This is a genomic window from Halobacterium rubrum, assembly GCF_021729015.1.
GTDB classification, from domain to species: domain Archaea; phylum Halobacteriota; class Halobacteria; order Halobacteriales; family Halobacteriaceae; genus Halobacterium; species Halobacterium rubrum.
The window spans coordinates 166,956-222,452 of the sequence record NZ_JAJQQZ010000004.1; the positions used below are offsets into that span (position 1 = coordinate 166,956).

Consider the following 55,497-nt stretch of genomic DNA (forward strand, 5'->3'; position numbering starts at 1 on the left):
CGCCAGCCTCCCGGTCGCCGCCATCTCCACGGACATCATCGTCGTGAACAACATTCGGGACAGGGACGAGGACGAGACGACCGGGAAGCGCACGCTCGCGGTGCGGTTTGGCTACCGGTTCTCGCGGCTGGAGTACGCCGGCCTGCTCGCGCTGGCGTACGCCACCCCGGTCTGGTTCTACCTCGAGGGGTACGGCCGCCTCGTGTTCCTGCCGCTGCTCACGCTCCCACTCGCAATCTCCGTCACGAGGACCGTCTTCGAGCGCACGGACGGCGAGGCGCTGAACCCCGCACTCTCCCGGACGGGACAGCTGCTGGCGGCGTACTCACTGCTGTTCGCCGTGGGGCTGGCGGCATGACCATCCGGCCGTTCACCCTCGACCTCGACCGGCCGCTGTCGACGGCCAGTGGCACCATCGACGCGCGCAAGGGCTTCCTGTTCGGGCGCGACGGCGGCGTCGGCGAAGCCACGCCGCTGCCGGGCTGGACGGAGGCCGCCGACGACTGCGGGGACGCGCTGCGCGCTGCCGACGCGGCCGACGACTGGGGGAGCGCGCTCGCAGCCTGCGCAGACGCCCCGGCGGCCCGGCACGGCGTCTCGGTGGCGAATCTGGACGCCCGGGCGCGAGCCGACGGCGAACCGCTCGCTGCCGTGCTCGCCGACGGTGCCGAGTACGCCGACGCTGTTCCGGTGAACGCGACAGTCGGCGACGCCGACGTCGAGGCGACCCGGTCGGCGGTCGCCGACGCCGCCGACGCCGGCTTCGAGGCGGTGAAGGTGAAAGTCGGCGCGCGCCCCATCGAGGACGACCTCGCGCGCCTGCGGGCCGCCAGCGACGCCGCAGACGTCTCGCTGCGGGCGGACGCGAACGGGGCGTGGAGCGCAAAGCAGGCCCGTGAGGCCGCCGACGACCTCGCCGCACTCGACCTCGAGTACGTCGAGCAGCCGCTGCCAGCCGCGAGTCTCGACGGCTACGGGAGCCTCGACGGCGTGCCCGTCGCGCTCGACGAGGGGCTGGTCCACCACGACCTCGGCGACGTCCTCGACGTGGCCGACTACGTCGTGCTGAAGCCGATGGCGCTCGGCGGCGTGGACAGAGCACGGGACGCCGCAATGGCGGCGCGCGAGGCGGGCGTGGACCCCGTCGTCTCGACGACCATCGACGCCGTCGTCGCGCGGACGGCTGCCGTCCACCTCGCCGCGACGATTCCGGACGTGCGAGCCTGCGGGCTGGCGACGGCGGACCTGCTCGCGAACGACCTCGCAGTGGACCCGGCGCCGGTCGAGGGCGGCCGGATCGTCGTTCCGGACACCCCGGGCCACGGCGTGGACGTGGAGGTCGGGACTGATGCGTGACGAGGTCGCGCTCCAGGCGACTACGAACCCCGAACGGACGGCGCTGGTCGACGCCGAGACCGGGCGCTCGTGGACGTTCGCCGGACTGGACGACGCCGTCGCGCAGACGGCCGGACGGCTCGCCGGGCTCGGCGTCGAACCGGGCGACAGGGTGGCCGTCCTCGCCGAAACCCGGCCGGCGTTCGCGGAACTCGTCTTCGCGGCCGCACGGCTCGGCGTTGTCCTCGTCCCCCTGAACGCTCGCCTCACCCGATCTGAGCTCGCCGAGCAGGTGAACACCGTCGACCCGGTGCTGGTCGTCACCGAAGCCGAGTCGGTCGAAGACGCCCGCGAGCTCGGACCGCCGGTCGCGAGCGTCGACGACGTGGACAGCGACGGGGTTCGTGAGCTGTCGGCCGTCGACCCGGCGGAGTTCGAGGGCGTCGACTCCGCGTGGAGCGACACCCGGCTGTTGCTGTTCACGTCCGGGACGACGGGCGCGCCGAAGGCCGTCCGGCTCACGTACGGGAACCTCGGCGCGAGCGCGGTCGCGTCGGCGTTCCGGCTGGGCATGCTTCCCGACGACAGCTGGCTGTGCCCGCTGTCGATGTACCACACGGGCGGTGTCTCGGTCGTCCTCCGGTGTGCGCTGTACGGGACGACGGCCGTGCTCGTGCGGACGCCGGGCTTCGACCCGGACTCGGTCCGGGACGCACTCGCCGAGTACGACTGCACGGGCGTCTCGCTGGTCCCGACGATGCTCGACCGGCTGCTCGACACCGACGCCGGCCTCCCCGACTCGCTGCGGTTCGCACTCGTCGGGGGCGCGCCGACGCCCCCCGAGCTCGCCGAGCGCGCGCTCGACGCCGGCGTCCCGGTGTGTCCGACGTACGGGGCGACCGAGACGGCCTCGCAGGTGGCGACGCTCCGCCCGGAACAGGTCGACGCCCGGCCGGGAAGTGTCGGCCGGCCGCTGCTCGGCACCGAGGTCACGGTGCTCGACGACGACGGCGACCCACTCCCGGCCGGCGAGACCGGCGACCTCGCGGTCTCCGGGCCGACCGTGACGCCGGGGTACGTCTCGGCGGACGAGACGGCAGCCCGGTTCTGCGAGCACGGGCTGCGCACCGGCGACCGCGGCCGCGTCGACGGCGACGGCTTCCTCTCCGTCGGCGGGCGCGCCAGCGACGAGATCGTCACCGGCGGGGAGAACGTCCACCCAGGCGAGGTCGCCGACGTGCTCCGCGACCACCCCGGCGTCCGGGACGTCGCCGTCGTCGGCGTGCCGGACGACGACTGGGGCGAACGCGTCGGCGCGCTCGTCGTCCCCATCGAGGACGCCTCCACAGCGGACGTTTCTGTCGACGCCTTGCGGGCGTTCTGCGAGGACCGGCTCGCGGGCTACAAGCACCCCCGGACGGTCGCCGTCGTCGACGCCCTCCCCCGGACGCCGTCGGGGACGGTCGACCGGGAGGCGGCAATCGAGGCGCTGGGCGACGACACCTAAGTACGGGGGCCGCTTACCTTCAGGCGTGTGCACGCTGGCGTTCGCCTGGCGGGAGTTCGAGGACGCGCCGCTGGTGGTCGCGGCGAACCGCGACGAGGCGCTCGGCCGGCCGTCCGACCCGCCCGCGGTCCGCCCCGACCACCCAGAAATTCTGATGCCGCGGGACGCAGAGGCGGGCGGCACCTGGATGGGTGTCACCCACGGCGGCCTGTTCGTCGGAGTGACGAACCGGCGCGCCGACGTCGAGGGCGACCGGTCCCGGGGGCTGCTCGTCAGGGACGCGCTGGGCGCCGACTCCGCACGCGACGCCGCCGACCTCGTCGAATCCGAGCTCGCCGAGCGCGACTACTCGGGGTTCAATCTCGTGCTCGCGGACCGCGAGGATTGCCTGCTGTACGTCTGGGGCGGCAGCCTGTCCCGCCGCGAACTCGACCCCGGCGTCCACGTCGTCGTCAACGCCGGCGTCGACGGCGAAACCGAGAAGTCGCGGACCGTCCGGGCGTCGCTGTCCGGCCACGACTCCGTCGAAGCGTGGCTCGGCGCCGCCCGAACGACACTCCGTGACCACGAGACGGACGTCTGTATCCACCGGGACGGCTACGGGACGCGGTCGTCGTCGCTCGTGACCCTCTCGGCGGACGGCAGCGTCGCCTACGAGTTCGCCGACGGCCCGCCCTGCGAAGCCGGCTACGAGCCAGTGAACGACCAACTTTAAACGGGTCGCGGACGGTGTGGCGTATATGAGCGCCGAAGTCACGGAGGCCGACCTCTCCGAGGACGAACGCCGCGGTCTGGAACTCGTCCGCGAGGAACTCGGCATCCACCAGAGCGAGTTCTGGAAGGCCCTCGACGTCTCCTCCCGGAAGGGCAGCCGCATCGCCTCCAAGCTGGAGGAGAAGGGGTTCGTGGAGCGCGAGGAGACCGTCCACGGCGGGAACACGACCTACTACATCACGCCGGTCGTCGACGAGCGCGAGCTGGAGTTCATGCTGCTGATGGCCGGTGACATGCTGTCGCCGTTCGTCGGCGAGGAGGAGGTCGACCCGCAGGGCGACGCCTTCTCGCAGTGGATCATGAACCTCGCGTACGAGGACGCGCCGAGCCCGGAACCGGAGGAGCCGAGTATCGAACCGGAAGAGCCGGGTATCGAACCGGAAGGGCCGGGTACCGAACCCCGGGAGTAACGACCGGCGGTTTCTCGGTGGCGGCGCTGCCGGGCTGCTTCTCGGGGACGAAAGAACGGGGGTGGGACTGCGTGGGGTCTGGCTGGGCTCGGATTCTCGTTACTGCTGGCGCGGGACGGCGATGTTCCGGACGCGCCCGCCACAGGACGGACACTCGCCGAGGAACTCGTCCGTCGTCGTGCGTTCTCTACAGCTCACGCACTCGTAGGTGCGTCGGCCGTTGTTCGTGGTCGCTGCCATCCTACCAGAAGGAAGTGCTGCCACAGTAAAATGTGTTACGTGGTAACACACCTAGGAACTAGCAGACGTACAAGGACGATTTAGGTCGGCCGTTTTCGTGTTCGCGCTCGCAGACAGCAGTGTGCCGACAGTGTACATCACCGTACCACGGGACGTCGCAGCGCCCCTCGCAGCCGACCTCGTCGAACGCCGGCTCGCCGCCTGCGTGAACCGCCTCGACTGCCAGTCGACGTACCGCTGGGACGGCGACGTCGTCCACGACGAGGCGGAAGTCGTCCTGCTCGCGAAGACCACCGACGACGCCTACGACGACCTCGTGGCGTTCGTGGAGCGCGAACACCCCTACGACGTGCCCTGCATCGAGCGCTTCGACGACGCCGACGCGCTCCCCGCCTTCGCCGACTGGCTCGACGACGCCGTCGCCTGACGGACCGGCTGCTCCGTCCCGTCGAGAGCGTCCAGTCGAGGGCATTCCCGGGGCATCGGACGCCTCGGTACGCCCAAGTGCACACCCGACCAAGCGCCCGTCGTGACCGAACACACCGACGTGCTGGTGGTCGGCGGTGGCGCGACCGGCGCCGGCGTCGCCCGCGACCTCGCGCTCCGCGGCGTCGACGTCACGCTCGTCGACCGCGACGGGCTCGGCAGCGGGACGACCGGGCGCTCCCACGGCCTCCTGCACAGCGGCGCGCGCTACGCCGACACCACCCCCGAGGACGCCCGGGAGTGCGTCCAGGAGAACGAAATTCTGCGGGAGACCGCCGGCGCCTGCGTCCGTGACACCGGCGGCTTCTTCGTCCAGCTCGCCGACGACGACCCCGAGTACTTCGAGGAGAAGCTCGCTGCCTGCGAGTCCGCCGGCGTCCCCGTCTCCATCCTCGACGGCGACACCGCGAGGGAGCGCGAGCCCGGTCTCGCGGCCGACGCCGAACGCGTCGCCGTCGTCCCCGACGGCGTCGTCTACCCGTCCCGGCTGGTCGCCGCGACCGCCGCCGACGCCCGCGAGCACGGCACGACGATTCGACCGCACGCGCCCGTCGACGGGCTGACGACCGACGGTGACCGCGTGACCGGTGCGACGCTCGCGGACGGGTCGACCGTCAACGCAGACCACGTCGTCAACGCTGCCGGCGCGTGGGCCGACCAGATTGCCGCCACGGCCGGCGTCGCCCTCGACATGCATCCCACGAAAGGCGCGATGGTTACTGTCGGCGTGTCGGGTGTCGACACCGTCCTGAACCGGTGTCGGCCGGCCAGCGACGGCGACATCGTCGTCCCGCACGCCGATAGCGTCGTGCTCGGCACCACGAGCGTCGAAGTCGAGGACCCCGACGACTTCGTGGAGTCGACGGCGGAGGTCGAGCGCGTCGTCGACGAGTGCAGCGCCTTGCTCCCGGACGCCGCCGACGCGACTGTCGATCGCACCTACTGGGGCGTCCGCCCGCTCTACAGCCCCGCAGACTACGGCGACGACGCCCGCGGCATCTCCCGTGGGTTCTACGTCCTCGACCACGCCGACCGCGACGGCCTCGCCGGCCTCACGACGGTCGTCGGCGGGAAGCTCACGACCTACCGGTTGATGGCCGAAGCGACCACCGACCTCGTCGCCGACCGCCTCGGCGTCGACGCGCCCTGCCGCACTGCCGACGAGCCACTCGCCGCTCACGACGACCCCGAACGCCTCGACGCGCTCGTCGCGGAGTTCGACGCCGGTGGTCCGGCGGACGCGGACGTCCGCTGACGGCTCTGCTGCTCACTCCTCGGACACGCGGGAGAGCACCAGCGTGACGCGGTCGGCGTCGTCGTCCTCGTCCTCCTCGACGCCGTCTGGCGTCTCCGTGCCGTGGAGCGCGCGCAGCGCCGGCTCCATGTCCGCCCGCACGCCCGCCCGGTTCGTCACGTCCCGCCAGACGCGCTCGGGCACCCGGAGCACCCACGCCGTCGGCGTCCGTTCTGCGAGCGGGTCGTCGGCGAACGCCTGCCGCCACTCGTACACCAGCCCGTCGACGGTCACGCCCGGGTAGTCCGCAATCGCGGCCTGGACGTCGCGTGCACACGCCGCGAGGTCTCGCTCCCGGACCCCCAGCGTGTCGGCGACCCGTGAGACGGTCCGGTCCTCGAACGGTCCGTGCATACCGCCCGGTAGGACGGCCAGCGAGAAAAGTGTCTCAGTAGTCCAGGTCGTCAGTCGTCGCATCCAGCACCAGCACCGCGCCGGCGCCGACGACGCCCGCAGCCAGCAGCGGCGTGACGGACGCCACCGTCCACGCGCTCGTGGCGTCAGCGATTTCGATTGCCGGCGCCCGCAGCGCGCCCGCCATCAGCGCGACGAGGAACGTCAGCGTCGCCGCCCGGTAGTGCTCCAGCGCCCACTTCACCACTCGCGCGAACGTCAGAATGCCGACCAGCGCGCCAGCGGAGAAGACCACGAGCGTCGACAGCGGCTCGACGGCGTCGCCGAGCGCCCCGGCGAACAGCGCGTCGACCGAGTCGCTGACCGCGCCGGTCATCGTCTCGTACTTCCCCAGCGTCAACAGGATGAGCGACCCCGACACCCCGGGCAGCACCATCGCGCAGATGGCGACCGCGCCGGCGACGAACATCACCGGCAGGCCACCCGGCAGCAGGCCCGCCTGCGCCTGCCCGCTCAAAACGAACGCGAACGCGAACCCACCGACGCCGGCAGCGACGCGCCCGGGCGTGTCCGCCGACACCTCGCTGAACAGCACGACGACGGACGCGGCGATGAGCCCGAAGAAGAACGCGAAGGTCACCCCCGGGTACTCGTGGTACGCGACGTCGACGGCGTTCGCGACGGTCACGACCGCCGTCAGGACGCCGACGCCGAGCACCAGGAGGAACGGCACCTCCATGTCGGTCAGCGCCGTCCCGAGCTCGTCGCGTGCGTCGGCACGCCCCAGCTTCGGGACGAGCGGAAGCAACGCCAGCGTCTCCCCGGGGTCGAGCGCCGCGATTGCGCTCACGAGCCGCTCGTAGATGCCCGTGATGAGCGCGATGGTCCCGCCTGAGACGCCCGGGACCGCGTCGGCCGCGCCCATCGCCGCGCCTTTCAGGTAGACGGCGGCCCACTCCCGCGCCGCCATCACCGGAGCCGACCGAGCACTGCGGCGCCCGCGAGCGCCGGCACCGCGCCAGTCGTCACGTCCACGCCGCCCGACTGCGAGCCGTCAGCGTCCCCTTCAGACTCGGTCAGGTCGCTCGGCGCAGTGACGGACTCGCTCGTCGACGAGGTGTTGTTCTGGGCGCCCTCCGGTTCGTCGACGACCTCGCGCTCGAGGTCGACGGTCACCGGCTCGTCGCCCTCACCGAGCACCTGCGCTTCCGAGACGTCGGCCGAATCCGAGAACTCCACGACCGTCAGGCCGTCGTCGGCGGTCTGGTTTCCGGTCGTGAACTCGTAGGGACCGCTGGCGCGCACGGAGACGTTCGTGTGGCCGTTCTCGGGCCCGAACTCGTCGTAGCCGTCCGTCGAGTACGGCAGCGTCATCGTGAACTCGCCGTCGGCGCCCGTCTCGGCGTACTGCGTGTACGTGAACTCGGGGCTCTGCCCCTGCTCGTTGGCCATCTGGGACATGTTCAGCGTCACCGACGCCTCTACCGTGGTGTTCGCCGGACCGGTTCCGGTCACCTCAGCGCCCTCGACGCGCTCGAACAGCTTCACGGACGTCGGGTAGTACGCCGGGTTCAGCTCCCCGCCGAAGTACCAGAGGTTCGCCGGTGCCGTGTGGTCGTCGCTGACTCCGACCAGCCGGTAGTGCTGCAGGGCCTCGATGTCCTCCTGCGGCAGGTCCTGGAAGCCACCAATCTGGGCGGACGTGTCGTTGGCCACGTACGCCTCGGCCTCCGCCATTGTGTCGAACTGGCGGGTGTTGTTCGTCGCCGCGTCGAACACCGCCGGCTGCCCTCTGACGTTGCGCAGTGTCTCCCGCCAGTCCAGCACGACCGGCTGCGCCTGCTTCGCGGAGCCGTGGTACCGGTACAGCCGCACCATCATCGACTCGAAGTACGCCTGCTTCTTCAGCAGCGGCGACTGCTGGAAGTACTGGACCTGTCCCTGTCTGATCTGGCCCTCCTCCCACTGCGCGTTGTACGCCTGCTGGTAGAAGTCACCAGCCGAGAGGTCCCGCGGCCCGTCGTAGAACACGACCGGCGCGCCGAACTTCGACTGTCCCGCACCGAGGTCCGGCCGCGGCGGCATCACCATCTTCCAGTCCACCGCCACGTAGCGGTTCTTCGCGTCGTCCTCTTCGATGCCCTCGAGGACGGACTGCGCCTGACTCTCGTTGTTCGCCAGCAGGAAGTTCGCGGCCGTAGTGGCGCCCTGCTGGAACGGGTTCGCGTGCGGCACGGCGTCCCCCATGACGGTCATCCAGTGGCCGTAGTCCCACCACGACACCACGCCGAAGGCGCCGTCGGGGTAGTCGAAGTCGTCGGTCTGGGCGTACGTCCCGTAGTACCGCATCTCGTCGGCGTTGTCCGCGCCGTCGTACGTCCCCTGGTCGGGGGTGTGGTCGTCGTACCACGCCATCGCGTCGCCCCACGCAGTCACGTCACCGGGGCCGTTGTTCTTGCCGATGGTGATAGCCGACTGCAGCGGCACCTGCTGGCCCTGACTGTTCGTCAGGGTGATCGGCGTCGCCGACCCCCGCTGGGAGTCGTTGTTCGTCGCCTCCGCGACGGCCGGCGCCGCGACTGGCACCAGGATGAGGAGAACGACCATCGTCACCGTCCCGACCTGATACCAGCTCACGTCCTCGACAGCCGACGCCGGCTTGTCGAGGTCGATAGCTGCGAGCACGCCCTTCAGCACGTACGCGTTCAGCACGACGACCGGCACGACGAGGTAGTAGTTGAACCGCACCTGCGTGAACGCCGCCGACGTGATGAACGCCCCCCAGACGACGACGAGGAGCTTCTCGGCCTCGTAGCCGCCGGTCACCGCCAGCGCCGTCAGCGTCGCTGTGACGATTAGCAGGGCCGTGAGCTGGCCGCCGAGTCCGAAGATGCCGCCGATGGCCGCCGACACCGGCGGGGAGACGTACACGAGCGCGATGACCGCGACTCCGGCGCCTGCACCGAGAATGCGACGAGCGTTCCCGCTCGTCAGGTGGGGCTTCAGGAGAATCGCCGCGGCACCGACGAGCGCCGTGAAGAACGCCAGCCCGTACTCGAGGAAGACGACGCCGAACGTTCCGAGCCCGTACTGGGCCTTCCGGGCGAGGAACGGCTGTGCCTCGCCGATGGTACGTCGGCTGGCGTTGGCGCTCAGACCGAGGTAGTTCAACAGCTGATCCTGGAGCGTCGACCAGAAGCTGGGCGCGATCAGCGCGAGCACGCCGACGGCGACAACGAGCGTGCCGAAGACCGCGCCGACGTACGCCGGCTCGGAGAGCTCGCGGTCGTCGAACTCGCGGGCGAGCCACGCGAGGAACACGCAGCCGAACGCCACCGCGAGTGCGAACACCGGCTGCAGGAAGGAGAACCCGGAGACACCGAGCCCACTCTCTCCGAGCGGCACGAACATCATGAGTGCGGTCGTCGCCATGCTCACGGCGCCGACGACGGCGACGTGGTCGGGGCTCGTACCAGTGACGTAGTCGCCGACGAGCTTCACGAGGAAGAACGCGCCGAAGATGCCGACGAGAAGCACGCCCGGCGGCCACACCCACATGTAGACGGCGGTGGCGGCGCCGGCGAGTACGCTCCAGCCGACGACCCCTCGGAGGCCCGCGACGTCGCGGTCGAGGAACTGCTCGAAGACTGGCTTCTCGCGCTCTGCGACGGCCAGTGCCACCATCATCGCGAGCACGGCCAGCGCCATGAACAGCGGCTCCGCGCCGTTGTGGTCCGCCGCACCGGCCCGCGTCCGGATCATGAAGTACCCGGGCAGCAGGCCGAGGATGACCGCGGAGAACACCCCACCGAGGCGGCCGCCCAGCCGCTTCCCCATGAAGTAGACGGGAATCGCCAGCAGCGCGCCGAAGACCGGTGGTGCGATGACCAGCACCATCGCGATGGTGTTCTCGGAGGGGCTACCGAGGCCGACGACCAGGGCGACGGTCGCCAGAATCTGGTCGAACAGCGTACCGAACTGGCCCGCGAGCGTCCCGTTCGGGAAGTTCGTCCACGGGTCGAACGGCATCGTGTCCGGGTAGTTCCGGACCGTGTACGTCACCTGGCGGAGGTGGTAGTACGCGTCGTTCCCAGAGAGATACACCTGGCCGTCCTGGGTGAAGTTCTCCCACGCCTGCACGCGCACCCAGAACATGAACGCGAGCACCGCGCCCAGGGCGGGCACGTGGTACCAGTCTTCGATGGCGTCGAGGGCTGCGTCGAACGAAACGGAAGAGAGCCCCGACGCTTCGGTCTTCTCGCTCATTGCCCTTAGGGTCCGTCAGCGCGCGAATAAGCCTTGTCATCTCCCCATGGAGTGAGGGGCTCGATGGCGTCCGCGAATAGCCGCTATAGATGAGACGTGCCGTCATGTTTGTACCCGGGACTCGCTGGACAACCCGTCCCGACTACCACTTGCGTGGCCGTCTATGGGAACCCCATCTCGTATGGCCGGGAAGCACAATCCTTATTCGCGACACGAGCGCACTCCCGGTGATGAAGGTCTCAGTCGTCGTCTGCACGTACTCGATGGACCGCTACGGTCCCTTCTCCGAGGCCGTCGAGAGCGTGCTCGCCCAGACCCACGACGACCTCGAAGTCGTCCTCGTCGTCGACGGAAACGACGAGGTCTTCGAGCGCGTCCGCGAGGACTTCGGCGACCGCGAGGAGGTCGTACTGCACTGTAACGACGAGAACCAGGGGATCTCGTACAGCCGCACGAAGGGCGCCGAGCTGGCGAGTGGTGACGTCGTCGCGTTCATCGACGACGACGCCACCGCCGAAGCGGACTGGGTGGCACAGCTCGTCGAAGTGTACGAGGAGACGGACGCTATCGCCGTCGGCGGCGACGTCGTCCCGGACTGGCAGGTGGAGAAACCGGACTTCTTCCCCGCCGAGTTCTACTGGCTGGTCGGCTGCGTCGAGCCCGGATTCGCGGAAGACGGCGAGGAAGTCCGGAACACGTACGGCTCGAACATCTCGTACCGGCGCGAGCAGTTTCTGGAGGTCGGTGGGTACGACCCGAACACGGGCCGGAAGGGCGACAAGCACCTTCAGGCGCACGAGGCACCCGTGGGGATTCGGTTGCGCGAGGAGTACGGCCGCGGGATGGTGTTCACGCAGGACGCGCGGGTGCACCACAAACTGTTCGACTACCGCGGCGAGTTCGGGTGGCTCGTGTTCCGGTCGTTCTGGCAGGGGTACTCCAAGCGCGTGATGGACCTCCTCTACCCCGACGCCGAGGACAACAAGAGCAGCTACCTGAAGCAGCTACTGACCCGATTCGTCCCGAAGCGCGCGAAGAATCTGGTGAAGTCGCCGTCGCTGGAGCGGTTCCAGCAGCTCGTGGCAATCTTCGTGTTCACGGCCGCGGTCGGACTCGGGTACGTGTACGCGATGGCGACGCCGAATCTGGTGGAGAAGGCTAATTCCTAGGCGCCGGGATGTCGTCGCGTTTCTCGCCGAAGACGTACTCGTAGTAGTAGCCGAGACCGCGAGCCGCGAGCATCGCAATCGAGAGGAATGCAAAGGCGAGTCTCGTGAAGATGGAGTCAGGTTCATCCTCGTCGTCGCCGCCGCTCGGCCCGCTCGGCGTCGGTGGGATGCCGGGCTTGCCGTAGCGTTCCGGGTAGTAGCGCTGCTTCTGGCAGAAGCCCCGTCCGACGCGGAAGTTCTTCTTCGCGAGGGACTCGAAGAACGTTCGAGCGGGGTGGTAGACGGTGGCATCCCCCGCGTATCCTTGCTTGTAGCCCGCCTCGTGGACGCGCTCGCCGAACTCCCGGTCACCACCAGAGATGAGCCGAGCGTCGAAAAGGCCGACATCCTCAAAGACCTCCCGTTTTACGAGTAGTGCACACGTCGGGGCGTAGTTCTGCTCATCGAGATATTGTTCCACTGGGAACCCAGTGCTAGCGTTGTATCTGCCGACAATCCCATCTCCGGGGAGAGCAAGTTCGACATTGCAGCCGAGGTAATCGACGTTCTGATTTTTCATCGCTCTCAGGGCAGTATCGACCCAATCTTCTTCTACCGTCTCATTGGCATCAAGGAACGCGATAACCTCACCTTCTCCCTCCCGTATTCCCCGGTTTCGAGCGGCATAGGAACCTTGTACTTCGTCTTCGACGATGAGATTGACACTCTTGTAACGGTTAGTGTATTTCCGAATTTGAGACCGAGAGTCATCGGTTGATCCGTTGTCAACGACGATAACTTTCTGCTGATCGCGCAACTTGAGTAGAGAATCTAGGGTCTCTGAGATGCCAGCGGCGTCGTTATACACGGGGATTACAAAGACTAAATTCGGCGGTTCGTCTCCTCCCTTCCACATACCCAAATCTCGAGCAGACTTAGTTAAATAGTGTCGAAGTATTGCTCGCCGCCATCGCAGGCTATCATGGCGATGTTTGCATCGCCGTCTTTCTCCGCGATTTTAGTCGCGACGCTCAATGCGGCCCCGCTCGAGGGACCGATCAGGAGACCATGTTCCTCTGCCGATTTCCTCGTCCACGCCATGGCTGTTTCATCGTCGACTGACGCAACTCGATCAATGTAGTCAAACCACATTGTAGGCGTCTCACTTCCTTTCCCTAAGCCTTCGATTCCGGTACAGTACTCTACTGGCTCTTCCCCATAGAACGCAGAGCTGATATTCGACTTATCGGCGTCGACGCCAACGATTTCTACAGATTCGTCTTTCTGCTTGATGTATTTCCCAATCCCGGATAGCGTCCCGCCAGTGCCCATGGGGCACACCACGTGTGTTAAGTCATCTACTTGACCCCATAATTCGGGCCCCGTCCACTTCTTGTGGACTTCAGGATTCAATTGGTTGTGGTACTGGTCGAGAAAGACGCCGCCGCGATTCTCGGCAATCCTCTCGGCAGTGTTTCTGTAATGATCCTCAGAAGAAGAATCAACATCCGGACACTCAACTAAGTCAGACCCGAAGGCTTTGACGTACCCGGTTTTTTGAGGGGTCGTTGTTTGAGGGGTGGTTATCACACTCTCGTAACCCAGTCGGTTGGCTACTAACGCCACTCCACCGGCTGTATTGCCTGAAGACGCTTCGACGATGAGATCCCCATCCGTCAACTCACCTGACTTCTCCATCTCCAGAACCATGCCCAGAGCGATGCGATCTTTCATCGACCCGGTTGGGTTCTCTTTTTCTAGTTTTATGAAGAGTTCCCCAGCGAAGTCTTGCGGAAACTCTACGATGGGCGTATCGCCGATGAGGGAAAGGACAGGGTCATCTGTAGTATACCCGTCCTCAGTCATTGACTCTCGCTTTTCACACATAGCTGCAGCCGTTTCCATACAGCCTCCGGCCGATGATAATTCTATGCCCGGTCGAGAGCCCTCTTCCTCCTCTGTCATTAGGGCCTGTTTGACCGGGGTAGAATATATCCTTGTTGTTAAGGTCTTAGTTAGACGATTGCATCTAAATCGAGTAGAAACGAAAACTCTATTCAGGAATCTTCGTCACCAGACAGTATGACCCGTTTCTTTGCCACCTCAAGCTCCGACTCGGTTGCAGATATAGAATCAAGTCCCGGAATCCAGACAGCAAATATGTCTGGTTCTATCGACCGGGAGGAAGTCGCGCTGAGGACGTACCACAAGCGGTGCATCGAGAATGAGAACTTTCGAGCATTCGACGACGGTGATTTCGTAGCAGTTGTAGGGACGCTAATTCTAGATGGAAAAATCGGGGGGGAGGTCCTAGAGCTAGTCTACGAACACGTGACGTCTGGGAATCAGAGCGTAATTCGGGAACAGGGGCTTGGTCATTACGCAGTGGTGGTCTGCGAGGACGACGAATTGACGGCTTTCACAGACCCCAACGGCGTGTTCGAACTCTACTATATGTCAGGCGAGAATTGGATTATCTCGGATGGGCTTGCCGCTTGTTCACGGTCACTTGATTCGAGAACAGTCAATCGTCACCAGCTATTTGAACTAGCTATCGAATACTCCGAGATCTCAGAAGCTAGTGTATTCGACAGTGTTGATCGACTCTTCGGATCGGAGATGTTAGAAGTCAATCTCACAGACGGCACCCTGCGTGTGTCAGAGGTCGGTCTACCAGAGAGAGACTGGGATTATACGGATGCTTCTTTCGGGGATGTTCTGACAGATTACGCTAGTCGTGTGCGAGACACATTCGAAGAATTGGAGCAGGCCTCCGACTCGATCGGTGTCCAGGCAACCGGCGGTTTAGACTCTCGAACCGTCCTCGGTGGCTTGTTGAACGAGGGCGTTGAGCCGATAATTCTCTACGGCGTGGGGAACTCCAAGCTGACGAATACGAAAGACAGCGATGCTATGCTGGCTAAACGGTTTGCAGATAGGTACGACCTGCCGTTTGAGCAACTTGATTGGCGGGAAGAGTATCCTCTCGGAATAGATACCTGGAATAATCTGTTCCGTTCGTATGGGTTTGACTTCCTAATGTACGGAGCTACGACTTCCTTCTTCGATTCGTTCACTGACCGAGGAGAGAATATGCCCGAGTTGGTGATGAGTGGCTATGGCTTCGGGACGGTATCGAATACGTACTTTTGGGAGATGTCCGATGTAACTCCAATATCATTCGAAGATCTGGTGAAAGATTACTTCACAGCGGTAGACTGTTTCGAGAACTCTCTTCGCAACCGAAGTGAGTACGAAGAAGAACTTGTTGACGAGTGTCAGGCGGCTCTACAGAAACTCACAAATGAACCCCTCGAAGAACCGTTCGATATTGGTGAATTCTCAAAGGTGATCCAACTATTGTTTGGTCGCCCCCAGTCGGCCTACGCAAGCTCGGCGAACGAGTTCACGTTCCATATAGCACCGCTCGCGACATACGAGTTGAGTCGACCAGTCATCGACTTCCCTACCGAATATCGCGCCGGGGAGCGTATCCGCATTCATCTGATCAAAGATCTGTTTCCCGACATTCTCGAACCGCCGCTCTTCTCTGGCCGGAAACAGGCCTCAATCACAGAGAATGGGCGCATTCGAAGGCCCGTGTCGGAGCGACTGAAACAGCGTGTTGACGACTCCTTTCCGGAATTCCTTCTCCAGTTGATTCGGCCAGTGTACTATAGATTCACCGACAACAACCCTCTCGACGATATCGATACGGAAATTTTGGAGGAAGCTGCGGATTACATCGAAACCACTGGCGTCATCGATAACCAGTTTGAAGCTGAGAAGCAACACGGTTCTGTCCGACAGACACTTCGCCTCGCCCTTCTCTGCTACGCAGTCGACCAGATCGGATACGATTCACTACAACGGTAGTGCGTCTGGACTTGGTACCGTCCTCACCCCGAGATACTTTACAGTTGAACCGCTATTAGGGAGACACCTATGGCAGAGAATAGTGTGGAATTGTTGAAAAAGGGTGTGAAGAATCCAGAGAGAGCGATTAGATACGTCGCTCGAAAATTGGGCGACCGGGCGATAGATTTCTACGGAGCGGCACATCAAACGTTCCATCGCCACCCAGATCAAGCCGAGTTGATACACGATTTCGTCAACGCTAATGACGAGTTCGTACTTGTCGTCCTCGACGCCTGCCGATACGACAAATTCCAGTCAGTAATCGGTGATTATCTCGACGGCGAAGTTTCTGCTGCCTGGAGTCCCGGTAGTCTCACCCCTGAATGGGGTCCCAAGGTGTGGGACCAGCAGTACGATTTGACGTACATTAGTTCGAACCCGATTATCGGCAACTTCGAGTACGCTCCCCGGAACAACGACTTCGGTTACGAGACATTCTGTGCAGCCGACCACGTCTCAGAGTTTGTCGACGCGTACAATTTTGGATGGGACGAAGACGACCGGACCGTCCGACCTGAAGTAATGACCGATACCGCTCTAGAAGTCGCAGCACGAGACAGCCCAACCCGGATGGTTGTTCACTATCTACAACCACATCTCCCCTTTGTTGGTGAGAACGGGTTCTCGATGATACCACTGGAACACAAAACCGATGTTGACGCTACCGAACTGACGGGGCAGGAACGCACTCAGTATTTGAGAGAAACGACAGAAATCACGGTTCGGGAGAAAGTAGAGAAGGGAGTGACCTGGCAGGAAGAACTCGAGTACAATATCTCTGTGACGGACAATGAACTGCGCGGGTATCGTCCACTTCTTGAGCAAGGACTAATTGAGAAGGCTGATATCGAACGGGGGTACGTGGGGAATCTCAAGCTCGCTCTGTCAGAAGTCCGTCGACTAGCCAGACGGCTCGATTGCCCAGTTGTGGTGACTTCTGACCACGGTGAACTTCTCGGGGAATGGGACCGATACGAACATCCCCCAATTCGCCATCCCACCCTGCGTAGAGTCCCATGGTTCAGGGTCGACTCTATTGAGACTGATCAGATGGTAAACAACCACGCGCCACTTGAGCACCAAGAGAAGGATATTGACGACGAATCAGTCGAGAGGCGTCTTGAGAGTCTCGGATACGTATAAAACTAAAATATGGAAGACACATTCCGTAGCGAGGTGTAGATAGTATGTCTGATGACACCGACAATACCCAATTCGACAGAGTATTAGGTGTTCTTGGGGGGATGGGGCCGGAGGCGACGGTGGATTTCATGGATAAGTTGGTTACGGCCACGCCGGCAGAAGTGGACCAGGACCACATCGAAACGGTAGTCTACAACGACCCGAAGATTCCTGACCGAAACCAGGCTATCCTCGAGGGGGCGGAGAGTCCACTCCCACGATTGAAACGCAACGTGAACCGGTTGGAGGAACTTGGCGTTGACGTGCTAGCCTTACCGTGCAATACGGCTCACTATTACTTTGAGGACCTTGCGTCTGAATCGGACGCCGCGCTCATAAATATGATATCACGGACGAGAGAAGTGATAGAAGAGATGGGGATCGAATCTGCGGGGCTACTTGCTACAGAGACAGTCATGGAAGCTGGAGTGTACGATGACGAGTTCGCCGAATCGCCAGTGGATCTAGTGGAGCCAGCTGACAGGGATGCTCTCATGAGCTGCATTTACGATATTAAGCGGAAGAACCATCAGCAGGCCCAAGACTCGTATGACGAGGTAATCAGGCAATTGATGGAGAGAGAAGTTAGTTGCCTAATCGTCGGTTGCACTGATTTAGCACTTCTCGAGGTTGAATTTGACATTCCGGTGGTTGACACAACGTCCGTCCTCGTGGATGCTTGTATCGACCGAACCCGGGCATGAGATGCAGAAGTGTGAAGATAGTACAAATAGGGATTCGTGGAATGGAAGTTACGTCCTGAATGTCCGGGGTTCCACTGGACGTTTGAGCTCGTTGCAGTCCTGAGTCCGCACTTCTGAACTGCCAATTCCATTTATTGGCATGTTCAGATGTCGATCTATTCTTCATCCATAATTTGATTTAGCCGCCGTTCGAATTCCTGAATAGCATTCTGCTGGAAGAACCGTTCTGAGTCATATTCCACGGTTGTCTCTTCACCAAGTTCGCCAATGAGGTCCTGCGGAGAAGAGACAGTGGTAATTGTGCCGTCGTCAATCAGGTCCTGAACGTAGTGTACTCCCTCAATATCCAGAACGTACGTTTTGAGGTCAAAGTAGAGACCTTCGTAAATTGCAGTCGAATACACACCTACTTGAATATCGACGCTCGAGAACAACTCATAGAGCGTCATTGATTCATCTCCGTGAATTTCGACTGGTGATTCGACTAGCCACGGGTACTTACTTTTCCAGGTAGAGTACTCGTCGGGGTGTAACTTGTAAATCACCGAACACTCGTCCTCTGTAGCTTCTGCCAACTCGACCGCGAATTTCGACAACTCGGCCCCGATTGTTCCTTGGGATATAAACGCAACCCGTCTTTTCGAATTTGCTTCGGACGTCCGTTCTATGCTGACTTCGGACGCTTTCTGTTCTAAATACGGGTATCCGACGTCGTAGACATTTTCTTCGTCAATTGGCAGGTCTAACCTATTACGCCAGAACGCCCCGAACGTCAAGAAGTAATCCGGGAATGTGTCTTTCTCTTCGTCAGAAGGATACGAATACCCACAGTGGTATTTCGAGATAGATCCGTGTTGTAACTCTACCACTGGGACCCCCACATTCTGACACGCCTCGATGAACGATTCTTTCCCATAGCTGACGACGAGCACGACAACCTTCGGTTTCACCCGAGTCAGAAGGGACTCGTAGAGTGGAACGAGAATCCTTCTCTCGGCCAACTCCTCTCGAACCGCTTCGGCTACATCAATCTCCACTCCGAAAGCCGTCTCGAATGCCTCCTCAACTCTCGCTAAATATTCGGCTTCCGCGTCCGAAAGCTCGTAGTGAGGCAACATTTTGTAGAGGGTACCACAGTACTCGATGAGGTCCGTGTACCTGAGAGAGCTAGTCCGAGCGGGAGTATAGTGGGTTAATCCGTGATCGTACTCGATTGAGACCGCGTCAAGGTTTAGTTCCTCAAGAATTGGGTCCGTATATAGGTCCCACCACGTTCCATCAGGTTGTTTCTTTCTCCGAGGGTGTGAGTAGAAGAGAAGATCGTGTTGGGATACCAAGTAGGGATTCCGAATTATCGCATTGCGGAACAGTAGATGTAGGCCGCGGAATCGGTCACTCCAAGACTCACCGGGCTCAGCGTTCGCTTCGCCGAATACCCCGACCGAACTGCAGATATCGTCGTAGATGTCGTTTCGAACTCGCCCCCAGTATCGGACGTCTTCAACAGTCCGGTCGAACAAGCGGAATCGGGATTCGAGATCGTTGAGTGTGGCGTGAATCTCTGGAATCGAGAATGTCATTTCAGCTCTATTCCTTTCCAGCAAATTCGTCCACTACGGAACCTCATATGACCCTGCACTCGCATCACCTACTCTGGCCTTAGATGGTCTTCTTTGACGACGCTGTTTGCTGGAAGGTCGACGTCTATGGCCTCGCCAATGACCTCGTAGAAGCGGTCTGCACTAATTCCTGTTCCGGGGCGTTTAGTGGTGAGGTCGTCCTCAGTGAGCCTCTGACCAGCTTCCACATCTTCCGCAGTCACGATGCTGTGTCGTGCCCACGCCTTGACGTCCGCTTCCTCGTCCGTGGTGAACTTCTCTCTCCCCGAAGTACTGTGCACTAGCTCTGCGTAGTCAGTCAGTGTATCAATCTCTTCGGGTTCGATAGACACCTCTTGGTCCGGCCCTGGTAGCCGCCGGTCGATGGTGAAGTGCTTCTCTACGAAGTCGGCTCCGCGAGCCATCGCGATGACTGACGCTTCCACCCCCGTCGAGTGGTCAGAAAATCCCACGGGAACATCATACTTCGTCTTCATCTCTTCAATGGTGTCCAGTTGGAAGTCGGCTGGATCAGTTGGGTACTCGGATACGCAGTAGAGAAGACCGAATTTAGCATCTCTTTCATTTAGGAAGTCGACTGTATCTGCGATAGTACCGTAGTCGCTCATCCCCGTAGAGACTAACAGGGGGACGCCTGCCTCCACTGCCCGGTCGAGCAGGGGGTAGTTCGTCAGCTCACCAGACCCGATCTTGATCGCGGAGACATCTAGCTCCTCAAGCCAGTCGACAGCTTTTACCGAAAACGGGGTCGACAAATACTCTACGTCTTCGCGGTCACAGTGGTCCTTTAGCGCCCGGTGCTCGTCCTTCGAAAAGGAACAACCGGAGACCACCTCGTAGACCTCACCGGCGCCGATTTTCTCCATCTCCTCTGCAACCATCTCCTCGTTTGAAAGGTGGGTTTGGAACTTTATTGCGTCCGCACCGGAGTTGGCAGCCACCTCAATGAACCGCTTCGCCAATTCGATATCGTCGCCGGCGTTGATTCCGACCTCCGCTATAACGAACGGTACTTCGTCACTACCAATCTGAATCTTGTTCATAGTCGTCATAACTTACCTCGGCGAAGTATCTTTTACTTCCGGTTGAACCCCAGCTTGCTCGGGGCTCATTGGCTCTTTTCGTTCGAATGTGATCGAAGTTAGAATATCGATTACCCTGTCGGCTGCGCCTCCAGATCCGTAAATGAAGCTGGGGTCGTACTCACCGTGCTTGATTTGGGTTCTGAGCGCCTCTTCGATTGCCGACGTTTCGCACTCCACGTCCACCACGTTCGGACCGCGTTCTCTGTGCGATTGCCGATTACCCACGTTCACTACAGGAGTTCCGAAGTACGAACATTCGCGAATCCCAACACTCGAGTTTCCGACAACACAAGCTGCGTTACTTACAAGTGTCAGGTAGTCTTTCGGCTCGAGATTGATAAAAAACCGCACTCCGTCTGGAGCCTTCTCCTCACGGTACTCGCGTATCGCCTTAGATACCTGATCTGTTCCGGCGTCCATATTCGGCCAGAACCAGAACACTTGCACGTCTAGTCTGTTTACTGCTTCAATCAACAATCGGGTCTTTTCGTAATTACTCTGGTACTCAGTCGGTAGCGGATGGTACTGCACAACAATGTATGGTTCATCTACATCAACCCGATCACCAACTCCGCCATATTCCTCTTGGGGGTCGTAGTGGTCAGACCGGTTCCGTTCAATCTCTGCCGCAATATCGATGGAGGGGCATCCAGTTCGATAAATCCTATCTTGATTTTCCCCGAGACTCTCCACAATTCTCTTGCTGCGCTCCGTCGACACAAAGTGATAATCCGACATCTTTGTCGTCGCGTGCCGGACTTTATCGTCGATCGAGCCAGTAATCTCACCACCCTCAAAGTGGCAGACGGGAACGTTCTGGTAAGAAGCTGCGAGGGTCGCCGCCATCGTCTCGAACCTGTCTCCAGTCAGAATCAACGCGTCAGTGTCGCATTCGTTGATAACGCTCGAATATTCGATTAATTCCAGACCGGTCGTTTTCGCTTGAGCAACGGGAGAGCCACCGTCGAGTAGATTCGTCAACTCGTGGTTGATCTCTAATCCGTCGCTCTTGAGAACGGGTCGAAGATCCCCGTAGTCATGCACAGTTGCTCCCCCGGATAACACGACTTCTAAATCGAGTTCGGTGGACTCCTGAATACCCAATAGAACGGTCTTGATTCGGGCGTATTGCGCCCTCGTGGTGAGAAAGGTGACTAGCTTTTCGGGCATGTCTTACCGGTCTGCGCTTGGGTTCATATACCTGTTGTCAGCCACGCTTGATCACCCAAACTATAGACCTCTCTGCCGTGTCATGAACGCGTCAACTAACTCTAGTTCCCACTCCTCGTCGATTTGTAGTGACCGGCTCGGTGGCATTTTGTACGCCTCTGTTTTACCGCTGTAGAACGTCTCACGCTTCCTCCAGAAGTCCACTGTGGACGCAAAGATTGCGCCGTTCGGGTACAGGAGATCGTTGAGGTCTTGTTCACGTACATACGAGTCTGAGAACAGCAGTTCCGGGGCAAACCGTTCCTCGAGATACCCGGCTTCGTTGCTTTGAACGGCATACTGGGGCGGTTCTGTAAAATCACTCACGCTCAACAGCGTATGGGCATCTGACTGGTGGAGTTTGTGCATCGAGTCGTCAATGTCGGCTGCCGACCTCAGTGGCGATGTTGGCTGTAACAGACAAACCGTTTCGAACTCTTCTCCGTGGTCTTTGAGCCAGTTCAGCGCGTGTGTGACTACTGCCGCGCTTGATGCCGTATCTGTTGCAAGTTCTGCTGGGCGGATGAACGGAGTGTCACCCCCATATTCCCGAGCTACACTTGCTATTTCTTCGTCATCAGTAGAAACGACAGTCCGTGTAAGGGTCTCTGACTTTTGGGCTTGTTCGATGGTGTGGGCGATGAGAGGTTCCCCTCCGACTTCCCGGATATTCTTCCGCTCTACCCGACTCGACCCTCCTCTCGCAGGAATCAAGCCCAGAATGTCAGCGTCCATTGTTACCAGATTAGGCTGTACCCGACAATAGCAGTTCGGATTTACCACGGCGTTCTGACTTTACTCTACCGTGACGCTCTTCGCCAGATTCCGCGGCTTGTCGATGTTCCGTTCTAGAGCGTCCGCGACGTGGTACGCGAACAGCTGGAGGTAGACGTTCGCCACCAGCGGTTCCAACTCGCCCAGTTCCGGCACGTCGAAGCCGACGTCGAGGTAGGACTCGGCGTCGTCGAGTGAGGAGACGCCGACCACTGGCGCCCCCCGAGACTGGACCTCCTTGACGTTGTTGAGCGTCTCGCGCGGGTTCGCGCCGTCGGTGAGCGTAGCGAGAACCGGCGTGTCTTCCGTGACGAGCGCGAGTGTGCCGTGCTTCAGCTCGCCGCCAGCGAATCCCTCGGCGTGCGCGTAGCTGATCTCCTTGAGTTTGAGCGCGCCCTCCAAGGAGACCGGCATGCCGAGACGGCGACCGATGAAGAAGAACGCGTCGCTGTCGGCCAACTCGTTCGCCGTCTCGCGGACGCGGTCGGCGTCGTCGAGGGCCTGCTGAATCGCTCCCGGCAGCCCCCGAACGTTCCGAAGGAGGGTGCTGGCTCGGTCTCCTGCGAGTGCTTCCCGCTCCCGTCCGATGGCGACGGTCAGCATCGAGAGCGTCGTGACCTGCGCGGCGAACGTCTTCGTCGCCGCGACGCCGATTTCGGGACCGGCACGGATGTAGACGACGTCGTTCGCTTCGCGTGCAGCCGTGCTGCCGACCGTGTTCGTCACGGCGACCGTGCGGGCGCCGGCGGCGTCGGCTTTCCGCATTGCACGCAGCGTGTCGGCAGTCTCGCCGCTCTGGGTCACTGCAACAACGAGTGTCCGCCACGGGTCTCGGCCGCCCGTGAACTCGTATTCGCTTCCGACCTCGACGGAGCACCGGACGTCGGCGTGCTCCTCGAGCAGTCGTTTGGCGTAGAGGCCCGCGTGATACGACGTCCCGCAGGCGACGATCTGGATCTCTTCGAGGCTTTTCAGGTAGTTCGAGGGGAGGTCAAGGTCGAGGTCCACGGTCCCGCTCGCGACGTCCAACCGTCCGGATATCGTCTGCCGGAGCGCCTGCGGTTGCTCGTGAATCTCCTTCAGCATGTAGTGGTCGTAGCCAGCCTTCTCGGCGCTGTCAGCCTCCCAATCGACTGTCTGCGCCTCCCGGGTCACGCTGTCGCCATCCTGGCGGACGACGACGCTGTCGCCTGTCACTGCGGCGACGTCGCCGTCCTCGAGGAAGACCACGTCTTGGGTGTGTTCGAGGAACGCCGTAACGTCGCTGGCCACGAAGTTTGCAGCGTCCGATTCACCCACAACAAGCGGACTATCGCGTCGAGCGACCACGAGACCGTCGTACCCGACGGCGGTGACCGCGAGGGCGAAACTTCCTTCAAGTCGGTCCACGACATCCTCGACGGCCGCAAGCAGGTCTTCGCCGTCGTAGCGCTCTTCGAGCAGGTGTGGCACGACTTCCGTGTCGGTCTCACTCCGGAACTCGTGACCGTCCTCCGCGAGCGAGGTTTTCAGTTCATCGTAGTTGTCGATGATGCCGTTGTGAACGACGGCGATGTCACCCGAGCAGTCCGTATGTGGATGGGCGTTTTCGTCAGTCGGCCGCCCGTGCGTGCTCCAACGCGTGTGTCCGACGCCAATCGAGGCGTCGTGGCGGTCGGGGAGGGTCAGACCGTCGATTTCGCCCGAACTCTTGAACACGTCAACGTCGCCGTCGAGAAGCGCTACGCCCGCAGAGTCGTACCCGCGGTATTCGAGGTTCTTCAGACCGCTCGCAACCACCGGCAAGGCATCCTCGTCGCCCGCGTATCCGACAATTCCACACATCGTTATCCCCTCCGCACCTCTGCACCAGACGGTACTCTGTCGCTTACGGCGACGCCGGAGGCGATTCTCGCGTGATTTCCGACAACCGTCCCCGGGTCCAGAACGACACCACCGCCGAGCACGGCGTTGTCGCCGACGACGCCGCCGAGCCGAACGTCCCTGTGGACCTCGTCCTCGACGACGATGCGCGCGTCGCCCCCGACGACAGTCGAGTTCGGGCCGACAGTCGCGTTCTCGCCGACGATGCAGTCTCTGACGACGGCCCCCGCCTCGATGGTCGCATCGGGGAGAACGACCGCGTTCGAGACGACGGCGTTCGGGCCGACCGAGACGTTGTCGCCCAGCGCTACCCTGGGCTGGATTGTTGCGCTCTCCGCTACGTGCGCCGATTCTGCGGCGACGGCGGCGTCCGGAACCCCTTCGCCTGCTGCACGCTCGTCCACTTGCGACACGACTGCCGCGTTCACAGACAGGAGGTCCCAGAGGTACGAGATGTCGAGCCAGTAATCACTGTAGCGAACGGCTGCGACACCCCCCTCACGCGCCATCGCGTCGAGCGTTGTGGTCAACTCGAGCTCGCTGGACGAGGACGTATCCGTCTCCCGAATCGCGTCGAAAATACCCTGCTCGAGCCCGTAAACGCCGGCGTTGATTACGTCGGAACGCGACTCGTCGACTCCTGGCTTCTCGTAGATCGCGTGGACCAGCTCGCCGTCCAGTTCCACGACGCCGTAGTTCCGCGCGTTGTCCACTCGCGTGACGCTCACGACGGGGGACTCGCCGTCCCAGACGCGGTCGACGACTGCGGACACGAGCGAGTCGTCGATGACTCGGTCGCCGTTCAGCACGACGAAGGGCTCCGAGACGAAGTTCTCGGCCTGGAGGACGGCGTGTCCGGTCCCGAGCTGGGTGTCCTGAACGGCGTACTCGATGTCGACACCCCAGTCGTCGCCGTCCCCAAAGTACGTCTGGATGCGGTCGCGCTCGTAGCCGACCACGAAGACGACCTCTTGGATTCCCGCGTCCGCGACGGCCTCGAGGACGTGTTCGAGTACCGGTCGATTCCCGACCGGGAGCATCGGCTTCGGCCTGCGTTCGGTCAACGGACGGAGTCGATTCCCCTCCCCGGCTGCGAGTATCACTGCCTTCATTCGTTGTCGTTCTCCATGACTGTCTCTCCTGGCGCCGTCGTCGCACCACCTGCGAGTTTCACGCCTGCGTTCAGACTCGTGTTGATGCCTGTCTTCACATCGTCGCCACACACCACGCCGAGCTTCCGCCGGCCGGTGTCGACTGACCCGCCTTTGACGCGCATCGTGACGTTCGCGTCGTCGTGCCGGAGGTTTGCCACCTTCGTGCCGGCACCGAAGTTCACATCCGACCCGAGCACGCTGTCGCCTACGTACGAGAGGTGGCCGACAGTCGCCCCTGGGAACAGGACCGAGTTCTTCACCTCCACCGCGTTCCCGACGCGACTGTCCTCCCCTATCACTGTCGTCCCACGCACGAAGGCGTTCGGGCCGACATCGGCGCCGGCCTTGACGACTACCGGCCCCTCGATGTACGTCCCGTCTCGAATCCGGGCGCCCTCCTCGACGACAACTGGGCCGTTCAGGGTCACTCGGTCCTCCACCGTGCCGTCGACCGCCCTATCAAGTCCCGAGAACAAGCGTTCAGTTGCTTCGATGACTTCCCAGGGGCGACCCACGTCGAGCCACGTCCCGTCGTGTTCCACGACGGACACAGTCTCTCCCCACTCCAGAAGCGTCGTGACCGCGTCGGTGACCTCGTACTCGCCGCGCTCACTCTCGTCCACGGCGTCTATACCCTCGAAGATTGTCGGCTCGAAGGCGTACAGCCCGAGATTCGCGAGCGAGCTCGGCGGGTCGTCGGGTTTCTCGACAAGCCCTGACAGCTCGCCCTTGTCGACGGAGACAACACCGTAGTTCGAGGGATTCTCGACCGGCATCGTCGCCACCGCGTGACCACTCGACGCTGCGAGCGACGAGACGAGCGAGTCGTCGACGACGACGTCTCCGTTCAACACGAGGAACTGCTCGTCTATCACCTCCTCAACACAGGCTATCGCGTGCGCGGTCCCGCGCTGTTCGCGCTGCTCGACGTACGATATCGGGATGCCGGAGAACTCCTGGCCGATGTGTGACTGCACGTCCTCTGCCTCGTAGCCGACGACGAGTACGAACTCGTCGACTACGCCGCTGCTCGCTGCCATGACGTGCTCCACGAGTGGTCGGCCAGCTACCGGGACGAGCGGCTTCGGTCGCGTCTCCGTCAACGGTCGGAGTCGCGTCCCTTCACCGGCCGCGAGAACGACCGCCTTCACGCCTCGGCCTCCTGCAACCGCTGCTCCGCCTCGTCCCTGTCCTCGGGGTAGCCGACGTCGATCCGCCAGCCGTCCATCGGAATCGCGTCTATTGTCCGTCCGCTCTTGATGAGCAGGTCGACCGCGTCGGAGAGTTCGTACTCGTCTCGGTTAGACGGCTGGACAAGCTTGCACGCGTGGAAAATTGCTGGCGAAAACGTGTAGAACCCAGTCATCACAAGGTTGCTCGGCGGATCGTCGGGCTTCTCGACGACCTCTTCAATCTCGCCGTAATCGTTCGTGTCACAGACGCCGTACCGGCTCGCCTCCTCCCAGTCGACTTCTTCTACCAGGAATGCTGCGTCCGCCCGGTCTTCCAGCTGGCGACTCACGACGTCCTCGAGGTTCGCCTGGAAGATGTTGTCCCCGAGCATCAGCATGAAGTCGTCGTCGACGTGCTCCTCGGCCTTGAGGAGGGCGTGGGCCAGTCCCTTCTGCTCGCGCTGGTGAGCGTACGTGATGGGGACGCCCTCGAACTCGTCGCCGTAGTGGCTGATGATGTTCTGCTTTCGATAGCCGACAATCACGACGAGCTTGTCGGCGCCGAGTTCAACGAGCTGCTCGAAGCAGTGAGTGAGGATGGGTTTTCCTGCGACTTCTACCATCCCTTTTGGTTTCTCCTCGGTAAGGGGGCGGAGTCGGGTGCCTTCTCCAGCAGCGAGGATAACTGCTTGCATAGCTCCTCTTTGATACCGCGTCTTTAAATATATTTCAACCCACAACTTTATTTCACAGATATAAATTAGGGATTAAGTTCTTCGGCTGGGAGCATAGGTAATTCGTAGGGGATATTTTCATTGACTGTTTTTCTGAATTTCACTGATATAATTAATAGGGTCAGGAAATACGCCAGAGCGCCGAGACCAGATAATAGTATTCCAAGAGGAATTGTGTTTTCGAAGTAGAGGCGATTTGGTAGAACAACCGCCGCCATCACTCCCGAAGCAAGGATCTGATTGGCAATTTCACGCTTAGGAATCGGAACTTCGATTAGGTTAGAGAGGTATGAGTATCCGAGAATTGTCCCGACCAGAGCCGACAAGGCCGTGGCAAAAGCGGCGCCGTACCAACCGAAATTCGCGGTCAGGGCAAAGTTCAATATCAAATTCAGTGTAACGAAGACTACGTTGATTCTGAAAGTTAACTCGGGGCGATCCAACGCATCAATTGTGTTCAACAACTGACTTTGGTACCCGTAAATTAGGCGGGCAATACTCAGTATGATGAGAATGTAATATCCTGAAGCAAATCCTTCACCATACACCCGTAAGATTATATCGCCTAGAAGCGCACTGCCAACAACGCCGGGTACAATAATTAATCCTGAGTAAGTCAGGCCTTCGCGGAGTAAACTTGTGACCTCAGACTTATTATCGCGTGAGGCTAGCGAACTCATCTCTGGGAACAATGTTCGCTGTATCGCTACACTGAACGTTGCAAAGATGGATGCCAGGTTCCAAGCGGCTTTATATCCGCCTACGACCGAATTTGTAAGGAAGACTGCCAGTATTAGAGTGTCCATGGACATGAACGTCTGTCCACGGATGTGGGCAAACCATGAGAACTGAGCGTACGATTTTAATCGCTTAAAGTCTTCTATTGAAGGTGTAGTAAATCTGGTATTGACAAAATACGCCCCAACAACCGTGGTAGCAACAGCCCCAAACAGATATCCTGCAAAGGCACCTGCCAACCCTAACCCAGCCAGAACGAGGATAATCTGTACGATGCTCTGTACCGTCTTTTGAAATGGTTGTAGAAGACTCGAAATGTGCACCATGTGCTGCCCGTCTAGAATAGACCACACGAGACCCACTGATAGCTTGACCAACAAGAGAGCAATTACGATACCCGTCGCTTGAATGCCCATGTAATCGTTCAGAATTGGGCGAATCAGCCAGAGAATAATCGCCACGGCACCAAACAAAAATAGCTGAGTGATTACGCCCGGGATGACGTAGTCGACTCCGTCGTCTTCGCTTACTCGCTTCTTTAGAGCTGCGCCGATACCCAAATTGCCAGCAACTGCCGCCCAAGCTAAGACTGACATGACCACGACGTATGCCCCAAACTGTTCACGGCCGAGGAATCGCGTGAGTACAACAGTACCGAAGAACCCGGAGAAAGAAACCGTTAGTTTCGAGAGAAACGAAATAACTGATGTTCGACCGTATCTCATTGATTCATCACCCCGAGGTGCGTGGTCAGTTGTTTCTGTTCGGCCACGTATCAATAACCCGCTTCGCTGCCGCCGAAGAAAACGCTTTTGCGCCCACCCCGTCCACGCCAAGGCAATGAGCGAGGAGTACGAGGAGGTGTGTGCCCTCGTTCCGACGCGGAACGAGGCGGCGACCATCGCCGACGTGATAGACGGCCTGTACGACGTCGGCGTGGGGCACGTCCTCGTCGTGGACGGGAACTCGTCCGACGACACCCGCGAAATTGCGACCGACCACGGCGCCGAAGTCGTCCAGCAGGCGGGCGACGGCAAAGGGCAAGCGGTCCGGGAGGGCGTTACGCTGATCGACGAGGAGTACATCCTCCTCCTCGACGGCGACGGCACGAACCCGCCCGAGCAGGCCCCGCGCTTGCTCGACCCACTGGTCTCCGGCGACGCCGAGCACGTCGTTGGCGACCGAACTGCCGACATGCGGCCGGGCGCGATGAGCAACCTGAACCAGTTCGGGAACCGGCTCATCAATCGGGCGTTCCGGCGCATCCACGGCGAGGACTACGGTGACATCCTCTCGGGGTACCGGGCGTTCACCGCCGAGTCGTTCGACCGGATGTTCCTCTCCGCGGAGGGGTTCGGCATCGAGACGGAGATGGCCGTGGAGTGTTCGCGGCACGGAATCCTGGTCGAGGTCGTACCGACGACGTACCGGCCGCGGCCCGACGGGTCGGAGACGAACCTCCACCCGATTTCGGACGGCGCGCGCATCATCGTGACGCTGTACAGCCTCGCGAAGACGTCGAATCCGCTGTTCTACTTCGGGAGCATCGGCGCCGGGTTCGGCCTGCTGGGGACGCTGCTGGCGGCATACGTGGGCTACGACTGGTTCGCGAACGGCGTCAGCCACGAGGTCATCGCGCTCGTGGCTGGCGTGAGTGTGCTGTTCGGCGTGCAGCTGTTGATGTTCGGGCTGCTGTCGGACCTGGTGGTGACGCTGTACCGCGAGCAGACGCGCCGCATCGAGCGGCTGAAGGACTGAGCACCGGCGGCAGCGGCACCCGCTACGAGAGGAAGGAGGTAACGCCTTTCAGCCACGCTTTCGGCGCGCGCCGGCGGGCGCCGTCGGTGGCGTACTCGAGTTCGCGGGTGGCGTCCTGCATGAGGCCCTCGCCGTGGCCGGTGAGGACTCGCTCCGGCGTGAAGCGCCGGAGTGCGTCCGGGGGCGAGACCCGGAGCATGGGGTGGACGCCGACGCGTTCGCGGCCGGCGAGGAAGTACTCGACAGTGCCGACGAGGTCGCCGACGACCAGCGTTTCGCCGTCGTAGAGCGCGGCTTCGTCCCAGATGGGCCAGTCGACGGTGCGGACGACGTCGAAGTCCGTACCGGGCAGCGTGTCCGTAATCGGCTGGGTCGGTGCGTCGATTTCGGGTTCGACGTACGACGGCACGTAGATGGGAACGTCGTGGCGGTCGGCGATGGCTTCGGCATCCCGTGCGTGGCGGTCCATGAGCACGACGACGCCCGTTACGTCGCCGAGGTCGGCGAGCAGTTCGTCGACGCCGTCGCCGTCGACTGGGTCGACGACCCAGACGTCCGCTGCTGTGTCGGCCTCGTCGTTGTCGTCTTCGTCGTCCTCGTCGTCGCTGGGGACGGCGAGCGCGTGGCTGGCTCGCTGCATCGTCTCGTCGGGGTACGCGATCCAGCCGACGCCGCCGTCGAAGCGGTCGATGACCTTGATGTCCGTGGCTCGGCCGGTCTGCTTGATTGGCACAGTCTTCCTACGGCCACCACCGTCTTAAAACGGGGTACGCCTATGGTCGTTGCCGCCTTCTGGCCGGTATGCTCTCGACGCTCTCCGCGCTCGCCCTCGAAGTCCACCACCTCGACCGGGCAGCCACGTGGTACGAGACACACCTCGGCGTCGACGGCGTCCGCGGTGAGCACGAGGCTCACTACGAGGTCGGCGAGACGACGCTCGTGTTGCGAGAGCCCTCGTCCGTCCCGCGCGGCGGCCTGCACGTCCACTACGCGCTCGCGACGCCGACGAGCCACTACGAGAACTGGCTGACCGCGCTTCAGGCTGACTTCGACGTAGTGGAGTTCGACTTCGGCGGCGCGCGCAGCCTCTACGTCGACGACCCGGACAGCCACTGCGTGGAGGTCGGGACGGCCGGCCCTGACAGTGTTGGGGGAGACGCGTCACCGGCGGGACCGAGCGACAGACCACTCACCGGCGTGTTCGAGGTCGCCCTGGAGGTCGAGGCGCTGGACCGGGCCGAAGCGTTCTACACCGACCTCGGGTTCGCCGCCGTGGACCGCGGGGACGACCGGAACCGGGTGCGGCTGGACGGCCCGGTGGCGCTGGAGCTCTGGGAGCCCCAGCGCGGCATCGCCGACGCGCGGGGCGGCGTCCACGCCGACCTCCGGTTCGAGGTGGCCGATTCGGAGCGCGCCGCGGACGCCGTCTCGGAGCGGGCGTGTGCCGTCGACGCCTTCGACGACGGCAGCCGGCGGGTACGCGACCCGGACGGCCACTATCTCACGTTCCACGAGGCGTGACCGACGGTCGGTGGCAGGCGCGTTGCGAGCCGATGGGTTGTAGGGGCTCCGGTGACAGGCTGGGGGCATGGATTACACAGTCGTCGGCGCGGGTGCCGGCGCGGCAGTGCTGGTGCTGGTGCTCGTGGTCGCCATGTGGCGGCGGGGCTCCGGCGGAGCGAGTGAGTCGAAGCGAGCGCACGACGCCGCACAGGAGCGCGAGCCACCGGTCGACCTCGGGGAGACCTACGAGTTCGGCGTGACGGAGTTCACCGACCACCACTCCGGCGAGCGAGTGGCGGTCGGGAAGGTCGAAGGGTTCGTCGTGTTCACCGAGGACGTCCCCAGCAGCGTCTCGGAGGGCGACGTCGTCCGGGCGACGGTGACGTCGTTCAACCGCGACGAGACGTCCGCGGACGCCATCTTCGAGGAGACGGCGTAGCTGTCGGCAGCAGTGGCAGCGCGCGCCCGAGTGACGAACTACCTTTGTAGGGGCCGCTTCTACCCCCCGCAAGGTGATTTCCCTGTGCGCGTGAGCATCGTCGGCAGCGGGTACGTCGGCACGACAATCGCGGCGTGTTTCGCCGACCTCGGCCACGAGGTCGTGAACGTGGACGTCGACGAAGACGTCGTCGCGACCATCAACGACGGCGAGGCGCCGATTCACGAGCCCGGCCTCGAGGAGCGCATCGCCGAGCACGCCGGCGGCCGGCTGCGCGCGACGACGGACTACGACGCCGTGCGAGAGACGGACGTGACGTTCCTCGCGCTCCCGACGCCCTCCCGCGAGGACGGCAGCATCGACACGTCCATCATGGAAACGGGCTCGGAGTCCCTCGGCGCGGCACTCGCCGGGAAGGACGACCACACGGTCGTCGTCAAGAGCACGGTCGTCCCCGGGACGACCGAGGACGTCGTCGAGCCCGCCCTCGAGCGCGGGGGCTTCGACGGCGCGACGCTCGCGATGAACCCCGAGTTCCTCCGGATGGGGTCGGCCGTCGCGGACTTCCTCGACCCCGACAAGGTCGTGTTCGGCGCGCGCACTGGGGACGACGAGAACGACGGCGAAGCGGCCTACGAGGCCCTCCGGGCGGTCTACGAGCCGCTACTCGACGAGGCGCCCGCCGCCGCCGTCGTGGAGACGGGGCTGCGGGAGGCCGAGATGATCAAGTACGCGAACAACGCCTTCCTCGCGTCGAAGGTCAGCCTCGTGAACGACCTCGGGAACATCTGCAAGGAGTTCGGCGTCGACGCCTACGAGGTCGCCGACGCCATCGCCCACGACGACCGCATCAGCGGCCGGTTCCTCCGGTCCGGGGTGGGGTGGGGAGGAAGTTGTTTTCCAAAAGATTTAGCTGCAATAATAGCCGCGGCGAAGCGCGAGGGCTACGACCCGGCGATGCTGGAGGCGGCCGTCGAGGTCAACGACGGCCAGCCGGAGCGCCTGCTCTCGCTGCTGGACGACCACGTCGACGTCGACGGTGAGCGCGTCGCCGTGCTCGGGCTGTCGTTCAAGCCCGGGACCGACGACATCCGGGGGACGCGCGCGATTCCGGTCGTCGACGGCCTCCAGGAGCGCGGCGCCGACGTAGTCGCCTACGACCCGGTGGCGACCGAGAAGATGGCGGAGAAACGCCCCGACGTCGCGTACGCCGACAGCGCACGCGAGGCGCTCGACGGCGCGTCGGGCGCGGTCGTCGTGACCGACTGGGACGAGTTCGCGGCGCTCGACGACGAGTTCGAGGCGATGGCCGAGCGCGTCGTCGTCGACGGCCGCCGCATCGTGGAGCCGCGGGACGGGCTGACGTACGAAGGCCTCACCTGGTAGGCAACCGGATGGTCAACGAGAAACCGGCCACAAGCGAGAACCTCGCCGAAGGCTATCGACGTCGGGCCGAGCGAGATATGTTGCTCGCGGTCAAATTCGAGGGAGTTTCCGCAGAGGCTAACGAAGAGTTGGGGGCGTCCCCGACTGGAGACGAGTCGTAGCGTACTCTACAGTCGGCCCGCGTCGACGTCGACCCCGGGCGGTGCGACCACGAGGAACTTCCGGAAGTGCACCAGCGAGCCGCCGGCGTCCTTGACGTCGCCGGCGAACCCAGCGGCGAGCTCGTTCAGGTCGCCCTCGACGGCGAGGAAGAGGACGTTCCCGCGCTGTATCTCGTCGAGCCACTCGCCGTCCGGGGTGTCACCGTCGAGCACGCCGAGCGTGACGCCGCCCTCGAAGTCGTCGGGGATGTCGATCTCGTCCTCGGCGCGCCGAAGGTCGAGGTTGAAGCCGTCGCTCATACGAATCTGGTGGTGGCGCGCGGGCAAAAACCTTCCCGCCCCCGGACTTATGTCGGGAGCCAGCGTACCGTCGCGTATGCCCAAGGTCATGCTCAGCGAGGAGACCGTGGAGCGACTGGACGCGCTCCAGACCGACGACGAGTCCTACGACGAGCTGGTCTCGGAGCTGCTGAACATCTACGAGGCCGAGGAGCTCACGCTGTTCCACTCCGGCGACGGCTGACGCCAGCCCGGCAGTCTACTCGGTGTCGGTGGACTGCCCGCCAGCGGCCGCTCGGCGGACTTCTTCGAAGCGGTCCTCGTCCTCGAGGAACGCCTGCAGTTCGTCGGCGTACGCCTGCGCGAGTTCCCGCGACTCGGTCGCCAGTTCCTCGTGGTCGTCGTCGCCGCCGCCACCGATGCCGAGCGCGTCCTTGATGCCGCCGACGACGCCACTGCTGCCGCCCGATGCACCGCCGGCCGCGCCGCCGCCCGGTCCCATCTGCTGGTCGACGTTGTCCATCTCCGGCAGCACGTGTTCGAGGCTGGACGTGTCCGCGACGATACGGGCTTCCTGGGGGTCGTCGGCGTGCTCGAGCTCGAACTCGACGGCGGTCATCACGAGCCCCCACTGGGGCCGGGAGAGCCCCGAGGCCTGCACGCGGTCAGCGAACTGCTGGTCGACGCTCATCCGGGCGCCGACGACGAGGTCCGTCCAGTCGTCAGTCATACCCACGGCTACGGCGGGGGTCGGCTTGTATGCTGCGACGACTCCGTCGAAAAACAGCGGTGGGTGTCGGGTGTCGACGCTGGCCGCGTTCAGAACGCGCCGGTCTCGCCGGAGATCTCCGCGTGGAGCTCCTCGCGGAGCGCGCTGTGGACGTGACAGATGCCCTCGGCTCGCTCGACGATGGCGTCGAAGTCGTCGTCGTCGAGGTCTTCCTCGACGAGCAGGTGGAAGCGGATGGCCGTGAGGTCGTCGTCGTCGTCGAGGTCACCTTCGACGTCGACGTCGATGCGGCCGAGGTCGTCGAAGCCCTCCTGCTGGCCGCCGACGCGGAACGCAGGCACGAAGCAGGACGCGTAGTCCGCGAGCAGCGTCGCGTTCGGGTTCGGGCCGTCCTCGTCCGTGGCGTCGATGGTCAGTTCGAAGTCCCCGACGCGGGACCGCGTGGTATAGCCTTCCTCAGACGTGCTGGTAACTTCGATGGTGCTCATTGCGTCCCGATAGTCGCCCGCCGTCGGGGTAAGCGTTATTCTTCCGGTGGGGGTCGCCACGGACTCTCGGGGGTCGACAGCAGCTCAGAGGTGGCCGTCGAGATCGACGGTCTCGTCGCCGTCGAGGACGTGGACGTCAGTCGGGCTCCCGGTGGCCTTGACCTCGCGCTCGAAGTCCTCGATGTCGACCTCGATGGGCGGGAAGGTGTCGTAGTGCATCGGGAACGCCACGTCGACGTCCAGCCAGTCGACGGCGACGGCGGCCTGCATCGGCCCCATCGTGAAGTGGTCGCCGACCGGGACGGCGGCGGCGTCCGGTTCGAGGTAGGGCGCGATGACCTCGCGCATCTCGGTCTGGAGGCTGGTGTCGCCGGCGTGGTAGAACGTCGTGGAGTCGCTGTCGGCGACCTGCGTCGGTTTGGTGTCCGAGATGACGTAGCCGGCCGGCGTCCCGCCGGAGTACTCGTAGCCGGTCTCGAGGCCGTTGGTGTGGTCGGCGCGCACCATCGTGACGAACGCGTCGCCGAGTTCGACGGTGCCGCCGAGGTTCATGCCGGTGGTGTCGTCGACGCCGACCTCGTCGGCGACGTAGCCCGTCACCTCGGGCGTGCCGACGGTGTGGGTGTCGGCGAACTCGCCGACGTGCGCGATGTGGTCGGCGTGCCCGTGTGTGAGCAGGACGTGGTCGACGTCGACCTCGCTGGGGTCCGTGTCCGTGTGGGGGTTGTCGAAGAACGGGTCCACGAGGAGGTCCGTCTCGCCGACCGACACGTGCCAGGTGGAGTGGCCGAACCAGGTGAGTTCCATAGCAGGTGACTGTTCGCCCGAAATACACTTAAAACGTGGCGGCGGGGACGGGTCGGCCGATTCCCACACCGTTACGTGCTGGGACAGTGACGGTCAGGTATGGACACACGACCACTCGGCTCGACCGGCTTCGACGTGACCGAAGTCGGCCTCGGCACGTGGGAGATCGGCAGCGACTGGGGCGAGGTCCCCGAGAGCGAGGCCAAACAGGCCGTGCGCGCGGCCCTCGACGCCGGCGTGAACTTCCTCGACACCGCCGACGTGTACGGCGACGGCCGCAGCGAGCGGCTCATCCGGGAGGTCCTGGACGAACGGAGCGAGGAACCGCTCGTCGCCACGAAGGCCGGCCGCCGCCTCGACCCCCACGATGCCGACGGCTACACGCGCGAGAACCTCGAGCGGTTCGTGGACCGCTCGCGGGAGAACCTCGGCGTCGACAGCCTCGACCTCCTCCAGTTGCACTGTCCGCCGACGGACGTCTACTACCAGCCCGAGACCTTCGACGCGCTGGCGGACCTGCAGGCAGACGGCAAGCTCGACCACTACGGCGTGAGCGTCGAGCGCGTCGAAGAGGGCATGAAGGCCATGGAGTATCCGGGCGTGGAGACCGTCCAGCTCGTCTTCAATCCGTTCCGGCAGCGGCCCGCCGAGCGGTTCCTCGAGGAGGCCTACCGGAACGACGTCGGCGTCATCGTGCGCGTCCCCCTCGCCTCCGGGCTCCTCACCGGCACCATCGACGCCGACACCGAGTTCCCGGAAGACGACCACCGGAACTTCAACCGCGACGGCGACGCCTTCGACGTCGGCGAGACGTTCGCCGGCGTCCCCCTCGACGACGGCGTGCGCGCCGTCGAGGCGCTCCGCGAGCACGTCCCCGAGCACCTCAGCATGGCGCAGTTCGCGCTCCGGTGGATTCTGGACTTCGACGCCGTCTCGACGGTCATCCCGGGGTCGACGACGCCCGACCACATCCGCAGCAACGTCTCTGCGTCGAACGCCGCGCCGCTCACTCACCAGACCCACGGCGCCGTCCGCGACGTCTACGAGCTCACCGTCGAGGAGCACGTCCACCAGCACTGGTAGCGCCACCGGAGTCCGGGGAGTGAGCGGACTGCCGCTCCCGGAACCCTCAAGCGGCCACCGGGGGAATCGGCGGCCATGCACCAGATGCGCTTCCGGGACCCGGCAGGCGCCGTCCGGACGGGCGAGTACGACGAGGACGAGGGAACAGTCACGGCGGCGGGTCGGACGCACGACACGGACGACGTTGACGTGTTGCCGCCCTGCGAGCCGTCAAAGGTCGTCTGCGTCGGCCGGAACTACGTGAAGCACGCCGACGAGCGCGACGAGGACGTTCCCGACCGCCCGCTGCTCTTCCTGAAGCCGCCGAACGCGGTCGCGGGCCACGGCGACACGACGCCGCTGCCCGCCGACAGGTACGTCGAGCACGAGGCAGAACTCGCCGTCGTCGTCGGCGAGCAGGCCCGGAATCTGGACGAGGGAGACGCGATGGACGTCGTCGCTGGCTACACGGCGGCCAACGACGTGTCGAACCGCACGGACCAGGACGAGGAGCAGAACTGGGTCCGGGGAAAGGCCTTCGACGGCGCGTGCCCGCTCGGGCCGGTGCTGGCGTCGCCCGACGAGGTGCCCGACGACGCCGCCGTCGAACTGCGCGTGAACGGCGAACTCCGGCAGTCGTCGTCCATCGAGCACTTCGTCTTCGACGTTCCCGAGTTGCTCGCCGAAATCACCGAGTTCGTCACGCTCGAACCCGGCGACGTGGTCCTCACCGGGACACCGGCGGGCGTCGACGAGCTGACCGACGGCGACCGCGTCGAGGTCGAGGTCGAGGGTGTCGGGACGCTCGAACACGACGTGGCGCGCGAGTAGCCGAACCCGGTCGCCGGCCGAACGCAATCCTGAAGTTTAGGTCTGCCTAAGTCGCGGGTAGATGGAACTGACGCGCCGTGACGTACTGGCCGCGCTCGCAGCCAGCGGCGCCGCCGCGGGCGCCGGCATCGCCCTCTCCGGGGAGCCGGGTGAGGGCCCAGTCGGCGAGCACGAAGTGGACACGCTGGTCGCGGTCGGCAACGTCGTCTACCCCGGCGAGGTCGAGGGCATCGAGGAGTTCGTCCGGCAGTACAGCATCGAGCGCGTCCGGGGTCGTCCCGAGTACGCCGAGGGCGTGGCGGACGCCGTCGCCGCGCTCGACGAGTACACGCGGAGCTGGGAGGACGCCGAGTTTGCGGCGCTGGAGACCGAGCTCGCGGACCGCACGCTCTCGGGGTTCGACGTCGACGTCGCCGACCCCGACCCCGACGGGAGCGACCGCGAGCGCGTCCGGTACTACCTCGTGAACGAACTGCTGTATGCGCTGTTCTCGACGCCGACGGGCGGCGAACTCGCCGGCATCGAGAATCCACAGGGCCACCCGGGCGGCACCACGTCCTACCAGCGGGGGCCGCCGGAATGAACCGCGAACCGTCGCCGCGCGCGGACGTCTGCATCGTCGGAGCCGGGCCGGCTGGCGGCCTGATGGCCGACCGGCTCGCGGCCGCAGGCCACGACGTCGTCGTGCTGGAGGCCGGCCCCCGGTTCGACGCCGACCGCGACGACCGCGAGCGCCGGATGGAGCGCGCGATTCGGCCCGGCCACGGCCCGGACTCGGTCTGGGACATGGGCGGCGACCGTGACGCCTACGAATCCACGGGCGACCGGTACTACCCCCTGAACGCGGCCCGCGTGAAGGGTGTCGGCGGGTCGACGCTGCACTGGCAGGGGATGGTGATGCGGCTCCACGAGCGCGACTTTCGCCTTGAGTCGGCGACGGGCGTCGGCGCCGACTGGCCACTCGACTACGATGACCTCCAGTCGTACTACGCCGGAGCCGAGGACGAACTCGGCGTGGCGGGCGCCAGCGACAACCCCTTCGCGCCGCCCCGCGACGAGCCACACCCGCAGCCGGCGTTCGAGCCGAGCTACTCGGACTCGCTGTTCGCCGAGGCCTGCGAGGCGCTCGGCGTCACGACGCACTCGGTGCCGAACGCACGGCTCTCGGAGGGCCGGGAGGACCGCAGCGCCTGCGTGGGCTACGGGACCTGCCAGCCGGTGTGTCCGTCGGGCGCGAAGTACGACGCGACAGTGCACGTCGAACGCGCGGCGGACGCTGGCGTCAGGGTCGTCGACCGGGCGCCAGTCCAGCGCCTCGAACACGACGACAGCGGCGAGCACGTGACTGCGGCGGTGTACGCCACGCCGAGCGGCGAGCACCACCGCCAGACGGCCCGCGAGTTCGTGCTCGCGGCGGGCGGCGTCGAGAACCCCCGACTGCTCCTGCTCTCCGAGAGCGAGCAGTACCCGGACGGCCTGGCGAACTCCTCGGGGCTCGTGGGCCGGTACTTCACCGAGCACCTGTTCGCCGGCGTCGGCGGGACGCTCGAGGAGCCGACCCGCCAGAACCACGTGGGGTTCAACACCACCGAGAGCCACCAGTTCTACGACCAGCCCGCCGACGGCTCCCGGGGCGCCATCAAACTGGAGTTCCTGAACTACGCCGGCCCGAGTCCCGTCGAGATGGCGCTGGGCGGCGACGACTGGGGCGACGAGATGCTGGACCGGATACGGGCGAACTACGGGACCCACATCGCCGTGGGTGCGCTCGTCGAGCAGCGGCCCCGCGAGGAGAACCGGATTCGGCTGCACCCGGAGCGCACCGACGACCACGGCAACCCCGTGCCGGAGGTGGTGTGGTCGCTGTCCGACTACGAGCGCCGGGGCATCGAGCGCGCGAACGAGATTCAGCGCGACATCCTCGACGAGCTGGGGGCGGACGTCGAGTGGACGGTCGGCCCGGAGAACACCGGACCGGCGTACCACCACATGGGGACGACGCGGATGGGCGACGACCCCGCGGAGAGCGTGGTTGACGCCCGGCTCCGCACCCACGACCTGTCGAATCTCACAATCGCGTCCTCGAGCGTGTTCCCGACGGGCGGCGCGATGAATCCGACGCTGACCATCGCGGCGCTCGCGCTGAAGGCGGCCGACCACGTCGACGAACGACTCTGAGTCCCGACAGAAGCGAATTTCAGCAACCTCGCTTACAGAAGTGTAGTTCAGATTATCATTAAGGTGGTGTGGGCCGTGTCTCCTCGTGTATGAGATACCCAAGAATTCCAGCACCCGTCGAGGCGCACAGCCTCCGCGGCACGGTCCTGACGGTGGTCGCCACCGCCGTCGCAGTCGTCGTCACGCTCGCAGCCCTCTCTGCGCCCGCCACCACCGCAACAGTCGCCACCACCGTCGTCGCCGTCCTCGCGGTCCAGCGGGGCCGGCGAGCGCTCACAGCCCGCACCACCCGCCGACCGCGTGCGACCAGCCACGCCGCCTGAGGCCTCAGAACTGGAGATGACTGGTCGAACTCGGGCCGTCGCCGTCGTCCCCGTCGTCGCCCGGCAGGCCGTCGTAGAGGTAGTCCACGTCGTCGTCCACGAGATACACCTGCCCGTCGGCCACCTCGATGTCGACCGACGGGAGCGTCGTGTCCGCCGCGTCCCCGTTGTCGCAGTACCCCGAACACGAGTCGAACAGCGACCCGTGTTTCGGACAGACGACCTCGCCGCCGCGCGTGATGGCGCCGACGCCCTCCCGGTAGAGCCGCTGGGCCTCGTGCGTGCAGCGATTCACCCACGCCCGGACGGGCGGCTTCTCGTCTCCCGTCTCCTCGCAGGGCACGAGGAAGTAACTCTCCGTCTCGCCGTGCGCGTTCCGGGCCGTGAACGCCCACGACCCCGCCTCGACGACGGACTCGACGCTCGTCAGCCGGTAGCGGTCGGCCATGCCAGAACCAGTGGACGGCTGCCAGTTAGTACTGCGGGCGTCAGAGCGCCGTCGTCGAGACGAGCCAGCCGGCGTCCAGCAGCAGCGCGACGGCGAGGACGGCGCCGCCGTAGAGGAACGTCGTGGCGTCGTCGCCGCTCTCGATGCGGCTGCCCGCGACCTCGGTCAGCCCGGTCAGCAGGAACCAGAGCACGACCATCCCGATGACGGCGTGGCCGCGACCAGTGCCGGTGAGCGCGCCGGCGTCCGTATAGCCGCCGAGCGTGAGCATGTAGCCGCCGGTGAGCACCAGGAGCGCCGCACTCGCCCGGGAGACGTTCCGGAGCGTGCCGGCCAGAACCTCGCGGACACTCGTCGAGACGTTCCCGGCGACCCGGGGGAACGTCATCGCGGCGAACAACACGCTGCCGGTGAGGAGGCCGGCGAACACCATGTGCGTCGCGTAGACTGCAGTCTCGATGGCTGCCATGCCCGGAGCGAGGAACGGGACGCCCCTAAAACCGGTGGTGACGGAACCGTCGGCGCGTGAGGGCACGCTTAAGGGCGGCCCGTCCGTCGAACCGTGCATGGAACTACGGGACCTCTCCGACCACGTCGAGTACCGGGCGGGTCGGGGCATCGAGGAGGTCGCACGGGAACTCGGCCGCGACCCCTCGGACTTCGTGAAGCTCTCGTCGAACGAGAACCCCCACGGGCCGAGCCCGAAGGCGGCGGTCGCCATCCGCGAGGCGGCGACGGAGGTCCACCGCTACCCGAAGGCGGTCCACGCCGACCTGACGACCGCGCTCGCCGACCGCTGGGACGTCGACGACGAACAGGTCTGGGTGGCCAACGGCGGAGACGGCGCCCTCGACTACCTCGCGCGAGCCACACTCGACCCGGGCGACAGCGTGCTCGTGCCGTCACCGGGGTTCACGTACTACGGGATGAGCGCGCGCTTCCACCACGGCGACGTCGCGGAGTACGACGTCGCGGAGGGTCCGGACGGCTTCGAGATGACGCCCGAGGCCGTCCTCGACGCCTACGACGGCGAGCGCGTCGTCTACCTGACGAGCCCCCACAATCCGACGGGCGCACGGTTCACCCTCGACGAGGTCGAGGCGGTCGCCGACCGCACCGACGACGACACGCTCGTGCTCGTCGACGAGGCCTACGGCGAGTTCACGGAGACGCCGTCGGCGGTGTCGCTGTTCGACGACCGCGACGACACCGACGAGCAGAGCTCGTCGAGCAATCACGCGTCGCGTGATGACGTGGCGGTCCTCCGGACGTTCTCGAAGGCGTACGGGCTGGCGGGCATCCGCCTCGGCTACGCCGTCGTCCCCGAGTCGTGGGCCGACGCGTACGCTCGCGTGCAGACACCGTTCGCGGCCAGCGTCATCGCGTGTCAGGCCGGACTCGCGGCGCTCGAGGACGACGAGCACGTCGAGACCACGACCGAGAGCGTCGAGTGGGGCCGCCAGCACGTCCACGAGCACCTCGACGCCCCGACGTACGAGAGCCACGGGAACTTCGTGCTCGCGAAGGTGGGTGACGCCGCGAGCGTCACCGAGGCGGCCAAGCGCGAGGGCGTCCTCGTCCGGGACTGCACGAGCTTTGGGCTGCCCGAGCACGTCCGCATCACCACGGGCACCCGGGAGGAGACGGAGCGAGCGGTGGCCGTGCTGAACGGGGTGCTGGACGAGTGAGAGTCGCCGTCACGGGCACGCCGGGAACGGGGAAGACCACGACCACGGAGCGACTCGACACCGACCTCGACGTCGCCCACCTGAACGACCTCGTCGCCAGCGAGGACCTCTACGGCGAGGTCGACGAGGCTCGCGACAGCAAGGTCGTCGACGTCGAAGCCGTCCGGGAGTACTTCGACGGCCGCGAGGACGTGCTCGTGGAGTCCCACCTCGCCCACCACCTCGAGGACCTCGACCGCGTGGTCGTGCTTCGCTGTCACCCCGACGAGCTCGACGACCGGCTCCGCGAGCGCGGCGAACCTCCCGAGAAGGCCCACGAGAACGCCGAGAGCGAGGCGCTTGACGTGATTCTCTCCGAGGCCGTCCGCGACCACGGCGCCGAGCGCGTCTACGAGATCGACACCACCGGCCGGGACCCCGGCGCCGTCGCCGCCGACGTGCAGGCGGTGCTGGACGGCGACCGAGAGCCCTCCGCAGGCGACGTGGACTTCACCGACTTCCTATGACGCTGGATCAGTACCGGTCGCTGGCGAACCGGCTGCTCGCGCCGTGGGTGCGCGCGGCGAAGGCCGTCGGCGCGACGCCGAACTCGGTCAGCGTCGCCGCCTTCGGGCTGGCCGTCGCGGCCGGTGCCGCCTTCTACGTGGCGACGCCGGTGGCGTACGCCGCGGGCGCCGCGTTCGTCTTCCTGAACGGCTGGCTGGACCTGCTGGACGGCGCGCTCGCCCGCGAGCTCGGGACGGACTCGGAGGCAGGAGACATGCTCGACCACGTGCTCGACCGGTACGCCGACGTGGTCGTGGTCTCCGGGCTGGCGGCTGGCGTCGACCAGTTCGCGCTCGGCCTCGCCGCCGTCACCGGCGTGTTGCTCACCTCCTACCTCGGCACGCAGGCCGAAGCCGTCGGTCTGGACCGGGTGTACGGCGGACTGCTCGGGCGAGCCGACCGCCTCGCCCTCGTCGGGCTGACGGGCGCCGTCACCGCCGTCGTGCCGACCGTGGCGGGCTACTCGCCGGTCACCGCGCTGCTGGTCGTGTTCGCCGTCGTCGGCCACCTCACGGCCGTCCAGCGGTTCGTCTCGGCGTGGCGCCAGCTCGCCTGACGGGCGTGCATTTTAAGCGTGGGCCCCGGCTACCTCTCTCCATGGCCCAGTGCGAGATGTGTGGCACGGAGGTCTCGACCCCGAAGACGGTGAAAGTCGAGGGGGCGGAGATCGACGTCTGCGACGACTGTGCCGACTTCGGCACGGAAGTCGAGACGGACTCGACCTCCTCCACCAGCACGAAGTACTCGACGTCCTCGTCCTCGTCCAGCCAGTCCTCCGGCTCCTCCGGCAGCAACACCGGCGGTTCGTCCGGTGGCGGCCGGCGCCGCCGGGACATGTTCGACGAGATGGACGAACTGGCCGGCGACTACGACGAGCGCCTCCGGAAGGCCCGCGAGCAGGAGGGGCTCAGTCAGGAGGAGCTCGCCGACAACCTCAACGAGAAAGCCAGCGTCATCCGCAAGCTCGAGCGCGGCGACAGCCTCCCCAGCGACGACGTCCGGGAGGAGCTGGAGTCCCACCTCGGCATCTCGCTCACCGAGAGCGGGAGCAGCGACGACGCCGGCGACGACAGCTGGTCGTCGGGCGACGACAGCGCCGGGCTGACGCTCGGCGACAAGGTCCGGCGGAAGGGCGACGACGGCTGACGTCGGCACTGACGCGATAGCTACCTTTTTCCCCCGTGCGGTCCCCGACTCGCGTGTGTTCGTACTCGTCAACCTCAAGGCCTACCCCTGTGACCCGGTCGCGGTCGCCGAGGCGGCCGCCGACGTCGCCGACACGACCGACGCGACGGTCGCAGTCGCGCCCCAGGCCGCAGATCTCGCGCGCGTCGCCGACACCGGCGTCGCGACGTACGCCCAGCACGTCAGCCCGAACGGCCACGGCAGCCACACCGGCAGCGTGCTCGCCGAGTCGGTCGCCGACAACGGTGCCGTCGGCACGCTGCTGAACCACTCCGAGCACCGCCGGAAACTCGCCGACATCGACGGCAGTCTCGACGCCGCCGAGCGTACGGGGCTGGACACCGTGGTCTGTGCGAACAACCCCGAGCAGGTCGCGGCCGCAGCGGCGCTCGGCCCCGACGCCGTCGCCGTCGAACCGCCGGAACTCATCGGTACTGGCACGCCCGTCTCGCAAGCCGACCCGGACATCGTCGAGGACGCCGTCGCCGCGGCCGAGGCCGTCGACCCGTCGGTCGACGTCTACTGCGGCGCCGGCATCAGCACGGGCGACGACGTCGTCGCCGCCGAACAACTCGGCGCCAGCGGCGTGCTGCTCGCCAGCGGCGTCGCGAAAGCCGACGATCCCCGGGCGGCGCTGGAAGACCTCGTCGCGCCGCTGGACTGACTGCGAGAACCTTCTGCGGGCGGTTCAGGCCGGCTCGATGACGTAGTGGCCCTCGGACTGCTCGCGCAGCACGCTCTCCTCGCGGAGCTTCACGATGTGGCCGGTGGGCTGCTGTTCGGTGACGTGGTCGGCCGCCGTCCGCACGAGGTGGCCGACGATCTGGGCGCTCGGCGGCGCCTGCGCGGCGCCGCAGTCGTAGATGGTGAGGAGTTCGCCGCCGTCGGCGGCCTCGTAGACGATGACGTGGGCGTGCCGGGCGAGCCGCCAGGCGTCCTGGGACGACGCGTCCTCGCCGTCGCCGTCTGCCGAGTCCGTGTCAGCTCTCGGGAGCTTGTTCACGGCCCCGGCTACGGGAGCCAGTCCAAAAGCCTACTCGAACTCGCCGAGGCTCGCCTGCCCGTCGCCCTCTGTCTCGTCCTCGCGGGTCCAGTCACGGTCGTCCCCTGTGTCGCCCTCGCTTTCGCTGTCTCCCGACGAGCCGTCGCCACCGAATCCCGCGAGGCTGGCCTGGTCGCGCTCGGAGAAGTCCAGATTCGAGACGCGCACCCCGACCTTCCGGACGGCGTCGTCGGCGAACTCGTCGAGGAGGTCCTGTGAGACCTCGTGGACGAGGTCGGGATCGTCGACCGGCCCGGGCAGCGACTCCGCTCGCGTGTGGACGTCGTAGGGCGGCGTGACGACTTTCACGCCGATGGTGCGGTAGAAGGCGTTCTTGCGGCTGGCGCGGTCGGCGACGGCCTCGGCGAGCGCCGCTGCCTGCTCGCGGACCGCGTCGAAGTCGTCGGTGGGACCGTCGAACGAGGACTCCCGGGAGAGGCTCTTCGGGTCGCCCCGGGGTTCGACCGGGCGGTCGTCCTCGCCGCGGGCGCGCCGGTGGAGCTCCCGGCCGCGGTCGCCGAACTCGGCCTCGAGCTCGTAGGGGTCGGCGTCGGCGAGGTCGCCGGCCGTCTCGACGCCGAGGTCGCGCAGCTCCCGGGCGCGAACCGGGCCGACACCGTGCACGTCGGCGATGTCGATGGGTGCCAGGAACTCCCGTACTCCGTCCGGTCTGACGACGACGAGGCCGTCGGGCTTGTCGTAGTCGCTGGCGAGCTTCGCCGTGCTCATGTCCGGAGCGACGCCGACGCTCGCGGGAACGCCGACCTCTCGTGCGATTCGCTGTTTCACGTGCCGGCCGAACCCCTCGGCGACCTCCCACGCCGTCCGGTCGGTGACGTCGAGGTACGCCTCGTCGACGCTCACCTCGCGGACCGTGTCGCCGAGCTCGTAGAGAATCGCCTTGACCTCGCTGGCCACCTCCTGGTAGTAGTCCATGTCCACCGGCCGGTAGTAGCCGGCGTCGGGGTTGTCGGGCTCGTCGGCCTTCCGGGGTAGCCGGTCGAGCGCCGCCGAGATGGCTTGTGCGCTCTCGACGCCGTACTCCCGGGCCTCGTAGCTCGCGGTCGCGACGGCGCCGACGGTCTGGCCGTCCTCGTAGCCCATGCCGACGACGAGCGGCTCACCCTCGAGTTCGGGGTCGCGGCGGCGCTCGCAGGACGCGTAGAAGCAGTCCATGTCGACGTGCAGGACGATGCGCTCCTCGCGGTCGGGTACCCCGGGGAGTCGCTCGCCGGCGGGCATCAGGCGCTACTGGGACGGCAGGCCGGAATACGCTTACGCCAGGTCGCCTTCGACGTCGGTGTCGTCCTCGCGTGCGAGTTCGAGCGCGTGCTTCGCGCCCATGCCGGCGTCGTGGGCGGAGGCGGCGCGGCCGACACCGACCCGGAGGTCGACGCCCGCGGCCTCGCGGACGTGCTCGACGGCCTCGGCGTAGTCGGCTTCCGAGAGCGACGGGCAGACGGCGATGATGTTGTCGCCGCCCACGAAGAACGACAGCGAGTCGTGGGCGGTGTGCATGTGCTTCATCAGCTCGGCGTACCCCTGCTCGATGTGGATGAACGAGGAGAAGGCGTCGAGTTCGTCGGTGTACTTGCCGGTGGCGTCGACGACGTCGAAGTGCGCGATCTGGACGTCCTCGTCGGTGCGTTCGGCCTCGTCGATGGGCTGGCCGAGCAGGAGTTCGCGCCGGTCGGCGTCCTGCGCGCTGCCCTCGTTCTGGATGGCGGCAGTGGCGTCCACGAGCGCGTCTGCAGGGCTGGGGCCGGTGCCGATGGCGAGGCTGACGGTGACGGGGTAGCGGTTCCGCACCGACTCCTGGATGCGGGCGTGGTCCTCGAGGTCGAGGCCGTTGGTCACTGCGACCATGTTGTCGAATCGGGTGAAGAAGATGTAGCCGTCCCGCGTCCCGATGGCTTGCGAGAGGTCGGCGTACAGCCGGGACTGGAGCGTCTGGAGGTCGACTTCCCTGCGGGGCGACGGCGTCACGGTCCACGGCCCGTAGTTGTCCAGCTGGACGAGAGTGACCTGCGTGTTCGTCACGATACCGGACACTCGACACGCGCCGATTATATCGGTTTTGGATTGCGTTCCAAATCTGTTTAGCGATACCGGCCGGCCAAAGTTTTATTACGAACCGCGAGCATAGTTCTATCTGTACCGAGGTGACCAGCGATGGCACTACCCACGACCGACTCGTGGATGCAAGGCCTCGACCTCCCGTCCCGCCTGTTCAGCGAGGGCGGGCTCGGTGGTAGCGACTACGAACTGTACGAGGAGGACGGCGACTTCGTCCTCGCCATCGACATGCCGGGCTTCGAGACCGAGGACATCACCGTCGCCTGGGACGACGGCGTCCTGAACGTCTCGGCCGAAGCCGTCGACGAGTCCCGGAACCGCAAGAAGACGTTCCACCGTCGGTTCCGGTTCCCGAAAGCGGTCGACGAAGACGCCATCCACGCCGAGTACAGCAACGGCGTCCTCGACGTGACGCTGCCCATCACGGAGGAGGCGGTCGCCCAGGGCAAGACCATCCCCGTCGAGGGGTAGCCCGCCCCCTCGACTCGTAGCTCCCGAGCACCCGGCGAGACCTCGTTTTTTGGCTGACTCGGTGTCGTGTCAAAGCCTAACACGACACGGCGCGTAGTGTCCGTCGTGATGCCGCCAGCCACGACGCCACGACTGACCGCGCCCGGCCGGAGGGCCGCCAGTGGCGCCTGACCGCCAGCAGACGCGCCGTGCAGTCCTCCGGGTGGGCGTCGGGCTCGCAGCGACCGCGACACTCGCCGGCTGCGCCGGCGGCGGCGCAGATACCGGAGACGGCAACACAACGACTGCGACGGCGACGTCCGGTGAAACGTCGGGCCCGGAGACGACCGACGACACCGAGTCGACCCCCGCCGACTCGACGCCGGACGCAGTCGGTACCGAGTTCGTCGCCGGAGGATTTGCGAACCCCCTCGGCGTCGAGTTCCCGCCCGGGGACAGCGACCACCCCCACGTCGTCGACCAGGCCGGACTCGTCTACGTCGCCAGCTCTGACGGCGTTCGCGACGAGCCGTTCCTCGACGTTCGCGACCGCATGGTCGACCTCTCGGGCTACGAGGAGCGCGGGCTGCTCGGTCTCGCCTTCCACCCAGAGTTCGGCGCCGGCGACGACCGCGTGTTCGTCAGGTACAGCGCACCGGCGACGGACGCGACGCCCGACGACTACAGCCACACGTTCGTCCTCTCCTCGTTCCGGGTCACAGACGGCAGGGTGGCCCACGACAGCGAGCGCCGGCTCCTCGAGTTGCCACAGCCCCAGGCGAACCACAACGCCGGCAGCGTCGCCTTCGGCCCCGACGGCTCCCTCTACGTCGGCACCGGCGACGGGGGTGGCGCGAACGACACCGGCACCGGCCACGTCGACGACTGGTACGACGCCAACGACGGCGGGAACGGCCAGGACCGCACCGAGAACCGCCTCGGCAGCATCCTCCGAATCGACGTGGACACGGACGGAGACGACCGTCCGTACGGCATCCCCGACGACAACCCCCTCGTCGGCGAGACGGGTTTCGACGAGCAGTACGCCTGGGGGTTCCGGAACCCCTGGCGGTTCTCCTTCGCCGACGGCGACCTCTACGTCGCGGACGTCGGCCAGAACCGCTTCGAGGAGGTGAGCGTCGTCGAGGCGGGCGGGAACTACGGCTGGAACGTCCGCGAGGGCGCCCACTGCTTCGACGCCGCCAACCCCGGCAGTCCGCCCGACGACTGCCCGAGCGAGACGCCCGACGGCGAGCCACTCGAAGCACCAATCGTGGAGTACAGCCACGGCACCGGCGATCTCACCGGCGTCTCGGTCATCGGCGGCTACCGCTACGACGGCGACGGAATCCCCGGGCTCCGCGGCGACTACGTCTTCGGCGACTGGCGAGCCGACGGTCGGCTCTTTCTCGCGCACCCACCGGACAGCGAGGGGGACGCCGAAAGCGACGCTACTGGACTCTGGGAGACCAGCACGGTCGACTTGGAGGCCAGCGGCGGTGACGACGCTCCCGGCCAGTACCTGCTCGCGTTCGGTCGCGACGCCGACGGCACCCTCTACGTCGCCACCACCGACTCGGGCACGCCGACCGGTGACTCGGGCGCAGTGCACCGGCTCGTTCCGGCCGAATAGCCTGCTCTCCCGGCAGGCCAGTCCGGGTGCCGAACACCGAAGACGGCGCGAACCACAGGCTAGGACATGGACCGCGACGCTACCACGAGGGACCGCATCTGGGCGTCGGTACTGCGGCACGCCCAGCGGGACGACCCGCTCTCCATCGCGAACGTCCGCAACGACATCCACTTCGACCACCGCCCCAGCGACGAGGAAGTACGGCGCGTCCTCGAAGCCGGCGGCGAAATCGGCGTCGTCGAGCGGACGCCGTCGGGCCACTGGACGTTCGCCGACTAAGTTCCCTGTCGTAGCGACTGGTAATCGGGGTGGGCACTACTCGCTGATCGTCGAGGCTGTGGCTGGCCGACGGCAGTGAATCCTGAAAACGGCTGGAAGAAAGAGCCGTTACAGCTTGACCGCGTTCTTGTCCTTCAGCGACTCTGGGACACTCGCCCAGTACGTCGTCTTCGACCCGTACTGCGTGGCCAGCGTGAGCTGGACTTCCTCCCCGGCCTTCAGCCCGTCCGTCGTGATGCCCGACGCGTTCATGATGACCTTGATTCGGTCGGACTGATCGACCAGAACGGGATCGTTCTCGCCCTTGATCTGGCTGCTCGTGAAGTTCTCGGCGTTCGCCGCGCCGCTGTCGTAGACCAGCGTCGTGGCGGTGTCCGGGCCGATCCACTGGATGGTGGACTTGCTGAGGTTGATGTTGTCTGCGCCCGCAGCCTGCCGCACCGTCAGGTTCACGTAGTCGACGACTTCCGAGGAGCCGGAGTCGTTGACGTTGCCGTAGGCGGAGACGACGTTGATGCGGTTAGAGACCTGTGCAGAGGCTTCCTCACCCGTGGCGCTACCTTTCGACTGGAGGAAGCCGGCGGTGTTGATGAGGACGCCGGCGGCGATCGCCGCGACCAGCACCATCGCGATGAACACGATGAGCGTGCCGATCCCGACTTGCCCCCGCTCGTCCTCGTCGTTGATGAATTCGAACATGTACGCGAGTCCCCGCGAGTAGAGTACGCGAGTACCCGACCGGAGGACTAGCCCACGAATAAACGTTCGTCCCGATTATCCGGCGTGAAAATCGGGGGACACAGCAGGGCCAAACTGCCCAGTGACGTCCCGCGTCACTCGGTGTCTGACTCGGCGTCCTCGTTCGCCGATGGAGGGCGTCGGGAGAGTTCGTCGAACCGGCGCTGGGCCCTGTCGGCCCGGGACGCTGTCTGTTCGGGGTCGTAGGCCACGCCGACGATTTCGCCGTCCCGGATCTGGACATCGAGGACTGCGTCCACGTGGCGGCCGTCCTCGGGCAGTCGTTCGCTGTCGACCACTCGCTCGGCCACCGTCTCGCCGTCAGCTTCCAGCAACAGCACTGCCCGGTCGCCCTCGAAGCGGTCGACGACTCCCGAGTAGCTGCCGTCGGCAGTCATTCGTAGCCCTCCCGGAGCACGACGGTTCCACTGTCGTCCCGGACTGTAACTGTGTCCCCGCCGTTGTTCCACACCGCCCGCTCCATCCCCCAGTACAGCGCCGTCTCCGTGTCCGTCCCGCTGCCGGTGTAGAGCGTGACCTGCTCGCCGGGCCCGAGTTCGAACCCGGTCGGGAACGTGTAGGTGTGGTCGGCCTCGTCCCGGACGGTCCAGCCGCCGAGCGCCAGCGGCCGGCTCCCGGTGTTCTCGAAGACGACGTACTCGCCGTTCGGGTTCTCGTTGTCGTCGCCCGGTGCGTCCTCGTTGACTTCGACGACCGAGAGCGCCGACCCGCCGGCCGAGTCGGTCGTCTCGGTCGTCGTGCCGTGGTCAGCAACCGTCGTCGTTCCACCGTCGGTTACCGTCGTCTCAGATGTGGTTGCTGGAGCCGTCGAGCCGTCCGCGTGGACGACGGTTCTGACTGTGAGGTCGCCGCCAGCACCGGGTTCGACCGGCGTGCCGTCCCGGAGGTCCAGCGGCGCTGTCGGTGCGTCCTGCTGGGTGGCGACCGAGACGGCCGAGCCGTTCGTCGTGAACCGCACGGTCCCGTGGGTCGCCGTCCAGTACGTCCGGACCGACCGCTCGGCGAACCGCTGGAGGACGGCCTCGTGTGGGTGGCCGTACTGGGAGTCGTACGCGCTCGAGACGACGGCGACCGCCGGCGTGACGGCCGCCAGCAGGTCGGCGCTCGAACTCGACTCGCTGCCGTGGTGGCCGGCGCTCAGGACGGTCGCGTTCAGGCGGAGTTCGTGCTCCTCGAGGAGGTACTCCTCGCTGGCGGCTTCGCCGTCCCCCGGCAGGAGGAACGTCGTGTTGCCGTACGCGAGCCGGACGACGACGCTGTTCTCGTTGGCGTCGGCGCCCGCGAGCCGCGAGGCCGGCGGCGCCAGCACGTCGACGGCCGCGCCTTCCAGAGGAATCGCGTCGCCGGCGCGCGTCTCGTACAGCACCACGTCGTGGGCTTCGACGGCGTCGAGGTAGTCGTCGTAGGTCGCCGAGCTGGACGTGATACCGGGGTCGTAGATGGCGCCGACGCCCTCTGCTTGTGTCTCGTAGTAGTCGATGACCGCGGCGTGGCCGCCGATGTGGTCGGCGTCGGCGTGGCTGGTGACGAGGTAGTCGATTCGGTCGACGCCCCGCTCCCGCAGGTAGTCGAGGACGACGTCGCCGTCGTCGCGCCAGTCGCCAGTGTCGACGAGCATCGTCTCGCCCGACGGCGCTTCGACGAGGACGCTCGCGCCCTGCCCGACGTTGATGAAGTGCACCGAGAGCGTTCCGTTCGCCGTCGTCGCCGCTGCGTCGGTCGCCGTCGGCGACCCCGCTGTCGGGGACTCGGTCGTGGCTGTCGGCGTCGCAGCTCCACCGGTGAGGGCGCCCGTGCACCCCGCGAGCGCGACGAGTGCGACCACGGCGAGCACGCTCCAGACGCGACGTCGGTCCATGTGTAGGAATCACACGGGCCGAGAGAATAGGTGTTCTGGGTGCTGCGCTACCCGGAACCGGACACTGCGGGTGACGCAGTTCCAGCAGGCCAGTGGGCCCCGGTGGCGTGGCAACGTCTGCCAGCGGGACAAGACGTAAGTGCAGCCCGCGATTGGGGGGTGATACGATGTCTCACAACGAGACGCCCGGTGTAAGTCCGGGGGAACGGGTTCTTCGAGGGCACGTTAGCCCAGCGTAACGAGTTCGAGTCAGTCCGAGTTTTCGACACCACGCTCCGCGACGGCGAGCAGACGCCACGCACGTCGTTCGGCTACGACGACAAGCGCGCCATAGCCGCGGCGCTCGACGACGCGAACGTCGACGTCGTCGAAGCCGGGTTCCCGGCGAACGGCGAGGCGGAGGCGGAGGCCGTGGCGGACGTCGCCGACGCGACCGACGCGACGACATGCGGGCTCGCCCGCGTTGTCACGTCGGACGTCGACGCGGCGGTGGACGCCGGCGTCGACATGGTCCACGTGTTCGCGTCGACCAGCGACGTCCAGATCGAGGACTCGATGCACAGCACGCGCGCCGAGGTCGTCGACCAGTCGGTGGCGGCCGTCGAGCGCGCCCGGGAGGCGGGCGTCGAGGTGATGTTCTCGCCGATGGACGCCACCCGGACCGACCCCGAGTACCTCGCCGAGGTCGTCGAGGCGGTCGACGACGCCGGTGTAGACTGGGTGAACGTCCCGGACACGTGCGGGGTAGCGACCCCGCGGCGGTTCGGCGAGCTCGTCGAGTTCGTCGGCGAGCACACGGACGCCCGAATCGACGTCCACACGCACGACGACTTCGGGGTGGCGACCGCGAACGCCCTCGCGGGCGTGGAAGCGGGCGCCGACCAGGTGCAGGTGTCGGTCAACGGCATCGGCGAGCGCGCCGGGAACGCGGCGTTCGAGGAGGTCGTGATGGCCGCCGAGAGCGTCTACGGCGCCGACACCGGCGTGGACACGACGGCCATCGCGGACGTCTCGGCGGCCGTCGCCGACCGCTCGTCGGTGCCGGTGCCGGTGAACAAGCCGGTGGTGGGCGCGAACGCCTTCGCCCACGAGTCCGGCATCCACGCCGCGGGCGTCATCGAGAACAGCGAGACGTTCGAGCCCGGTGTGATGACCCCCGAGATGGTGGGGACCGAGCGAGAGGTCGTGCTCGGGAAGCACTCGGGCACGCACGCCGTCCGCCAGCACCTCGAGGACGCCGGCTTCGCGCCGAGCGACGACGAGGTGCGCGCGGTCACCCGGAAGGTGAAGGCACACGCCGCCGACGAGGACGTCGTCACGCAGGCCGTCCTGCGGGCGTTCGCCGGCGAAGTGGGTGTTCGACGCGAGCGGGGTGAGGTGACGGCGTGACGTCGCCCGGCAAGCCTTGCGCCACCAGCCACAGCTATAGGTGTCGGCGCGGTAGCGGGGGGCACGATGCAGTCACACACGGCACACCGTCTCGTTCTCGCGGGCAGCGGTGTGGCTGTCGGCCTCGGTATTGTAGGGGCGTAAGCTCCCCTCCCTACACTTCTCACCGACCCGACCGGTACCGTACTTCCAGACCGACAGCCACCGCAGCAGCCGCAATGACACACGCAGTGAGTACACGACACACCACACCGATGGAGGGGTATCGATGACTGACCACGGCGCAGTGCCGGAGTTCGACGACGCCGAGCACCCGGCCGAGCCGACGCCGGACGCCGACGCGCCGTCGCCAGAGCCGGAAGCGGGCGACGAGGATCGCGACCCAGAGCCAGATACTGGCACGGACGAGGCGACCGAGCGGGCGTCGACTGGCGCGGACGCGGTCGTCGCCGCGCTCTCGACGGCGGGCGTCGAGACAGTGTTCGGCGTGCAGGGCGGGGCCATCATGCCCGTCTACGACGCGCTGTACGACGCCGACGACGTGTCGCACGTGACGATGGCCCACGAACAGGGCGCGGCGCACGCCGCCGACGCGTACGGTGCCGTGACGGGCGATCCGGGCGTCTGCATGGCGACGTCCGGGCCGGGCGCGACGAATCTCGTGACCGGCATCGCGGACGCCGACATGGACTCCGAGCCGGTCGTCGCGCTCACCGGACAGGTCCCGTCGGACCTGGTCGGCAACGACGCCTTCCAGGAGACCGACACGGTCGGCGTCACCACGCCAATCACGAAGTCCAACACGTTCGCGTCGAGCGCCGACGAGGTTGGCGACGACGTGTCGACGGCGTTCGCGCTGGCGAACGATGGACGACAGGGGCCGACGCTCGTCGACCTGCCGAAAGACGTGACGACGACCGAGACGACGGTCGACCCCAGTGAGCCGGTCGTCCCCGACACCGTCTCCGTGCAGGAGCGCGCGGACGACGACGCGGTCGAGGGGGCGGCGGACGCTGTCGCCGGCGCCGACCGGCCCGTAATTCTGGCGGGCGGTGGCGTCGTGAAGGGCGGCGCCACCGACGAACTGCGGGCGTTCGCCCGCGAGCACGAGATTCCGGTGGCGACGACGATGCCCGGCATCGGCGCGTTCCCGGAAGACCACGACCTCGCCCTGGAGATGGCGGGGATGCACGGTACCGGCTACGCGAACATGGCGACGACGATGACCGACTGTCTGCTGGCGGTCGGCACCCGGTTCGACGACCGACTGACGGGCGGCGTGGACTCGTTCGCGCCGGACGCGACGGTCGTCCACGTCGACATCGACCCAGCCGAGATCTCGAAGAACGTCGAGGCCGACCACCCGCTGGTGGGCGACGCCAGCACCGTTCTCGACCAGCTAGCGGCCGCGATGGACGCCTCGCCGGACACCGACGAGTGGGTCGGCCAGTGCGCCGACTGGAAGACGGAGTACCCGATGGACTACGCCGTCCCCGCAGCCGACAGCGACGAGGGCGACGGCGCGCCCGACGCGTCGGCGTTCCCCGACGACGAACCGGTCAAACCCCAGTTCGTCGTCGAGGCCGTCGACGCAGCGACCGACGACGACACCGTCGTCACGACGGGCGTCGGCCAGCACCAGATGTGGGCCTGCCAGTACTGGACGTACACCGAACCCCGGACGTGGGTGTCCAGTCACGGCCTCGGCGCGATGGGGTACGGGCTGCCCTCGGCCATCGGCGCCCGCGTCGCCGCCGACGACGACCAGTCCGTCGTCTGCTTCGACGGCGACGGTTCCTTCCTGATGACCTGCCAGGAGCTCGTCGTCGCGGCCCGCGAGAACCTCGACGTCACGGTCTTCGTGCTGAACAACGAGGCCATCGGGATGGTCAAGCAGTGGCAGGACGCGTTCTTCGACGGCCGGCGGATGGCCTCGGAGTACCCCTGGGTGCCGGAGTTCGACGCGCTCGCCGAGGCGTTCGGCGCCGACGGCTTCCGCATCGAGAGCTACGACGACGTGCCGGACACCGTCGAGGCGGCGCTCGCCACCGACGGGCCGGCGGTCGTGGACGTCTACATCGACCCGACCGAGGAAGTCTACCCGATGGTCCCCTCGGGCGGCGACAACGGGCAGTTCGCGCTCTCGGAGGGGCACCTATGAGCGGCCGGTACGACCAGCAGGGTCTCCCCGGCCCGGCACCCGAGGAGCGCCAGCGACCGCGAGGGCGGCGGA

57 protein-coding genes and 4 pseudogenes (2 of these 61 running past the window's edge) are annotated in these 55,497 nt (G+C 65.3%); 32 read left to right on the forward strand and 29 right to left on the reverse strand.

The genetic code is table 11. From position 1 onward, the window contains the following. From LT971_RS14830 to LT971_RS14850, 5 genes and pseudogenes are all read left to right on the forward strand, one after another. Positions 1 to 358, forward strand: the end of a protein-coding gene (locus LT971_RS14830) for a 1,4-dihydroxy-2-naphthoate polyprenyltransferase (protein WP_237007724.1). 578 nt of this gene lie to the left of the window's left edge; the window shows 358 of its 936 coding nt (coding positions 579–936); its start codon lies off the left edge, out of view; its stop codon occupies positions 356 to 358. Next, positions 355 to 1,356 (forward strand): mandelate racemase/muconate lactonizing enzyme family protein, encoded by a 1,002-nt coding sequence (locus LT971_RS14835; RefSeq protein ID WP_237007725.1) that lies wholly within the window; start codon positions 355 to 357, stop codon positions 1,354 to 1,356. The genes LT971_RS14830 and LT971_RS14835 overlap by 4 nt, the downstream gene beginning before the upstream one ends. Next, positions 1,349 to 2,842: a class I adenylate-forming enzyme family protein gene (locus LT971_RS14840; RefSeq protein WP_237007726.1), complete on the forward strand. Its 1,494-nt coding sequence runs from the start codon at positions 1,349 to 1,351 to the stop codon at positions 2,840 to 2,842. Before LT971_RS14835 ends, LT971_RS14840 begins: the two co-directional genes overlap by 8 nt. Positions 2,843 to 2,867: 25 nt before the next feature. Next, positions 2,868 to 3,557: an NRDE family protein gene (locus LT971_RS14845; protein WP_237007727.1), complete on the forward strand. Its 690-nt coding sequence runs from the start codon at positions 2,868 to 2,870 to the stop codon at positions 3,555 to 3,557. Between the two features lie 25 nt (positions 3,558 to 3,582). Continuing rightward, positions 3,583 to 3,936, forward strand: a pseudogene (locus tag LT971_RS14850) (helix-turn-helix transcriptional regulator); the annotation flags it as partial. Positions 3,937 to 4,125: 189 nt separating this feature from the next. On the opposite strand, the gene LT971_RS14855 reads toward LT971_RS14850, so the two are convergent. After that, the gene (locus tag LT971_RS14855) at positions 4,126 to 4,266 is read right to left on the reverse strand and encodes a rubrerythrin-like domain-containing protein (protein ID WP_237007728.1); all 141 of its coding nucleotides are present in this window, start codon (positions 4,264 to 4,266) and stop codon (positions 4,126 to 4,128) included. A gap of 121 nt (positions 4,267 to 4,387) precedes the next feature. On the opposite strand from LT971_RS14855, the gene cutA reads away from it, so the two are divergent. Beyond that, entirely contained in the window at positions 4,388 to 4,693 is a 306-nt protein-coding gene (gene cutA / locus LT971_RS14860; RefSeq protein ID WP_237007729.1) for a divalent-cation tolerance protein CutA, read from the forward strand. Positions 4,694 to 4,795: 102 nt separating this feature from the next. Beyond that, positions 4,796 to 6,007: an FAD-dependent oxidoreductase gene (locus tag LT971_RS14865; protein WP_237007730.1), complete on the forward strand. Its 1,212-nt coding sequence runs from the start codon at positions 4,796 to 4,798 to the stop codon at positions 6,005 to 6,007. A 12-nt stretch (positions 6,008 to 6,019) separates the two neighbouring features. Here the strand turns inward: LT971_RS14865 and LT971_RS14870 are convergent, their stop codons facing one another. The 3 genes from LT971_RS14870 to LT971_RS14880 are packed head-to-tail and all read right to left on the reverse strand — an operon-like array spanning position 6,020 to position 10,666. Continuing rightward, positions 6,020 to 6,400, reverse strand: coding sequence for a DUF8048 family protein (locus tag LT971_RS14870; protein WP_237007731.1), 381 nt, complete (start codon positions 6,398 to 6,400; stop codon positions 6,020 to 6,022). A 34-nt stretch (positions 6,401 to 6,434) separates the two neighbouring features. Next, complete coding sequence (locus LT971_RS14875) at positions 6,435 to 7,370, reverse strand: DUF368 domain-containing protein (protein WP_237007732.1); 936 nt, start codon at positions 7,368 to 7,370, stop codon at positions 6,435 to 6,437. Beyond that, positions 7,370 to 10,666 carry an oligosaccharyl transferase, archaeosortase A system-associated gene (locus LT971_RS14880; protein WP_237007733.1) on the reverse strand — a complete coding sequence of 1,099 codons (3,297 nt, stop codon included), beginning with the start codon at positions 10,664 to 10,666 and terminating at the stop codon, positions 7,370 to 7,372. The genes LT971_RS14875 and LT971_RS14880 overlap by 1 nt, the downstream gene beginning before the upstream one ends. Positions 10,667 to 10,896: 230 nt before the next feature. On the opposite strand from LT971_RS14880, the gene aglG reads away from it, so the two are divergent. After that, a complete protein-coding gene (aglG, locus tag LT971_RS14885) occupies positions 10,897 to 11,835 on the forward strand; it encodes a glucosyl-dolichyl phosphate glucuronosyltransferase (RefSeq protein ID WP_237007734.1) in 939 nt (312 codons plus the stop codon). On the opposite strand, the gene LT971_RS14890 is transcribed toward aglG, so the two are convergent. Both LT971_RS14890 and LT971_RS14895 read right to left on the reverse strand, forming a co-directional pair. Next, positions 11,825 to 12,730: a glycosyltransferase family 2 protein gene (locus tag LT971_RS14890; protein WP_237007735.1), complete on the reverse strand. Its 906-nt coding sequence runs from the start codon at positions 12,728 to 12,730 to the stop codon at positions 11,825 to 11,827. The two genes, aglG and LT971_RS14890, sit on opposite strands and share 11 nt — an antisense overlap. Positions 12,731 to 12,753: 23 nt before the next feature. Beyond that, positions 12,754 to 13,779: a PLP-dependent cysteine synthase family protein gene (locus tag LT971_RS14895; RefSeq protein ID WP_237007736.1), complete on the reverse strand. Its 1,026-nt coding sequence runs from the start codon at positions 13,777 to 13,779 to the stop codon at positions 12,754 to 12,756. A gap of 117 nt (positions 13,780 to 13,896) precedes the next feature. Between LT971_RS14895 and LT971_RS14900 the strand changes: the two genes are divergently transcribed. The 3 genes from LT971_RS14900 (at position 13,897) to cuyB (ending at position 17,618) form a co-directional block, all read left to right on the forward strand. Beyond that, positions 13,897 to 15,690, forward strand: coding sequence for a hypothetical protein (locus tag LT971_RS14900; protein WP_237007737.1), 1,794 nt, complete (start codon positions 13,897 to 13,899; stop codon positions 15,688 to 15,690). Between the two features lie 69 nt (positions 15,691 to 15,759). Beyond that, entirely contained in the window at positions 15,760 to 16,875 is a 1,116-nt protein-coding gene (locus LT971_RS14905) for an alkaline phosphatase family protein (RefSeq protein WP_237007738.1), read from the forward strand. A 44-nt stretch (positions 16,876 to 16,919) separates the two neighbouring features. After that, positions 16,920 to 17,618 (forward strand): cysteate racemase, encoded by a 699-nt coding sequence (cuyB, locus tag LT971_RS14910; protein WP_237007739.1) that lies wholly within the window; start codon positions 16,920 to 16,922, stop codon positions 17,616 to 17,618. A gap of 155 nt (positions 17,619 to 17,773) precedes the next feature. On the opposite strand, the gene LT971_RS14915 is transcribed toward cuyB, so the two are convergent. The 9 genes from LT971_RS14915 to LT971_RS14955 form a co-directional block, all read right to left on the reverse strand. Beyond that, positions 17,774 to 19,198 (reverse strand): hypothetical protein, encoded by a 1,425-nt coding sequence (locus tag LT971_RS14915; RefSeq protein WP_237007740.1) that lies wholly within the window; start codon positions 19,196 to 19,198, stop codon positions 17,774 to 17,776. A gap of 68 nt (positions 19,199 to 19,266) precedes the next feature. Next, entirely contained in the window at positions 19,267 to 20,280 is a 1,014-nt protein-coding gene (locus tag LT971_RS14920) for an N-acetylneuraminate synthase family protein (RefSeq protein WP_237007741.1), read from the reverse strand. A gap of 12 nt (positions 20,281 to 20,292) precedes the next feature. Next, a complete protein-coding gene (gene neuC, locus LT971_RS14925) occupies positions 20,293 to 21,492 on the reverse strand; it encodes a UDP-N-acetylglucosamine 2-epimerase (protein WP_237007742.1) in 1,200 nt (399 codons plus the stop codon). 60 nt (positions 21,493 to 21,552) lie between these two features. Then, complete coding sequence (locus LT971_RS14930; RefSeq protein ID WP_237007743.1) at positions 21,553 to 22,266, reverse strand: acylneuraminate cytidylyltransferase family protein; 714 nt, start codon at positions 22,264 to 22,266, stop codon at positions 21,553 to 21,555. A gap of 60 nt (positions 22,267 to 22,326) precedes the next feature. Next, positions 22,327 to 24,129, reverse strand: coding sequence for a glutamine--fructose-6-phosphate transaminase (isomerizing) (gene glmS, locus LT971_RS14935; RefSeq protein ID WP_237007744.1), 1,803 nt, complete (start codon positions 24,127 to 24,129; stop codon positions 22,327 to 22,329). 2 nt (positions 24,130 to 24,131) lie between these two features. Continuing rightward, positions 24,132 to 25,280 (reverse strand): sugar phosphate nucleotidyltransferase, encoded by a 1,149-nt coding sequence (locus LT971_RS14940; RefSeq protein ID WP_272904884.1) that lies wholly within the window; start codon positions 25,278 to 25,280, stop codon positions 24,132 to 24,134. Further along, a complete protein-coding gene (glmU, locus tag LT971_RS14945) occupies positions 25,277 to 26,473 on the reverse strand; it encodes a bifunctional sugar-1-phosphate nucleotidylyltransferase/acetyltransferase (protein WP_237007746.1) in 1,197 nt (398 codons plus the stop codon). The genes LT971_RS14940 and glmU overlap by 4 nt, the downstream gene beginning before the upstream one ends. Further along, positions 26,470 to 27,189, reverse strand: a complete 720-nt coding sequence (aglF, locus tag LT971_RS14950; RefSeq protein WP_237007747.1) for a UTP--glucose-1-phosphate uridylyltransferase AglF — start codon at positions 27,187 to 27,189, stop codon at positions 26,470 to 26,472. The genes glmU and aglF overlap by 4 nt, the downstream gene beginning before the upstream one ends. 65 nt (positions 27,190 to 27,254) lie before the next feature. Further along, the gene (locus LT971_RS14955; protein ID WP_237007748.1) at positions 27,255 to 28,691 is read right to left on the reverse strand and encodes a flippase; all 1,437 of its coding nucleotides are present in this window, start codon (positions 28,689 to 28,691) and stop codon (positions 27,255 to 27,257) included. A gap of 115 nt (positions 28,692 to 28,806) precedes the next feature. On the opposite strand from LT971_RS14955, the gene aglJ reads away from it, so the two are divergent. Next, positions 28,807 to 29,724, forward strand: a complete 918-nt coding sequence (gene aglJ, locus LT971_RS14960; RefSeq protein WP_237007749.1) for an S-layer glycoprotein N-glycosyltransferase AglJ — start codon at positions 28,807 to 28,809, stop codon at positions 29,722 to 29,724. Positions 29,725 to 29,746: 22 nt separating this feature from the next. On the opposite strand, the gene LT971_RS14965 is transcribed toward aglJ, so the two are convergent. Then, positions 29,747 to 30,457 carry a hypothetical protein gene (locus LT971_RS14965; protein WP_237007750.1) on the reverse strand — a complete coding sequence of 237 codons (711 nt, stop codon included), beginning with the start codon at positions 30,455 to 30,457 and terminating at the stop codon, positions 29,747 to 29,749. A gap of 68 nt (positions 30,458 to 30,525) precedes the next feature. Between LT971_RS14965 and LT971_RS14970 the strand changes: the two genes are divergently transcribed. From LT971_RS14970 to aglM, 3 genes are all read left to right on the forward strand, one after another. Further along, positions 30,526 to 31,245 (forward strand): VOC family protein, encoded by a 720-nt coding sequence (locus tag LT971_RS14970; RefSeq protein WP_237007751.1) that lies wholly within the window; start codon positions 30,526 to 30,528, stop codon positions 31,243 to 31,245. A 133-nt stretch (positions 31,246 to 31,378) separates the two neighbouring features. Then, positions 31,379 to 31,666, forward strand: a complete 288-nt coding sequence (locus LT971_RS14975) for a TRAM domain-containing protein (RefSeq protein WP_237007828.1) — start codon at positions 31,379 to 31,381, stop codon at positions 31,664 to 31,666. An 84-nt stretch (positions 31,667 to 31,750) separates the two neighbouring features. Further along, the gene (gene aglM / locus LT971_RS14980; RefSeq protein ID WP_237007752.1) at positions 31,751 to 33,052 is read left to right on the forward strand and encodes a UDP-glucose 6-dehydrogenase AglM; all 1,302 of its coding nucleotides are present in this window, start codon (positions 31,751 to 31,753) and stop codon (positions 33,050 to 33,052) included. Positions 33,053 to 33,219: 167 nt separating this feature from the next. On the opposite strand, the gene LT971_RS14985 is transcribed toward aglM, so the two are convergent. Next, positions 33,220 to 33,513 (reverse strand): DUF5779 family protein, encoded by a 294-nt coding sequence (locus LT971_RS14985; protein ID WP_237007753.1) that lies wholly within the window; start codon positions 33,511 to 33,513, stop codon positions 33,220 to 33,222. A gap of 76 nt (positions 33,514 to 33,589) precedes the next feature. On the opposite strand from LT971_RS14985, the gene LT971_RS14990 reads away from it, so the two are divergent. After that, positions 33,590 to 33,736 (forward strand): DUF7557 family protein, encoded by a 147-nt coding sequence (locus LT971_RS14990; RefSeq protein WP_237007754.1) that lies wholly within the window; start codon positions 33,590 to 33,592, stop codon positions 33,734 to 33,736. Between the two features lie 15 nt (positions 33,737 to 33,751). On the opposite strand, the gene LT971_RS14995 is transcribed toward LT971_RS14990, so the two are convergent. The 3 genes from LT971_RS14995 to LT971_RS15005 form a co-directional block, all read right to left on the reverse strand. Then, entirely contained in the window at positions 33,752 to 34,222 is a 471-nt protein-coding gene (locus LT971_RS14995; RefSeq protein ID WP_237007755.1) for a DUF5799 family protein, read from the reverse strand. Positions 34,223 to 34,311: 89 nt separating this feature from the next. Next, entirely contained in the window at positions 34,312 to 34,710 is a 399-nt protein-coding gene (locus LT971_RS15000) for an OsmC family protein (protein WP_237007756.1), read from the reverse strand. 84 nt (positions 34,711 to 34,794) lie between these two features. Further along, positions 34,795 to 35,517, reverse strand: a complete 723-nt coding sequence (locus LT971_RS15005; protein WP_237007757.1) for a metal-dependent hydrolase — start codon at positions 35,515 to 35,517, stop codon at positions 34,795 to 34,797. Between the two features lie 99 nt (positions 35,518 to 35,616). On the opposite strand from LT971_RS15005, the gene LT971_RS15010 reads away from it, so the two are divergent. The 5 genes from LT971_RS15010 to LT971_RS15030 all read left to right on the forward strand — a co-directional run bounded on the left by LT971_RS15010 (position 35,617) and on the right by LT971_RS15030 (position 39,911). Continuing rightward, entirely contained in the window at positions 35,617 to 36,600 is a 984-nt protein-coding gene (locus LT971_RS15010) for an aldo/keto reductase (protein WP_237007758.1), read from the forward strand. Positions 36,601 to 36,675: 75 nt separating this feature from the next. Then, positions 36,676 to 37,410, forward strand: coding sequence for a fumarylacetoacetate hydrolase family protein (locus tag LT971_RS15015; RefSeq protein ID WP_237007759.1), 735 nt, complete (start codon positions 36,676 to 36,678; stop codon positions 37,408 to 37,410). A gap of 61 nt (positions 37,411 to 37,471) precedes the next feature. Next, entirely contained in the window at positions 37,472 to 37,993 is a 522-nt protein-coding gene (locus tag LT971_RS15020; RefSeq protein WP_237007760.1) for a twin-arginine translocation signal domain-containing protein, read from the forward strand. Then, positions 37,990 to 39,588, forward strand: a complete 1,599-nt coding sequence (locus tag LT971_RS15025) for a GMC family oxidoreductase (protein WP_237007761.1) — start codon at positions 37,990 to 37,992, stop codon at positions 39,586 to 39,588. The genes LT971_RS15020 and LT971_RS15025 overlap by 4 nt, the downstream gene beginning before the upstream one ends. A gap of 89 nt (positions 39,589 to 39,677) precedes the next feature. Further along, positions 39,678 to 39,911, forward strand: a complete 234-nt coding sequence (locus LT971_RS15030) for a hypothetical protein (protein ID WP_237007762.1) — start codon at positions 39,678 to 39,680, stop codon at positions 39,909 to 39,911. 4 nt (positions 39,912 to 39,915) lie between these two features. On the opposite strand, the gene LT971_RS15035 is transcribed toward LT971_RS15030, so the two are convergent. Together LT971_RS15035 and LT971_RS15040 are read right to left on the reverse strand one after the other, a co-directional pair. Next, positions 39,916 to 40,359 carry a Rieske (2Fe-2S) protein gene (locus LT971_RS15035; protein WP_237007763.1) on the reverse strand — a complete coding sequence of 148 codons (444 nt, stop codon included), beginning with the start codon at positions 40,357 to 40,359 and terminating at the stop codon, positions 39,916 to 39,918. 40 nt (positions 40,360 to 40,399) lie between these two features. Beyond that, positions 40,400 to 40,828: a hypothetical protein gene (locus LT971_RS15040; RefSeq protein ID WP_237007764.1), complete on the reverse strand. Its 429-nt coding sequence runs from the start codon at positions 40,826 to 40,828 to the stop codon at positions 40,400 to 40,402. A 97-nt stretch (positions 40,829 to 40,925) separates the two neighbouring features. On the opposite strand from LT971_RS15040, the gene hisC reads away from it, so the two are divergent. From hisC to LT971_RS15055, 3 genes are read left to right on the forward strand one after another with little or no spacing between them, the layout of a single operon-like run. Continuing rightward, a complete protein-coding gene (gene hisC / locus LT971_RS15045; protein ID WP_237007765.1) occupies positions 40,926 to 42,047 on the forward strand; it encodes a histidinol-phosphate transaminase in 1,122 nt (373 codons plus the stop codon). Beyond that, positions 42,044 to 42,553, forward strand: a complete 510-nt coding sequence (locus LT971_RS15050; RefSeq protein WP_237007766.1) for an adenylate kinase family protein — start codon at positions 42,044 to 42,046, stop codon at positions 42,551 to 42,553. Before hisC ends, LT971_RS15050 begins: the two co-directional genes overlap by 4 nt. Beyond that, complete coding sequence (locus LT971_RS15055) at positions 42,550 to 43,149, forward strand: CDP-alcohol phosphatidyltransferase family protein (protein WP_237007767.1); 600 nt, start codon at positions 42,550 to 42,552, stop codon at positions 43,147 to 43,149. Before LT971_RS15050 ends, LT971_RS15055 begins: the two co-directional genes overlap by 4 nt. Here the strand turns inward: LT971_RS15055 and LT971_RS16605 are convergent. Beyond that, positions 43,103 to 43,363: pseudogene (locus LT971_RS16605) on the reverse strand (DUF8138 family protein); the annotation flags it as partial. The gene LT971_RS15055 and the pseudogene LT971_RS16605 sit on opposite strands and share 47 nt — an antisense overlap. Here LT971_RS16605 and LT971_RS15060 point away from each other — a divergent pair. Both LT971_RS15060 and tpiA read left to right on the forward strand, forming a co-directional pair. Beyond that, positions 43,257 to 43,739 (forward strand): annotated as a pseudogene (locus LT971_RS15060) (multiprotein bridging factor aMBF1); the annotation flags it as partial. The pseudogenes LT971_RS16605 and LT971_RS15060 overlap by 107 nt on opposite strands. Positions 43,740 to 43,794: 55 nt before the next feature. After that, positions 43,795 to 44,442: a triose-phosphate isomerase gene (gene tpiA / locus LT971_RS15065; protein WP_237007769.1), complete on the forward strand. Its 648-nt coding sequence runs from the start codon at positions 43,795 to 43,797 to the stop codon at positions 44,440 to 44,442. 24 nt (positions 44,443 to 44,466) lie between these two features. On the opposite strand, the gene LT971_RS15070 is transcribed toward tpiA, so the two are convergent. The 3 genes from LT971_RS15070 to LT971_RS15080 are packed head-to-tail and all read right to left on the reverse strand — an operon-like array spanning position 44,467 to position 46,860. Then, positions 44,467 to 44,781: a hypothetical protein gene (locus LT971_RS15070; protein ID WP_237007770.1), complete on the reverse strand. Its 315-nt coding sequence runs from the start codon at positions 44,779 to 44,781 to the stop codon at positions 44,467 to 44,469. A gap of 30 nt (positions 44,782 to 44,811) precedes the next feature. Further along, positions 44,812 to 46,062, reverse strand: coding sequence for a DNA polymerase IV (dinB, locus tag LT971_RS15075; protein WP_237007771.1), 1,251 nt, complete (start codon positions 46,060 to 46,062; stop codon positions 44,812 to 44,814). 33 nt (positions 46,063 to 46,095) lie between these two features. Further along, positions 46,096 to 46,860, reverse strand: coding sequence for a GTP cyclohydrolase III (locus tag LT971_RS15080; RefSeq protein WP_237007772.1), 765 nt, complete (start codon positions 46,858 to 46,860; stop codon positions 46,096 to 46,098). A gap of 132 nt (positions 46,861 to 46,992) precedes the next feature. On the opposite strand from LT971_RS15080, the gene LT971_RS15085 reads away from it, so the two are divergent. From LT971_RS15085 to LT971_RS15095, 3 genes are all read left to right on the forward strand, one after another. Next, complete coding sequence (locus LT971_RS15085; protein ID WP_237007773.1) at positions 46,993 to 47,367, forward strand: Hsp20/alpha crystallin family protein; 375 nt, start codon at positions 46,993 to 46,995, stop codon at positions 47,365 to 47,367. Between the two features lie 160 nt (positions 47,368 to 47,527). Further along, positions 47,528 to 48,979 (forward strand): PQQ-dependent sugar dehydrogenase, encoded by a 1,452-nt coding sequence (locus LT971_RS15090; RefSeq protein ID WP_237007774.1) that lies wholly within the window; start codon positions 47,528 to 47,530, stop codon positions 48,977 to 48,979. A 66-nt stretch (positions 48,980 to 49,045) separates the two neighbouring features. Further along, positions 49,046 to 49,258, forward strand: coding sequence for a hypothetical protein (locus LT971_RS15095; RefSeq protein ID WP_237007775.1), 213 nt, complete (start codon positions 49,046 to 49,048; stop codon positions 49,256 to 49,258). A gap of 108 nt (positions 49,259 to 49,366) precedes the next feature. On the opposite strand, the gene LT971_RS15100 is transcribed toward LT971_RS15095, so the two are convergent. The 3 genes from LT971_RS15100 to LT971_RS15110 form a co-directional block, all read right to left on the reverse strand. After that, positions 49,367 to 49,957, reverse strand: coding sequence for a flagellin (locus LT971_RS15100; RefSeq protein WP_237007776.1), 591 nt, complete (start codon positions 49,955 to 49,957; stop codon positions 49,367 to 49,369). 134 nt (positions 49,958 to 50,091) lie between these two features. Then, complete coding sequence (locus LT971_RS15105; RefSeq protein ID WP_237007777.1) at positions 50,092 to 50,394, reverse strand: DUF3006 domain-containing protein; 303 nt, start codon at positions 50,392 to 50,394, stop codon at positions 50,092 to 50,094. Next, a complete protein-coding gene (locus tag LT971_RS15110; protein ID WP_237007778.1) occupies positions 50,391 to 51,875 on the reverse strand; it encodes a lamin tail domain-containing protein in 1,485 nt (494 codons plus the stop codon). The genes LT971_RS15105 and LT971_RS15110 overlap by 4 nt, the downstream gene beginning before the upstream one ends. A gap of 210 nt (positions 51,876 to 52,085) precedes the next feature. Between LT971_RS15110 and LT971_RS15115 the strand changes: the two are divergent. The 3 genes and pseudogenes from LT971_RS15115 to ilvN all read left to right on the forward strand — a co-directional run. Then, positions 52,086 to 53,264, forward strand: a pseudogene (locus LT971_RS15115) (LeuA family protein); the annotation flags it as partial. Positions 53,265 to 53,532: 268 nt separating this feature from the next. Continuing rightward, positions 53,533 to 55,425: a biosynthetic-type acetolactate synthase large subunit gene (gene ilvB, locus LT971_RS15120; protein WP_237007779.1), complete on the forward strand. Its 1,893-nt coding sequence runs from the start codon at positions 53,533 to 53,535 to the stop codon at positions 55,423 to 55,425. After that, positions 55,422 to 55,497: the beginning of an acetolactate synthase small subunit gene (gene ilvN, locus LT971_RS15125; RefSeq protein WP_237007780.1), read on the forward strand. Its footprint extends 551 nt past the window's final position; the window shows 76 of its 627 coding nt (coding positions 1–76); its start codon is at positions 55,422 to 55,424; its stop codon lies off the right edge, out of view. Before ilvB ends, ilvN begins: the two co-directional genes overlap by 4 nt.

Coding starts and splice junctions, on each gene's coding strand:
- LT971_RS14835 (WP_237007725.1), top strand. CDS start 355: ATGACCATCCGGCCGTTCACCCTCGACCTCGACCGGCCGCTGTCGACG.
- LT971_RS14840 (WP_237007726.1), top strand. CDS start 1,349: ATGCGTGACGAGGTCGCGCTCCAGGCGACTACGAACCCCGAACGGACG.
- LT971_RS14855 (WP_237007728.1), bottom strand. CDS start 4,266: ATGGCAGCGACCACGAACAACGGCCGACGCACCTACGAGTGCGTGAGC.
- LT971_RS14870 (WP_237007731.1), bottom strand. CDS start 6,400: ATGCACGGACCGTTCGAGGACCGGACCGTCTCACGGGTCGCCGACACG.
- LT971_RS14875 (WP_237007732.1), bottom strand. CDS start 7,370: ATGGCGGCGCGGGAGTGGGCCGCCGTCTACCTGAAAGGCGCGGCGATG.
- LT971_RS14880 (WP_237007733.1), bottom strand. CDS start 10,666: ATGAGCGAGAAGACCGAAGCGTCGGGGCTCTCTTCCGTTTCGTTCGAC.
- aglG (WP_237007734.1), top strand. CDS start 10,897: ATGAAGGTCTCAGTCGTCGTCTGCACGTACTCGATGGACCGCTACGGT.
- LT971_RS14890 (WP_237007735.1), bottom strand. CDS start 12,730: ATGTGGAAGGGAGGAGACGAACCGCCGAATTTAGTCTTTGTAATCCCC.
- LT971_RS14895 (WP_237007736.1), bottom strand. CDS start 13,779: ATGACAGAGGAGGAAGAGGGCTCTCGACCGGGCATAGAATTATCATCG.
- LT971_RS14900 (WP_237007737.1), top strand. CDS start 13,897: ATGACCCGTTTCTTTGCCACCTCAAGCTCCGACTCGGTTGCAGATATA.
- LT971_RS14905 (WP_237007738.1), top strand. CDS start 15,760: ATGGCAGAGAATAGTGTGGAATTGTTGAAAAAGGGTGTGAAGAATCCA.
- cuyB (WP_237007739.1), top strand. CDS start 16,920: ATGTCTGATGACACCGACAATACCCAATTCGACAGAGTATTAGGTGTT.
- LT971_RS14915 (WP_237007740.1), bottom strand. CDS start 19,198: ATGACATTCTCGATTCCAGAGATTCACGCCACACTCAACGATCTCGAA.
- LT971_RS14920 (WP_237007741.1), bottom strand. CDS start 20,280: ATGAACAAGATTCAGATTGGTAGTGACGAAGTACCGTTCGTTATAGCG.
- neuC (WP_237007742.1), bottom strand. CDS start 21,492: ATGCCCGAAAAGCTAGTCACCTTTCTCACCACGAGGGCGCAATACGCC.
- LT971_RS14930 (WP_237007743.1), bottom strand. CDS start 22,266: ATGGACGCTGACATTCTGGGCTTGATTCCTGCGAGAGGAGGGTCGAGT.
- glmS (WP_237007744.1), bottom strand. CDS start 24,129: ATGTGTGGAATTGTCGGATACGCGGGCGACGAGGATGCCTTGCCGGTG.
- LT971_RS14940 (WP_272904884.1), bottom strand. CDS start 25,280: ATGAAGGCAGTGATACTCGCAGCCGGGGAGGGGAATCGACTCCGTCCG.
- aglF (WP_237007747.1), bottom strand. CDS start 27,189: ATGCAAGCAGTTATCCTCGCTGCTGGAGAAGGCACCCGACTCCGCCCC.
- LT971_RS14955 (WP_237007748.1), bottom strand. CDS start 28,691: ATGAGATACGGTCGAACATCAGTTATTTCGTTTCTCTCGAAACTAACG.
- aglJ (WP_237007749.1), top strand. CDS start 28,807: ATGAGCGAGGAGTACGAGGAGGTGTGTGCCCTCGTTCCGACGCGGAAC.
- LT971_RS14970 (WP_237007751.1), top strand. CDS start 30,526: ATGCTCTCGACGCTCTCCGCGCTCGCCCTCGAAGTCCACCACCTCGAC.
- LT971_RS14975 (WP_237007828.1), top strand. CDS start 31,379: ATGTGGCGGCGGGGCTCCGGCGGAGCGAGTGAGTCGAAGCGAGCGCAC.
- LT971_RS14985 (WP_237007753.1), bottom strand. CDS start 33,513: ATGAGCGACGGCTTCAACCTCGACCTTCGGCGCGCCGAGGACGAGATC.
- LT971_RS14990 (WP_237007754.1), top strand. CDS start 33,590: ATGCCCAAGGTCATGCTCAGCGAGGAGACCGTGGAGCGACTGGACGCG.
- LT971_RS14995 (WP_237007755.1), bottom strand. CDS start 34,222: ATGACTGACGACTGGACGGACCTCGTCGTCGGCGCCCGGATGAGCGTC.
- LT971_RS15000 (WP_237007756.1), bottom strand. CDS start 34,710: ATGAGCACCATCGAAGTTACCAGCACGTCTGAGGAAGGCTATACCACG.
- LT971_RS15005 (WP_237007757.1), bottom strand. CDS start 35,517: ATGGAACTCACCTGGTTCGGCCACTCCACCTGGCACGTGTCGGTCGGC.
- LT971_RS15010 (WP_237007758.1), top strand. CDS start 35,617: ATGGACACACGACCACTCGGCTCGACCGGCTTCGACGTGACCGAAGTC.
- LT971_RS15015 (WP_237007759.1), top strand. CDS start 36,676: ATGCACCAGATGCGCTTCCGGGACCCGGCAGGCGCCGTCCGGACGGGC.
- LT971_RS15020 (WP_237007760.1), top strand. CDS start 37,472: ATGGAACTGACGCGCCGTGACGTACTGGCCGCGCTCGCAGCCAGCGGC.
- LT971_RS15025 (WP_237007761.1), top strand. CDS start 37,990: ATGAACCGCGAACCGTCGCCGCGCGCGGACGTCTGCATCGTCGGAGCC.
- LT971_RS15030 (WP_237007762.1), top strand. CDS start 39,678: ATGAGATACCCAAGAATTCCAGCACCCGTCGAGGCGCACAGCCTCCGC.
- LT971_RS15035 (WP_237007763.1), bottom strand. CDS start 40,359: ATGGCCGACCGCTACCGGCTGACGAGCGTCGAGTCCGTCGTCGAGGCG.
- LT971_RS15040 (WP_237007764.1), bottom strand. CDS start 40,828: ATGGCAGCCATCGAGACTGCAGTCTACGCGACGCACATGGTGTTCGCC.
- hisC (WP_237007765.1), top strand. CDS start 40,926: ATGGAACTACGGGACCTCTCCGACCACGTCGAGTACCGGGCGGGTCGG.
- LT971_RS15055 (WP_237007767.1), top strand. CDS start 42,550: ATGACGCTGGATCAGTACCGGTCGCTGGCGAACCGGCTGCTCGCGCCG.
- dinB (WP_237007771.1), bottom strand. CDS start 46,062: ATGCCCGCCGGCGAGCGACTCCCCGGGGTACCCGACCGCGAGGAGCGC.
- LT971_RS15085 (WP_237007773.1), top strand. CDS start 46,993: ATGGCACTACCCACGACCGACTCGTGGATGCAAGGCCTCGACCTCCCG.
- LT971_RS15095 (WP_237007775.1), top strand. CDS start 49,046: ATGGACCGCGACGCTACCACGAGGGACCGCATCTGGGCGTCGGTACTG.
- LT971_RS15100 (WP_237007776.1), bottom strand. CDS start 49,957: ATGTTCGAATTCATCAACGACGAGGACGAGCGGGGGCAAGTCGGGATC.
- LT971_RS15105 (WP_237007777.1), bottom strand. CDS start 50,394: ATGACTGCCGACGGCAGCTACTCGGGAGTCGTCGACCGCTTCGAGGGC.
- LT971_RS15110 (WP_237007778.1), bottom strand. CDS start 51,875: ATGGACCGACGTCGCGTCTGGAGCGTGCTCGCCGTGGTCGCACTCGTC.
- ilvB (WP_237007779.1), top strand. CDS start 53,533: ATGACTGACCACGGCGCAGTGCCGGAGTTCGACGACGCCGAGCACCCG.